General features: G+C 70.8%; 53 protein-coding genes, 1 tRNA gene and 1 pseudogene (2 of these 55 running past the window's edge). 39 read left to right on the forward strand and 16 right to left on the reverse strand.

The annotated features are described in order from the left end of the window. Positions 1–155, reverse strand: the 5' portion of a protein-coding gene (locus F6B42_RS05535) for a peptidoglycan DD-metalloendopeptidase family protein (protein WP_191089270.1). 922 nt of this gene lie to the left of the window's left edge; 155 of the gene's 1,077 nt are visible here — the first part of the coding sequence; its start codon is at positions 153–155; its stop codon lies off the left edge, out of view. Positions 156–292: 137 nt separating this feature from the next. Between F6B42_RS05535 and F6B42_RS14805 the strand changes: the two genes are divergently transcribed. Beyond that, positions 293–472 carry a DUF2188 domain-containing protein gene (locus tag F6B42_RS14805; protein ID WP_191089271.1) on the forward strand — a complete coding sequence of 60 codons (180 nt, stop codon included), beginning with the start codon at positions 293–295 and terminating at the stop codon, positions 470–472. Here F6B42_RS14805 and F6B42_RS05545 read toward each other — a convergent pair. Beyond that, a complete protein-coding gene (locus F6B42_RS05545) occupies positions 447–1,091 on the reverse strand; it encodes a TetR/AcrR family transcriptional regulator (RefSeq protein WP_150418536.1) in 645 nt (214 codons plus the stop codon). The genes F6B42_RS14805 and F6B42_RS05545 overlap by 26 nt on opposite strands. Positions 1,092–1,493: 402 nt before the next feature. On the opposite strand from F6B42_RS05545, the gene F6B42_RS05550 reads away from it, so the two are divergent. The 3 genes from F6B42_RS05550 (at position 1,494) to F6B42_RS05560 (ending at position 4,504) form a co-directional block, all read left to right on the forward strand. Further along, positions 1,494–2,927 carry a hemolysin family protein gene (locus F6B42_RS05550; protein ID WP_150418537.1) on the forward strand — a complete coding sequence of 478 codons (1,434 nt, stop codon included), beginning with the start codon at positions 1,494–1,496 and terminating at the stop codon, positions 2,925–2,927. After that, positions 2,924–3,952, forward strand: a complete 1,029-nt coding sequence (locus F6B42_RS05555; protein ID WP_150418538.1) for a CNNM domain-containing protein — start codon at positions 2,924–2,926, stop codon at positions 3,950–3,952. The genes F6B42_RS05550 and F6B42_RS05555 overlap by 4 nt, the downstream gene beginning before the upstream one ends. A 135-nt stretch (positions 3,953–4,087) precedes the next feature. After that, positions 4,088–4,504 carry a hypothetical protein gene (locus F6B42_RS05560; protein ID WP_150418539.1) on the forward strand — a complete coding sequence of 139 codons (417 nt, stop codon included), beginning with the start codon at positions 4,088–4,090 and terminating at the stop codon, positions 4,502–4,504. A gap of 48 nt (positions 4,505–4,552) precedes the next feature. On the opposite strand, the gene F6B42_RS05565 is transcribed toward F6B42_RS05560, so the two are convergent. After that, positions 4,553–4,625 (reverse strand) — tRNA-Arg (locus F6B42_RS05565). Between the two features lie 64 nt (positions 4,626–4,689). After that, positions 4,690–5,496 carry an SGNH/GDSL hydrolase family protein gene (locus F6B42_RS05570; protein ID WP_223878359.1) on the reverse strand — a complete coding sequence of 269 codons (807 nt, stop codon included), beginning with the start codon at positions 5,494–5,496 and terminating at the stop codon, positions 4,690–4,692. A 134-nt stretch (positions 5,497–5,630) separates the two neighbouring features. Here F6B42_RS05570 and F6B42_RS05575 point away from each other — a divergent pair, with 134 nt between their 5' ends. From F6B42_RS05575 to F6B42_RS05590, 4 genes are all read left to right on the forward strand, one after another. Further along, on the forward strand, positions 5,631–6,146 hold the full coding sequence (locus tag F6B42_RS05575; RefSeq protein WP_150418541.1) for a septum formation family protein: 516 nt from the start codon (positions 5,631–5,633) through the stop codon (positions 6,144–6,146). Between the two features lie 94 nt (positions 6,147–6,240). Beyond that, complete coding sequence (locus tag F6B42_RS05580) at positions 6,241–7,062, forward strand: transglutaminase-like domain-containing protein (RefSeq protein ID WP_150418542.1); 822 nt, start codon at positions 6,241–6,243, stop codon at positions 7,060–7,062. 54 nt (positions 7,063–7,116) lie between these two features. After that, positions 7,117–8,784: an arginine--tRNA ligase gene (locus F6B42_RS05585; protein ID WP_150418543.1), complete on the forward strand. Its 1,668-nt coding sequence runs from the start codon at positions 7,117–7,119 to the stop codon at positions 8,782–8,784. A gap of 5 nt (positions 8,785–8,789) precedes the next feature. Beyond that, on the forward strand, positions 8,790–9,611 hold the full coding sequence (locus tag F6B42_RS05590) for an LmeA family phospholipid-binding protein (protein ID WP_150418544.1): 822 nt from the start codon (positions 8,790–8,792) through the stop codon (positions 9,609–9,611). A gap of 45 nt (positions 9,612–9,656) precedes the next feature. Here F6B42_RS05590 and F6B42_RS05595 read toward each other — a convergent pair whose 3' ends face one another. Then, the gene (locus F6B42_RS05595) at positions 9,657–10,169 is read right to left on the reverse strand and encodes a hypothetical protein (RefSeq protein WP_150418545.1); all 513 of its coding nucleotides are present in this window, start codon (positions 10,167–10,169) and stop codon (positions 9,657–9,659) included. Between the two features lie 39 nt (positions 10,170–10,208). On the opposite strand from F6B42_RS05595, the gene F6B42_RS05600 reads away from it, so the two are divergent. From F6B42_RS05600 to prfA, 8 genes are all read left to right on the forward strand, one after another. Continuing rightward, positions 10,209–10,778: a YdeI/OmpD-associated family protein gene (locus tag F6B42_RS05600; RefSeq protein WP_150418546.1), complete on the forward strand. Its 570-nt coding sequence runs from the start codon at positions 10,209–10,211 to the stop codon at positions 10,776–10,778. A 110-nt stretch (positions 10,779–10,888) separates the two neighbouring features. Beyond that, positions 10,889–12,229 carry an HNH endonuclease gene (locus F6B42_RS05605; RefSeq protein ID WP_150418547.1) on the forward strand — a complete coding sequence of 447 codons (1,341 nt, stop codon included), beginning with the start codon at positions 10,889–10,891 and terminating at the stop codon, positions 12,227–12,229. Positions 12,230–12,395: 166 nt separating this feature from the next. After that, positions 12,396–13,805 (forward strand): diaminopimelate decarboxylase, encoded by a 1,410-nt coding sequence (lysA, locus tag F6B42_RS05610; RefSeq protein WP_150418548.1) that lies wholly within the window; start codon positions 12,396–12,398, stop codon positions 13,803–13,805. Beyond that, the gene (locus tag F6B42_RS05615) at positions 13,802–15,121 is read left to right on the forward strand and encodes a homoserine dehydrogenase (protein WP_150418549.1); all 1,320 of its coding nucleotides are present in this window, start codon (positions 13,802–13,804) and stop codon (positions 15,119–15,121) included. The genes lysA and F6B42_RS05615 overlap by 4 nt, the downstream gene beginning before the upstream one ends. 1 nt (position 15,122) lies before the next feature. Continuing rightward, the gene (thrC, locus tag F6B42_RS05620) at positions 15,123–16,208 is read left to right on the forward strand and encodes a threonine synthase (protein ID WP_150418550.1); all 1,086 of its coding nucleotides are present in this window, start codon (positions 15,123–15,125) and stop codon (positions 16,206–16,208) included. Further along, complete coding sequence (thrB, locus tag F6B42_RS05625; RefSeq protein WP_150418551.1) at positions 16,205–17,134, forward strand: homoserine kinase; 930 nt, start codon at positions 16,205–16,207, stop codon at positions 17,132–17,134. Before thrC ends, thrB begins: the two co-directional genes overlap by 4 nt. Positions 17,135–17,287: 153 nt before the next feature. After that, positions 17,288–19,432 carry a transcription termination factor Rho gene (gene rho, locus F6B42_RS05630; protein ID WP_191089272.1) on the forward strand — a complete coding sequence of 715 codons (2,145 nt, stop codon included), beginning with the start codon at positions 17,288–17,290 and terminating at the stop codon, positions 19,430–19,432. Between the two features lie 2 nt (positions 19,433–19,434). Then, positions 19,435–20,511: a peptide chain release factor 1 gene (prfA, locus tag F6B42_RS05635; RefSeq protein ID WP_150418552.1), complete on the forward strand. Its 1,077-nt coding sequence runs from the start codon at positions 19,435–19,437 to the stop codon at positions 20,509–20,511. Between the two features lie 100 nt (positions 20,512–20,611). On the opposite strand, the gene epsC is transcribed toward prfA, so the two are convergent. Then, positions 20,612–21,181 (reverse strand): serine O-acetyltransferase EpsC, encoded by a 570-nt coding sequence (gene epsC / locus F6B42_RS05640; protein ID WP_150418553.1) that lies wholly within the window; start codon positions 21,179–21,181, stop codon positions 20,612–20,614. Positions 21,182–21,183: 2 nt separating this feature from the next. Then, complete coding sequence (cysK, locus tag F6B42_RS05645) at positions 21,184–22,137, reverse strand: cysteine synthase A (protein WP_150418554.1); 954 nt, start codon at positions 22,135–22,137, stop codon at positions 21,184–21,186. 126 nt (positions 22,138–22,263) lie between these two features. Between cysK and prmC the strand changes: the two genes are divergently transcribed. The 19 genes from prmC to F6B42_RS05740 all read left to right on the forward strand — a co-directional run bounded on the left by prmC (position 22,264) and on the right by F6B42_RS05740 (position 41,884). Next, positions 22,264–23,145, forward strand: coding sequence for a peptide chain release factor N(5)-glutamine methyltransferase (gene prmC, locus F6B42_RS05650; protein ID WP_150418555.1), 882 nt, complete (start codon positions 22,264–22,266; stop codon positions 23,143–23,145). A gap of 34 nt (positions 23,146–23,179) precedes the next feature. Continuing rightward, positions 23,180–23,911 (forward strand): L-threonylcarbamoyladenylate synthase, encoded by a 732-nt coding sequence (locus tag F6B42_RS05655; RefSeq protein WP_150418556.1) that lies wholly within the window; start codon positions 23,180–23,182, stop codon positions 23,909–23,911. Then, a complete protein-coding gene (locus F6B42_RS05660) occupies positions 23,908–25,065 on the forward strand; it encodes an MraY family glycosyltransferase (protein WP_150418557.1) in 1,158 nt (385 codons plus the stop codon). The genes F6B42_RS05655 and F6B42_RS05660 overlap by 4 nt, the downstream gene beginning before the upstream one ends. Then, a complete protein-coding gene (locus F6B42_RS05665; RefSeq protein ID WP_223878360.1) occupies positions 25,062–25,571 on the forward strand; it encodes a hypothetical protein in 510 nt (169 codons plus the stop codon). Before F6B42_RS05660 ends, F6B42_RS05665 begins: the two co-directional genes overlap by 4 nt. A 156-nt stretch (positions 25,572–25,727) precedes the next feature. Then, a complete protein-coding gene (gene atpB, locus F6B42_RS05670; protein WP_223878361.1) occupies positions 25,728–26,534 on the forward strand; it encodes a F0F1 ATP synthase subunit A in 807 nt (268 codons plus the stop codon). Positions 26,535–26,577: 43 nt separating this feature from the next. Then, positions 26,578–26,817 (forward strand): F0F1 ATP synthase subunit C, encoded by a 240-nt coding sequence (gene atpE, locus F6B42_RS05675; RefSeq protein WP_150418559.1) that lies wholly within the window; start codon positions 26,578–26,580, stop codon positions 26,815–26,817. A 32-nt stretch (positions 26,818–26,849) separates the two neighbouring features. Beyond that, a complete protein-coding gene (locus tag F6B42_RS05680) occupies positions 26,850–27,407 on the forward strand; it encodes a F0F1 ATP synthase subunit B (protein WP_150418560.1) in 558 nt (185 codons plus the stop codon). Then, positions 27,407–28,195 (forward strand): F0F1 ATP synthase subunit delta, encoded by a 789-nt coding sequence (locus F6B42_RS05685; RefSeq protein ID WP_150418561.1) that lies wholly within the window; start codon positions 27,407–27,409, stop codon positions 28,193–28,195. Before F6B42_RS05680 ends, F6B42_RS05685 begins: the two co-directional genes overlap by 1 nt. Before the next feature lie 72 nt (positions 28,196–28,267). Further along, the gene (gene atpA, locus F6B42_RS05690) at positions 28,268–29,908 is read left to right on the forward strand and encodes a F0F1 ATP synthase subunit alpha (protein ID WP_150418562.1); all 1,641 of its coding nucleotides are present in this window, start codon (positions 28,268–28,270) and stop codon (positions 29,906–29,908) included. A gap of 19 nt (positions 29,909–29,927) precedes the next feature. Continuing rightward, positions 29,928–30,830, forward strand: a complete 903-nt coding sequence (locus F6B42_RS05695) for a F0F1 ATP synthase subunit gamma (protein WP_150418563.1) — start codon at positions 29,928–29,930, stop codon at positions 30,828–30,830. A gap of 21 nt (positions 30,831–30,851) precedes the next feature. Further along, on the forward strand, positions 30,852–32,297 hold the full coding sequence (atpD, locus tag F6B42_RS05700) for a F0F1 ATP synthase subunit beta (protein ID WP_150418564.1): 1,446 nt from the start codon (positions 30,852–30,854) through the stop codon (positions 32,295–32,297). Between the two features lies 1 nt (position 32,298). Further along, complete coding sequence (locus tag F6B42_RS05705) at positions 32,299–32,556, forward strand: F0F1 ATP synthase subunit epsilon (protein WP_091502864.1); 258 nt, start codon at positions 32,299–32,301, stop codon at positions 32,554–32,556. 67 nt (positions 32,557–32,623) lie between these two features. Continuing rightward, positions 32,624–33,373: a YaaA family protein gene (locus tag F6B42_RS05710; RefSeq protein ID WP_150418565.1), complete on the forward strand. Its 750-nt coding sequence runs from the start codon at positions 32,624–32,626 to the stop codon at positions 33,371–33,373. A 114-nt stretch (positions 33,374–33,487) separates the two neighbouring features. Further along, positions 33,488–34,213: a large exoprotein gene (locus F6B42_RS05715; RefSeq protein ID WP_150418566.1), complete on the forward strand. Its 726-nt coding sequence runs from the start codon at positions 33,488–33,490 to the stop codon at positions 34,211–34,213. Between the two features lie 65 nt (positions 34,214–34,278). After that, positions 34,279–35,262 (forward strand): aldo/keto reductase, encoded by a 984-nt coding sequence (locus F6B42_RS05720; protein ID WP_150418567.1) that lies wholly within the window; start codon positions 34,279–34,281, stop codon positions 35,260–35,262. Positions 35,263–35,338: 76 nt separating this feature from the next. Next, positions 35,339–36,184, forward strand: a complete 846-nt coding sequence (locus tag F6B42_RS05725; protein WP_150418697.1) for a PP2C family protein-serine/threonine phosphatase — start codon at positions 35,339–35,341, stop codon at positions 36,182–36,184. A 66-nt stretch (positions 36,185–36,250) separates the two neighbouring features. Continuing rightward, complete coding sequence (locus F6B42_RS05730) at positions 36,251–39,097, forward strand: FtsK/SpoIIIE domain-containing protein (protein WP_150418568.1); 2,847 nt, start codon at positions 36,251–36,253, stop codon at positions 39,095–39,097. 31 nt (positions 39,098–39,128) lie between these two features. Then, positions 39,129–40,652, forward strand: coding sequence for an APC family permease (locus F6B42_RS05735; RefSeq protein ID WP_396652452.1), 1,524 nt, complete (start codon positions 39,129–39,131; stop codon positions 40,650–40,652). A gap of 8 nt (positions 40,653–40,660) precedes the next feature. Then, on the forward strand, positions 40,661–41,884 hold the full coding sequence (locus tag F6B42_RS05740; protein WP_150418698.1) for a saccharopine dehydrogenase family protein: 1,224 nt from the start codon (positions 40,661–40,663) through the stop codon (positions 41,882–41,884). A gap of 16 nt (positions 41,885–41,900) precedes the next feature. On the opposite strand, the gene ald is transcribed toward F6B42_RS05740, so the two are convergent. Continuing rightward, complete coding sequence (gene ald, locus F6B42_RS05745; RefSeq protein ID WP_150418570.1) at positions 41,901–43,016, reverse strand: alanine dehydrogenase; 1,116 nt, start codon at positions 43,014–43,016, stop codon at positions 41,901–41,903. A 34-nt stretch (positions 43,017–43,050) separates the two neighbouring features. Beyond that, the gene (locus F6B42_RS05750; RefSeq protein ID WP_150418571.1) at positions 43,051–44,040 is read right to left on the reverse strand and encodes an asparaginase; all 990 of its coding nucleotides are present in this window, start codon (positions 44,038–44,040) and stop codon (positions 43,051–43,053) included. Between the two features lie 50 nt (positions 44,041–44,090). On the opposite strand from F6B42_RS05750, the gene F6B42_RS05755 reads away from it, so the two are divergent. Beyond that, positions 44,091–44,561 carry an OsmC family protein gene (locus F6B42_RS05755; RefSeq protein WP_150418572.1) on the forward strand — a complete coding sequence of 157 codons (471 nt, stop codon included), beginning with the start codon at positions 44,091–44,093 and terminating at the stop codon, positions 44,559–44,561. Between the two features lie 27 nt (positions 44,562–44,588). Here the strand turns inward: F6B42_RS05755 and F6B42_RS05760 are convergent, their stop codons facing one another. After that, positions 44,589–45,386, reverse strand: a complete 798-nt coding sequence (locus tag F6B42_RS05760; protein WP_396652453.1) for a lysophospholipid acyltransferase family protein — start codon at positions 45,384–45,386, stop codon at positions 44,589–44,591. Between the two features lie 212 nt (positions 45,387–45,598). Between F6B42_RS05760 and F6B42_RS05765 the strand changes: the two genes are divergently transcribed. Next, positions 45,599–46,576 carry an FKBP-type peptidyl-prolyl cis-trans isomerase gene (locus F6B42_RS05765; protein WP_150418573.1) on the forward strand — a complete coding sequence of 326 codons (978 nt, stop codon included), beginning with the start codon at positions 45,599–45,601 and terminating at the stop codon, positions 46,574–46,576. 38 nt (positions 46,577–46,614) lie between these two features. Further along, positions 46,615–47,700 (forward strand): 1-deoxy-D-xylulose-5-phosphate reductoisomerase, encoded by a 1,086-nt coding sequence (locus F6B42_RS05770; protein WP_150418574.1) that lies wholly within the window; start codon positions 46,615–46,617, stop codon positions 47,698–47,700. A 129-nt stretch (positions 47,701–47,829) separates the two neighbouring features. Here F6B42_RS05770 and pflA read toward each other — a convergent pair. The 5 genes and pseudogenes from pflA to F6B42_RS05795 all read right to left on the reverse strand — a co-directional run. Beyond that, positions 47,830–48,408 (reverse strand): annotated as a pseudogene (pflA, locus tag F6B42_RS05775) (pyruvate formate-lyase-activating protein); the annotation flags it as partial. A gap of 151 nt (positions 48,409–48,559) precedes the next feature. Beyond that, positions 48,560–50,842, reverse strand: a complete 2,283-nt coding sequence (gene pflB / locus F6B42_RS05780) for a formate C-acetyltransferase (RefSeq protein WP_150418575.1) — start codon at positions 50,840–50,842, stop codon at positions 48,560–48,562. 181 nt (positions 50,843–51,023) lie between these two features. Further along, positions 51,024–52,634: a Mur ligase family protein gene (locus F6B42_RS05785; RefSeq protein ID WP_150418576.1), complete on the reverse strand. Its 1,611-nt coding sequence runs from the start codon at positions 52,632–52,634 to the stop codon at positions 51,024–51,026. Positions 52,635–52,752: 118 nt separating this feature from the next. Continuing rightward, the gene (locus F6B42_RS05790; RefSeq protein ID WP_150418577.1) at positions 52,753–53,466 is read right to left on the reverse strand and encodes a DUF1775 domain-containing protein; all 714 of its coding nucleotides are present in this window, start codon (positions 53,464–53,466) and stop codon (positions 52,753–52,755) included. Positions 53,467–53,541: 75 nt separating this feature from the next. Next, positions 53,542–54,159, reverse strand: a complete 618-nt coding sequence (locus F6B42_RS05795; RefSeq protein WP_150418578.1) for a hypothetical protein — start codon at positions 54,157–54,159, stop codon at positions 53,542–53,544. 89 nt (positions 54,160–54,248) lie between these two features. Between F6B42_RS05795 and F6B42_RS05800 the strand changes: the two genes are divergently transcribed. Continuing rightward, positions 54,249–55,565: a M50 family metallopeptidase gene (locus tag F6B42_RS05800; protein WP_150418579.1), complete on the forward strand. Its 1,317-nt coding sequence runs from the start codon at positions 54,249–54,251 to the stop codon at positions 55,563–55,565. Between the two features lie 42 nt (positions 55,566–55,607). Here the strand turns inward: F6B42_RS05800 and F6B42_RS05805 are convergent, their stop codons facing one another. Beyond that, on the reverse strand, positions 55,608–57,229 hold the 3' portion of the coding sequence (locus F6B42_RS05805; RefSeq protein ID WP_150418580.1) for an anthranilate synthase family protein. Its footprint extends 292 nt past the window's final position; the window shows 1,622 of its 1,914 coding nt (coding positions 293–1,914); its start codon lies off the right edge, out of view; it ends in the stop codon at positions 55,608–55,610.

The raw sequence follows: 57,229 nt of genomic DNA on the forward strand, positions 1-57,229 counted from the left end.
TGTTCGGCGGGGGTCGCGACCCGGTAGGTCAGGGCTCGAGCGGGCGCTGCGCCGGCGAGGACGACCGCGCCGGCGGCCACCGACCCGATGAGGAGGGATCGCCGCGAGACCACCGGACGTTCTCCCCGGCGCGGGCTCTCCTCGTTCACGGACACGACAGTGAACCTAACAGGATGCTGCGCCGATGCGGAGTGCCCGCCGAGGTTCGGAGCGAGCCGTCGCGCAACCCCGTCGCCGGAACCCGGGCGGGGGAGTAGGCAGTGAGCGGCACCGGAGGGAAGGAGACGGCGAGATGCCGAAGGGCGATGTCGAGACATTCTGCGACGACGGCGTGTGGCGCAACCGGATCGTGGGCGGCGGAACGTTCGTCGAGCGTTTCGCGCGCCGCTCCGACGCGCTCGCGGCAGCGCGGGAGATCGCGCGCGAACGTCGCGTCGCGCACTCGGTCAGGACGCAGGATCCGCCGAGCTGACGCCGGGGGCGGCCTCCGCCACCAGCCGGGCCGCATCGTGCAGGCCGAGAGCCGCCAGCGCGGACGCCGTGGTCTGGTGCACGAGGGTGTCGCCGACGGGGCTTCCCAGCGGCAGAAGGACCCGGGCCAGCACCGGACCGAGGAGGACGTCGCAGACGTACTCCTCGTCGACGGCGGCTCCGCTCAGTTCGCCTCGTTCGATCGCTCGTGCGATGGCGACGGTCACCTGTCCTCGTCGTGGCGCGATGAACTCGGCGCCGTATCGGGGGAGCAGGTCCGGATGCGCGCGGGCGGCTTCCAGCATCCCGACGATGCTGTTGCGCATGACCGGATGCGCGAGCATCTCGATCTCTTCGTGCTGCATCGCGAGGAAGTCTCCGGCGATGGTGCCCGTGTCGAACGCCTGACCGGCGCCGAAGCGCGTCTTGAGCACCTCGAGGGCGAGGTGGGCGACGCTCGGGAATCGCCGGTAGAAGGTCGGGCGGGTGGTTCCGACCTCGGAGACGAGGCCGTCGACGGTGAGCGCGGAGAATCCACGCTCGGACATCGTTCGCTCAGCGGCGACGATCAGGGCATCGGTGATGCCAGCGGTGGGCGGGCGCCCCACTCTGTTCGGCATTCGGCAACTGTAACAACCGAGTCTGCCGGGGACGGCGCATCAGGATGGCGAGGCGGGGCGCCAGGTCGAACGTCGGCGTCGGCCGCGTCGCGCGGCGCCGGATCGCCGGAATCGCGCGATCGTGGCGCCGACGACCGCGATGAAGCCCCCCAGGATCACCTGCAGCACCGCATCCTCCATCCCGGTCGTCGGCCGTGCGGCACCCCCATGCCGCAGGGCAACATTACAGGGATGCACGTAATCGCGTGTGAGTCCGGGACGATCTCCCACCCGGAAGCGGCTATTGTGTGACTGCCCACCCGTGCCCTATCGAGAAAGAACACCCGTGAGCAGTCGCCGCGCCTCCACCGACCAGGAGGGTCGATCTTCGTACCCCCTCGTATCGAGAGGGGGTGAATTCGAATGATCGAAGCAGTCCTCACACTGCTGCTGGGAATCCTGCTGACGCTGGCGATCATCGCCGCCTGCGGATTCTTCGTCGCGCAGGAGTTCGCGTACATGTCCGTCGATCGCTCGCGCATGACCGCGCGAGCCGAGAAGGGCGATGCCCAGGCCAAGCGCGTGCTCGCGATCACCAAGCGCACGTCGTTCATGCTGTCGGGTGCTCAACTCGGCATCACCGTCACCGGCCTGCTCATCGGCTACGTCGCCGAGCCGCTGATCGGCGAGTCGATCGGCACGCTGCTCGGCGGCGTCGGCATCGACCCCGCTGTCTCGGTCGTGATCGGAACCGTCGGAGCCCTGCTTCTCGCCACCGTCGTCACCATGATCTTCGGCGAGCTGTATCCGAAGAACCTCGCGATCGCGAGCCCCGAGCCGCTCGCCCGTGCGCTGGCCGTGCCGACGCGCATCTACCTGCTCCTCTTCGGCTGGCTGATCACCGTCTTCGACGTCGCCGCCAACGCGCTGCTGCGCCTCGTGCGCATCGAGCCGCTCGAGGATGTCGACGAGAGTGCGACCGCGCGTGATCTCGAGGCGATCATCGAGGAGTCCCGCGTCAGCGGCGACCTGCCCGACGATCTGTCGATGATCATCGACCGCATCCTCGACTTCCCGCAGCGTGACGTCGAGCACGCGATGGTGCCGCGCTCGCGCGTGGATTCGATCGCCGCCACGACGACGATCGGCGAGGTCCGCACGCTGATGGCGACCGGCCACACCCGCTACCCCGTCATCGGTGAGGAGGACGACCCGGTCGGCGTCGTCGAGCTCATCGATCTCCTCCGCGGCGACTACGCCGACGAGGCGCCGGTGTCGACGGTCATGCGCGAGGCCGTCGTGCTTCCGACGACGATGCAGCTGCCCGTCGCGCTCGACCGCATGCGGCAGACCCGCAACGAGCTCGCGTGCGTCGTGGACGAGTACGGCAACTTCGACGGCATCCTCACCATCGAGGATCTGACCGAAGAGGTCATCGGAGAGATCTCCGACGAGCACGATCTGGAGGTCATCGAAGTCGTGACCGTCGGAGAGGACCACTGGTCGCTCCCCGGCGACGTCCACCTCGACGAGGTCGAGCGTCTCATCGGGCACGATCTGCCCCGCGACGACGCCGAGACGATCGCGGGTCTCGTCATCAGTGCGTTCGGAGACCTGCCGCCCGAGGGTGCGACCGTGCGCATCGATCTGCCCGAGCGTGCCGGTGAGACGGTGCAGGGGCTCCGCATCGAGCGCTGGCTCGACGTCGAGGTCGTCGAGATCGCCCGCCTGGTGCCGTCGCGACTCGTCATCCGCCTGCACGAGCTCGACCACGACGAGCAGGATGCCGACGAGAACGGCAACGAGGACGAGTCCGCCACCGAAGCGGCCGCCGCGAACGAGGAGGTGGCCCGATGAACGGGTGGATGGTCGCGATCGTCACGACGATCCTCATCATCGCGAGCGCGTTCTTCGTCATCGTCGAGTTCTCGCTGCTCGCCGCGCGTCGCCACCGGCTCGAAGCCGAGGCCGACCGCAGCGCCTCGGCGCGTGCCGCCCTCCGCGGCGTGAACGAGCTGACCGTGATGCTGGCCTTCGCGCAGCTCGGCATCACCGCGTGCACCTTCCTGCTGGGCGCCGTGACGAAGCCGGCGATCGACTACGCCCTGTCGCCCGTCTTCGAGCAGTGGGGGCTGCCGTACGTCCTGGCCGACATCATCGCGTTCATGCTCGCGCTGATCGTCGTCACCTTCCTCCACCTCGTCATCGGCGAGATGGCGCCGAAGTCGTGGGCGATCGCGCATCCCGAGACGGCGGCGAAGGCCACCGGCATCCTGGCGCGCGGTCTCACCTGGCCGCTGCGTCCCTTCCTGCTGTGGATCAACCACATCGCGAACCGGCTCGTGAAGGCGTCCGGCGTCGAGCCCGTGGAGAAGGCCGCCGCGGGTGGTCAGGACGCCGACACCATCCGCGAGATCGTGGCGCACTCGAAAGCCGTCGGCACGCTCGAGGAGCAGTACTCCGAGCCGATCGCGCGAGCGATCGCCCTCGGCACGCTGACCGTCGGCGACATCGTCCGCACCGACCGGGTGCCGACGTCGGTTCCGGCGTCGGCGACGGTGGCGGACGTCCAGGCCGTCGCGGCGTCGTCGAGCCACCTGCGCATCCTGGTGGGGTCGGGGGCGACGAGTCGTGTCGCCCACGTCCGCGACACGCTCGCGGTCGACCCGGCCACGCCCGCCGCCCAGATCGCCCGTGATGCGCTCGTGGTCGCCCCGGACGCGTCGGCCTACGACGCTCTGGCGCGCATGCGCCGCGGGCATGTCCAGCTCGCGACCGTCGTCGAGGGCGATCGCCTGCTCGGCGTCGTCACGCTGGACGATCTGCTGCGCGAGGTGCTGCCCGGCGCCGCCGAGGCGGAAGAGCAGGTCGTCGTCAGCTGAGTCGACCCACCGAGCGCGGGGTGGTGCGGACGGTCGCACCACCCCGCGCTGCGTCGGGTCCGGCATCCCCGCGTCGTCTCCCGCGCGCTGCCGACCGCAGGTGACAGGGGCTGTCGCGATCGGCAGACTGTCGGGATGACCCTTCGTCGCCGGTCCCTTCTTCCGATCGCTCTCGCGGGCGCCATCGTCGGCCTCGCCGGCTGCGCGTCAGCCGACGCTGAGTTCGCCGTCCTCGACAGCGAAGCCGGGCCGGAGGACATCCTGCCCAGCGCATTCGAGGAGCCGCGTGAGAGCGCGACGGTCGACGACGAGACCATCCGGTTCGTCGGGGAGAACGGCGACACATCTCTGTGGATCGCCCGATCGACGGAATCGGATTCCGGCATGTGCCTGCTCGTGCATCCGGGCGGCGGTGACGCGTTCATCGGATGCGGCGACGCGACCGGTGTGACGGTCAGCGACGGCGAGGAGACGTACGCTCTGGTCGCCGACGGCGCCTCGGCGCCCGGCGACAGCACGCAGATCTCGGAGAACGTCTACGCGCTCGGATGAGCGGCGCTCGCACGCGCACCTGACGGTCGGATCGACCGGATGATGATGTGCCCCCGACTGGAATCGAACCAGCGACCTTTGGTACCGGAAACCAACGCTCTATCCCCTGAGCTACGGAGGCGTACCGATCGAGCGTACCACCCGGTCCGACCCGGTCCCGACCGCTGCCGCGTGGCGCACCGGGCTCAGCGGCCGAGGGGATCGGCGGCGACGTCGGCGGCGACGACCGGGGGAGCGGTGATCGCCGAGACGGCGTCCGCAAGGCGCTGGGCGAGGTAGCGATGCCCGCCGGTCGACGGGTGGTCTCGCCCGATCTCGCTCGTGTCGATCACGTCGAGGTAGTTCCCCGGCGTGATCCAGTCGTCCGCGATCGGCGAGATGTACCACCAGCCGCGAACGCCGGCGCGCTCGCGCAGGTCGCGATCGATGCGCGCGGTCTCGGCCTCGACCGGGAGCACCTGCGGCGCGGGACCGAGGACGACGATCTGCGCCCCGGGATAGATGCGGGCGAGGTCGTCCCACGCGGCATCCACCGCCTCCGCGTAGCCGGAGGCGCCCTGCTTGCGATCGTTGATCGATCCCTGGACGATCACGAGATCGGGGGCGACCGCGGGGTCGAGCGCGGCGATCCGGTCGCCGAACGAGGGGCCGTCGATGCCGGGCTTGAGATAGCCGCTGCCGCGGACGCCGTCGACGACCGTGGTCCAGCCGGCCTCCTCGGCGATGACGTACGCATAGCCGAGCGCGGGATCGGATGCCGCCGAGCCGTAGGTCCAGGAGTCGCCGAAGATCAGGACGGTCGGGTTCTGCGGGAGCACGAGGGATGCCGGCGCGGTCACGGCGTCGTCGCCCGCGGCGACGGGAGCCGCCGGCTCGACCGGGGAGGCCCACGGTCGCCACGCGACGGCAGCCACCACGGCGATCGCGGCGACGGCGACGGCGGCGACCGCCCACGACGTCCGCCGGCGGGAAGGAGTCGGTCGCGCGCGCACACGCCGAGCGTATGCCAGGAATCGCGGGATCGGAACGGCCGATTGTCAAGAGGTTGCGGTGCGTATGGCGAAGGGTTCGGTGGGTGCCCATCCCGCGTTCACAGCGAGCACTCAGGAATCGATAGGGTCGTGCCGTGCTCAGAATCACCCCATCGCGTTCCGTCCGTCTCGTCGCCACCTCCGTCGCGGCCGTCGCCGCCGGAGTCCTCCTCCTGAGCGGATGCTCGCTGCCCGTCCCCGGGCAGGCTCCCGTGCGAGACGAGTCCGGAGCCATCACCGAATCGAACGATCGCACCGACGTCTTCGCGCTGCGCGTCGGCGACTGCCTGCTCGACGCGGGTTCCGCCACCGAGGTCACCGACACCCCGACGGTGCCGTGCGGCGAGCCGCACGACTACGAGGTGTTCCACTCCGCCGACCTCTCGGGCGACGAGTTCCCCGGCGCCGAGGCCGTCGGGGCCGAAGCCGACCAGATCTGCTACGACGCCTTCACGCCGTTCGTCGGCACCGCCTACGAGGAGTCGGTGCTGGAGTTCGACTACTACATGCCGACCGAGGGCAGCTGGGAGGCCGGCGACCGTGAGATCCTCTGCCTCGTCTACGACACGCAGGCTCAGGTGACGGGCGGGCTCGCGGGCGTCGCTCGCTGACCGCTCGGGCGGACCTCGCGCCTCGGGAGACGCCCACGGCGGCCGGATCGCCGTGGGCGCGCCCGCCCCGTCCGCCGCGTGCGAGGATTACCCGGTGCCGCGCCTGCTGACCGCTGAACTCGACCTCCAGATGAGCGGTCCCGTCGACGTGATCCTGCAGATCGCCGCTGCGCGCAGGCTGCCCGTCGCCGAAGAGCGGCTGACCTTCTCGGTGGGTGACGCCGAGCTCGAGGCGACGGAGATCGAGGATGCGGCGGGCAACCGCATCCATCGTCTCGTCGGCGTCCCGGGCACGGTCGCCGTCCGCTACCGCGCGGTCGTCCCCGACGCCGCGCCCAGCCTCGTTCGTGCCGATCCGCCCTCGGCGGGGCTCGACGCCATCACCTACCTCCGGCCGAGCCGCTATGCGCAGTCCGACGAGGTCTTCGCCCACGCGCGCCGGCAGTTCCGCGGTCTCAGCGGAGCCGACCTCATCACCGCCGTGGGCGACTACGTGTCGGCGAGCACGAGCTACAGCCCGGGCCTCAGCCTCGGCACCGACTCGGCCGTGACCACGCTCGCGAGCGGCCACGGGGTCTGCCGGGACTACGCTCACCTCGTCATCGCCCTGCTGCGCGCCCTCGACGTGCCGGCGCGCTACGCCGCCTGCTATGCGCCGGGCCTGCGGCCCATGGACTTCCACGCCGTCGCCGAGGCGTACCTGGACGGATGCTGGTATGCGATCGACGCGACGCGACTGGCGAACCGGCGCGGGCTCGTCCGCATCGCCACCGGACGCGACGCGGCCGACTGCGCCTTCCTCAGCTACTACGGCGGTAACATCGCCCTCACCCACCTTCGCGTGGACGCCGCGTCCGACGGGCCGTCGTTCGACCCCGCCGCGGATGATTCCGCCGAGCTCATCTCGATCGCCTGAGAGCCCCCGTCGCCGTCTCGCGGGGCGAGGCGGCGACCGTAGACTTGTCGGGCTATGAATCCCGACGCCCTCGCCGAAGCCCTGCTGTCCGTCGCCGCCCCGCTCCTCGAGGCGCGACGCCCCGGTGCGGGCGAGGGCCTCACCGCCGCCGACTTCGTGTTCGAGCGGCCGAAGAACCGCGACCACGGCGACTGGGCGTCCAACGCCGCGCTGAAGCTCAGCAAGGCAGCCGGAACCAACCCGCGGGAGCTGGCCGCCGAGATCGCCGCCGCACTCGCCGAGACGCCGGGCGTGGCATCCGTCGACGTCGCCGGTCCCGGGTTCATCAACATCCGACTGGATGCCGCGGCCGCTGGCGCGCTCGCGCGTGAGATCGTCGAGGCGGGCCCGGAGTTCGGCCGCAACGACAGCCAGCTCGGCAACAGCATCAACCTCGAGTTCGTCAGCGCGAACCCCACCGGCCCCATGCACATCGGTCACACCCGGTGGGCCGCGCTCGGCGACGCGATCGCGCGCCTTCTGCTGGCGAGCGGGGCTGAGCTCGTGCGCGAGTTCTACATCAACGACGCGGGCGCGCAGATGCAGCGGTTCGGCCGGTCGGTGCTCGCGAGCGCGAAGGGCGAGCCCACCCCCGAGGACGGCTACCCCGGCGCCTACATCGACGACCTCGCGCAGCGGGTGCTCGCGGCCCGGCCCGATCTGCTCGATCTGTCTCAGGACGAGCAGGAGCAGGTCTCGCTCGACCTCGGCTACGAGCTCCAGATGGCCGATCTGAAGGATTCGCTCGAGAAGTTCAACGTCCACTTCGACGTCTTCTTCAGCGAGCGGCTGCTGCACGCCACCCCGGCCGACGGCGGACCGAGCCTCGTCGACCAGGCCGTCGACCGGCTGCGGGTGCAGGGCCACGTGTTCGACCTCGACGACGCCGTGTGGGTGCGCACGACCGACTTCGGCGACGACAAGGACCGCGTCATCCGCCGCTCCAACGGCGAGTACACATACTTCGCGGCGGACGCGGCGTACTACCTGAACAAGGGCGACCGCGGCTTCGCGCACAAGATCTACCTGCTGGGCGCCGATCATCACGGGTACGTCCATCGGCTGAAGGCGCTCGCGGGTGCCGCCGGCGACGATCCCGAGAAGGACATCGAAGTGCTCATCGGGCAGCTCGTGTCGGTCAACGGCGCACGTCTCTCGAAGCGCGCGGGCAACATCATCGAGCTCGACGACCTGCGCGAGTGGCTCGGCACCGACGCGCTCCGCTACTCGCTCGCCCGTTACCCCGCCGATTCGCCGCTCACGCTCGACCCCGAGGTCCTGCAGAAGCGCACGAACGACAACCCGGTCTTCTACGTCCAGTACGCCCACGCGCGCACGCACAACGTCGCCCGCAACGCGGCCGACTCGGGCGTCGCGCGCGATGCCTTCGCGCCCGAGCTGCTCGACCACGAGACGGAGTCGGCGCTGCTGGGCGCGCTGCAGGAGTTCCCGCGCGTCGTCGCGTTCGCGGCCGAGCTGCGCGAGCCGCACCGCGTCGCCCGCTATCTCGAGGAGCTCGCGAGCCTCTACCACCGCTGGTACGACAACTGCCGCGTCACGCCGCTCGGCGACGAGGAGGTCACCGACCTGCACCGCACGCGGCTGTGGTTGAACGACGCGACGGGTCAGGTGCTGCGAAACGGACTCGACCTCCTCGGGGTCAGCGCGCCCGAGCGGATGTGACGGACGTGAGCGGTCAGACGCAGCCGACGCTTCCGCTTCCGGAGGCCGCGTCGCCCGCGTCCTCGCCGAGGCGGCGCCGCGGCTGGATCGGCTGGCTGATCGCGATCGTGATCGTCGTCGGCCTCGCGATCGTGGCGTGGTTCGTCGCCGAGCACATCACCCGCGACATCCTGACCCGCACGGTGCGCGAGCAGGTCATCACGCAGCTCGCCCTGCCCGAGGACCAGCAGGTCGACGTCGGATTCGACGAGCCCGTGCTGCCCCAGGTCATCGGCGGCCGCCTCGATCGCCTCGACGTGTCGAGCGACGCGGTTCCGCTCGGCGACGTGGTCGCCGACGTGTCGGTGCGGGCGCGGGACGTGCCGATCCGCGTGGATGCCGGTGACATCGGCTCGGCCGAGGCGACCATCACATTCGGCGAGGATCAGCTGCAGACGCTGCTCGCCCAGGTCGAGGGCGTGCCCGAGGCGGGGCTGACGCTCGTGCCGCCGGACGTGCGGGTGGAGGCGGACCTCTCGCTGTTCGCCCTGACCGTTCCGCTCGGCATCGATCTCACGCCGAGCGCCGTCGACGGCGACATCGTCCTCACGCCTGCGGTCGTCCGGATCGGGGGAGCGGAGCTGACGACGGAGGGGCTGCGCGACCGGTTCGGCTCGGCGGCGGATGCCGTGCTCCGCGACTATCCGATCTGCATCCGCGATCGGCTTCCCGCCGGACTGACTGTGCGCGAGGTCCGCGTCGAGCGAGCCGCCCTGGTGGCCGAGGTCGACGTAGACGGTGCGATCATCCGCGATCCGGCCCTGCAGGCGAACGGCACCTGCGCCTGAGCGGTCGCGCCGCTCGCGTACGCCCCTGCGCCGGCGGCGGACCGCTCAGTGGCCGTGCGCGAGCAGCAGTGCGATCGCGACGGCTGCGACCAGCGCGAGCAGCAGCGTGGATGCCACGAGCCGCTGCCCGAGGCTGAGTCCCGAGCGCGCGCTCGCCAGCAGCACGATCCCCACGAGGACGAAGGCGTCGATGCCCATGCCGATGAGGAGGGCGGCGTTCAGCGTGAGAACGCCGGACAGTGCCAGCAGCAGCGCCAGGAGGGGGAGCGACGCCGTGCCGAGAGCGACCGCGGCCGTGCGCCCCATGACGGCCAGCTCGCGACCGCGCGGAAAGGCGCGGTGCCCGATCTGATGGGCGATGACCTCCGCGACGAAGCCGGCGGCCGCGATCGCGAAGATGCCGACCGCGAGCGCGAAGATCGACTCGCCCGCCGTCACGTGCTCGGCGGTGTAGAGCCCGGCCAGGATCGCGAGCCCGGTGACCGTGGCGTAGATGCGCTCCTTGAGCGCGCCGATCCGCTCGTCGAGCCCGGCTCGATGCGTTCCGTCGTTGCCCATGGCGACCTCCTGCGCCAGGCTACAAGCGAGGAGTCGCAGATGACCGAAGCATCACCGACGCCGCTGATCGTCGCCGACCGCGCCGCGTGGCGCGCCTGGCTCGATGTGAACGAGCACGTCTCCGACGGTGTGCAGCTCGTCCTGGCCAAGAAGGGCGTCACCGATCCGACCTCGCTCACATATGCGGAGGCGCTCGACGAAGCGCTCTGCAGCGGCTGGATCGACGGTCGGCGCAATGCCCGCGACGCATCGACCTTCCTGCAGATGTACACGCCGCGCCGTGCCCGCTCGATCTGGTCGCGGCGCAACGTCGAGATCGTCGCGGCGCTGATCGACGCGAGGCGGATGCGCCCGCGCGGGCACGCCGAGATCGAGCGGGCACGAGCCGACGGTCGCTGGGAACGCGCCTACGCCGGGCCGGCGACCGCGCAGGTCCCGGACGATCTGGCGGCAGCGCTCGCCCTCTCGCCGACGGCCGGGCAGCGGTTCGCGGCGCTCGGTTCGGCCGAGCGATACTCGCTGCTGCATCCGATCCTCACCGCAGCGTCGCCCGCGACGCGCAGAGCCCGCGTCGAGCGGGCCCTTGCGCGGCTCGGTGCGCGTGAGTGAAGAGCGACGCCCCTGATCAGGTCCCGCACGGACCATGTCGTCGGTGAGTTGTCCACAGATCGAGGTTATGTTCTCATGTCGCGTCGGTGCCGGATGGCACGATGTAGTACATGGGGACGAACCGATCGAGCAGCGACGAGGAGTCGTGGGCGCGCATCCGCGCCGAACTCGACGGCGCTGTGGAGGTGTTGCGGGCTCGGGATGCCGCGGAGATCGCGCACCTGCGCAAACTCGCCGTCCTCGGCCGTGAAGCCCTGTCGATGTCCCGCCGGAACGGACTGCTCGGCCGCGAGACGGACATGCAGCTCCGGGCGGTGGCGGCGGAGTTCGCGGCGATCGCGCGGTGCGGGGACCGGCGGGTGCAGAACGAGATCGGCCGGGCGCTGGAGATCGTCGATGCGAACCCGCTCGTCCTGGTCGCGTGGGAGGACGGCCGGCTGACGGCCAAGCATGTCGACGATGTGGTGAAGCTGGGTCGGAACATCCCCGACGAGAACCACGACGAGTGGCAGGAAGCCGCGATCGCCGTCGCGGAACGCGATGTCCCGGCGCGGGTGCATCCGGCGTTGGAGTCGTTGGCGCAGCATTTCACGGCCCGGACGTTCACGGAACGTCACAAAGCCGCTGTGGCCGACCGGGGTGTGTACCTGCGGGACCTCGGCGACGGGATGTCCGAGCTCACCCTGCGCGGGGCGACCACCCTGCTGCTCGCGATCGATGACCGGCTCAACCAGATGGCCGTGTCGACGATCGACGCCGCGAAGGAAGCAGCCGCCGAAGCGCGGGCCGCAGGTGATGAACACGAGCCCGACACCCGCACCCGCCAGCAGGTTCGGGCGGACGTGCTGTGCGATCTCGGCCTCACCGGCGGACCCGCAATAGACCCCACGCACGGTGTCGATGGGAAGACCTCGCTCGGCGCGATCCGCGCCCGGGTGCAGCTCGTTGTGACGGCCGACACCCTCTCCGGCAAGGACGACCGTGCCGCGGAGCTCGTCGGCGCCGGACTCATCGACGCCGACACCGCCCGGACCCTCGCCGGAGACGCCACCCTGTGGGACCGGGTCTCCCTCGACGCGACCACCAAGACCGTGACGCACGTGGACCAGTACCGACCACCCGCGGCACTGCGGAGGATGCTGCAAGCCCGTGACCGGCACTGCCGGTGGCCGGGATGCCACCTGCCCGCGATCCGCTGCGAACTCGACCATTCCATCGACCACGCCCTCGGCGGGCCGACGTGCGAGTCGAACCTGTGCAGCCTGTGCCAACGGCACCACTCGATGAAGCAGTTCGCCGACTGGCTCGTGGTCCAGCTCGGTGGCGGGGTGATCCAGTGGACGTCCCCGACGGGACGGGGCTACCGGGAGGATCTCCCGGTCCCGTCGGTGTGCTTCACCCCCGAGTTCGTCGCGGACCGGCCGCCACCCGAACCCCCGCCACCCTTCTGACATCCCACCCCGCCCGAGGGTCGTGCGAGCGCAGTGAGAAGAAGATCGCAGCGAGGTCGCCGGACGTCACGCGGACGAGGCCGGTGCAGGGTGTGTCCTAGACTGGCGGCACCGTCGCGGCCCCGTCTGCCGGACGGTCGAAACGCTCTTCCCGATTGGTGCTCCCGTGTCCGCGTCCGACGTCCGCCCCGCCGTGCCGGAATGGCTCCTCGTCCCCGACGATGCGAATGCGCTCGTCGAGGCCGTGTGGCCGCCCGAAGCCGCTCGCGGCGACGACGGAGTGCTGACCATCGGCGGCGCCCCGGTCACCGACCTCGCGCAGCGGTTCGGCACTCCGCTCTACGTCTTCGACCAGGATGCCGTCATGGCGCAGGCCCGCCGGGTGCGCGCCGCGTTCGACGCCGCCGCCGAGCGCCATGGCACGACCGCGCGCGTCTATTACGCGAGCAAGGCCTTCTTGAGCACCGAGGTCGTCCGCTGGGTCACCGCGGAAGGACTCGCGGTCGACGTCGCGACGGGCGGGGAGCTCGCCGTCGCCCTCGCCGCCGGTGCCGACCCCGCGCGGATCGGCCTCCACGGCAACAACAAGTCGCGCGTCGAGCTCGCTCGCGCCGTCGAGCTCGGCGTCGGCTCCGTGATCGTCGACAGCCTCGTCGAGATCGACCGCCTCGCCGAGATCGCCGCGGAGCGCGGCGCCGTCCAGCCCGTGCTGGTCCGCGTCAACAGCGGCGTCCACGCCGAGACCCATGACTTCCTCGCGACGGCGCACGAAGATCAGAAGTTCGGATTCGCTCTGACCGACGCCGACGCGGTGGTCGCCCGCATCCGCGAACTGCCGTCGTTGCGCTTCCTGGGTCTGCACTGCCACATCGGCTCGCAGATCTTCGGCACCGCGGGCTTCGCCGAGTCCGCCTCGCGACTCGTCGAGGTCCACGCGCGCCTGCTGACCGGCGGTGACGTCCCCGTCCTGAACCTCGGCGGAGGCTTCGGCATCGCCTACACGAGCGTCGACGACCCCACCGACATCGAGGACCTCGCCGACGGTATCGTCGACGCCGTCGCTCGCGAGTGCGCCGAGCGCGGCATCCCGCTCCCGATCCTCGCATTCGAGCCCGGTCGCGCGATCGTCGGCCGAGCGGGCATCACGCTCTACGAGGTCGGCACGACCAAAGCGGTGCGGGTCGCCGACGATCTGACGCGGCTGTACGTCAGCGTCGACGGCGGCATGAGCGACAACGCGCGTCCGGCGCTCTACGGTGCCGCGTACTCGGCGCGCATCGCGAGCCGCACGAGTGCCGAGCCGGCCGCCCTGACGCGCGTCGTCGGCCGCCACTGCGAGTCGGGCGACATCGTCGTCGACGCCGAGTACCTGCCCGGCGACGTCGCCCCGGGCGACCTGCTGGCCGTGCCGGCGACCGGCGCATACTGCTTCTCGCTCGCGAGCAACTACAACTACGTCCCCCGCCCGCCCGTCGTCGCGGTCTCGAACGGCCTCGCCCGGGTGATCGTGCGCGGCGAGACGATCGACGATCTGCTCGCGCGCGACGCGGGCATCCTCACCGAAGGAGCCGAATGACGGACTACCGCCGCCTGCGCGTGGCCCTGCTCGGAGCCGGCGCCGTCGGCTCGCAGGTCGCCGCGCTGCTGCTCAAGCACGGAGACGAGCTCGCCGATCGGGCCGGAGCCGCCCTCGACCTCGTCGGCATCTCGGTGCGCGACCTCGATGCGCGGCGCGACGTCGACCTGCCGCGCGAGCTGCTGACGACCGACCCGGAGCCGCTGCTCGTCGGGGCCGACATCGTCATCGAACTCATGGGCGGCATCGAGCCGGCGCGGACCAGCATCCTGCAGGCGATCGGCGCCGGAGCCGACATCGTGACGGCGAACAAGGCCCTCCTCGCCACTCACGGGCCGGAGCTCTTCGAGGCGGCCGACCAGGTGGGCGCGTCGATCTACTACGAAGCCGCCGCCGCCGGTGCGATCCCCATCATCCGACCGCTGCGCGATTCGCTCGCCGGCGACCGCGTCCAGCGCATCATGGGCATCGTCAACGGCACGACGAACTACATCCTCGACCGCATGGACCGCGAGGGCTCCGATTTCGCCGACGTGCTCGCCGACGCGCAGGCGCTGGGATACGCCGAGTCCGACCCGACCGCCGATGTCGAGGGCTACGACGCGGCGCAGAAGGCGGCCATCCTCGCCTCGCTCGCTTTCCACACCGCCGTGCCGCTGAGCGCGGTGCACCGCGAGGGCATCACGCGGATCGACGCCGACATGATGGATGCCGCCCGCAAGGCCGGCTACGTCATCAAGCTGCTCGCGGTGTGCGAGCGCCTCGCCGATGCCGAGGTCTCGCCGTCGGGCGAGTCGATCTCGGTGCGGGTGTACCCCGCGCTCGTTCCGCGCGAGCATCCGCTGGCGAGCGTCCACGGCGCCAACAACGCCGTGTTCGTGCAGGCCGAGGCCGCGGGCGACCTCATGTTCTACGGAGCCGGCGCCGGCGGCGTGCAGACCGCATCCGCCGTTCTGGGCGATGTCGTCTCGGCCGCGCGCCGACACATCGCCGGCGGGGTCGGAGTGGGGGAGTCGACGCGCGCGAATCTCCCGGTCGTGCCGATCGGGCACGTCGTGACCCGCTACCAGATCACGCTCGAGGTCGAGGATCGCCCCGGCGTTCTCGCGGCCGTCGCGGGCGTCCTCAGCGACGGGCGCGTGTCGATCGCGACGCTCGAACAGACCATCGTCACCGGAGACGACGCGCAGACGGCGCGCCTGGTGATCGGAACCCACACGGCACGCGAGCAGGACCTCAGCGACACCGTCGACGCACTCGGTGCGAGCGGCGTGGTCCAGCGGGTCGTCTCGGTGCTGCGGGTGGAAGGAGACTGACATGGCACATGTTTGGCAGGGAGTCCTGCGCGAGTTCGCCGACCGGCTGGACGTCACCGACGCGTCGACCGTCGTGAGCCTGGGCGAGGGCGGCACGCCGCTCGTGCACGCCCGCGAGCTCTCGCGCATCACCGGTGCCGACGTCTGGGTGAAGTTCGAAGGGATGAACCCGACGGGCTCGTTCAAGGACCGTGGCATGACGGTCGCTCTCTCGCGCGCCGTCGAGCACGGTGCGAAGGCCGTGATCTGCGCATCGACCGGCAACACCTCCGCCTCGGCCGCGGCCTACGCGGCGCATGCCGGGATCACCGCGGCGGTCCTCGTTCCCGAGGGCAAGATCGCGATGGGCAAGCTGAGCCAGGCCGTCGCGCACGGCGGCACGCTGATCCAGATCCGCGGCAACTTCGACGACTGCCTCGAGATCGCGCGCGAGCTCGCCGACAACTACCCGGTGCACCTGGTGAACTCGGTCAACCCCGACCGCATCGACGGTCAGAAGACCGCCGCGTACGAGGTCGTGTCGCAGCTCGGCGACGCGCCGGACTTCCACTTCATCCCGGTGGGCAACGCGGGCAACTACACCGCCTACTCGCGCGGCTACCGCGAGGAGTCCGCTCGCGGCGCCTCGACCCGCGTTCCGCGGATGTTCGGCTTCCAGGCGGCCGGTTCGGCGCCTCTCGTCCGCGGCGAGGTCGTGAAGAACCCCGACACGATCGCCACGGCGATCCGCATCGGCAATCCGGCCTCGTGGGACCTCGCCCTCGAGGCGCGCGACGCGACCGACGGCTGGTTCGGCGCGATCGACGACGACCGCATCCTCGCGGCGCAGAAGCTGCTCGCGAGCACTGCCGGCGTCTTCGTCGAGCCCGCCTCCGCGATCTCGGTGGCCGGCCTGCTCGATCGTGCCGAGGCCGGCGTCGTGCCCGCGGGCGCGAAGGTCGTGCTGACCGTCACCGGTCACGGCCTCAAGGATCCGCAGTGGGCGCTGCGCAACCCCGACGGGACCGACGCCGAGCCCATCGTCGTCGACGCCACCACGAGCGAGGTCGCCTCCGTCCTCGAGCTCGCACCGCAGGCGTCGGCGTGACCCGATCGGTCGCGGTTCGGGTGCCGGCGACGAGCGCCAACCTCGGCCCCGGTTTCGACACCCTCGGTCTCGCGCTGAGCGTGTACGACGAGCTGATCGTGACCCAGCTCGACCGGCCCGGCCTCGAGATCGCCGTCTCGGGCGAAGGCGCGGACGATGTGCCGACGGATGCGTCGCACCTGGTGGTGCGCGCGATGGCGTACGCGTACGAGGCGTTCGGCCGGACGCTTCCCGGCATCCGTCTCGAGGCGGTGAACGCGATCCCGCACGGCCGGGGCCTGGGCTCGTCCGGTGCGGCCGTCGTCGCGGGGCTGCTCGCCGCCAAGGGCCTTCTCGCGGGCGAGGTCGAGATCGGCGAGGACGCCCTGCTGCGCCTCGCGACCGAGCTCGAAGGCCACCCCGACAACGTCGCGCCCGCGCTGTTCGGCGGATTGACGATCGCGTGGGTCGACGAGCGCGGCCCGCAGCACAAGAAGCTCCTCGTGCACCGCGGTGTCGCGCCCCTCGTGTTCGTTCCCGAGTTCACGATGTCGACGTCGGTCGCCCGCGGACTCGCTCCGCTGCAGGTCACGCGCGAGGATGCCGTCTTCAACCTCTCGCGCTCGGCGCTGCTGATCGCGGCGCTCACGCAGAGCCCCGACCTCCTGCTCGCGGCCACCGAGGACAAGCTGCACCAGTCGTACCGGGCTCAGGCGATGCTCGAGACCGATCGGCTCGTCCGTGCGCTGCGCGCGGAAGGTTTCGCGGCCGTCGTCTCGGGTGCGGGACCCAGTGTGCTCGTGCTCGCCGACGGTCCCGGACGCCGCCTCCTCGCGGCCGAGATCGCCGCTGATATCACGGAAACGCCGTGGGACGCACGCATGCTCGCCGTCGATGTGCGGGGTGGTATGGTGAGGGACCATACGGAGGGTTCCACGTCACCGTGATCTGAGCCTCCGTCGCAATTCTGCGAATCACCGCGAACACACCTGATCCACGCCCCGCGCGTCCAGCCGGAAGAGCGTGCCAGGTGCGATGACGCCCGCCGTGGACGGGGTCGGACGCGGTTCTGCCACATCCACTGTGCAAGAGGAGAACTCGTGGAGTCCAACTCCGAGAACCCGACCGTCGACGAGACCGTCGACGTCCCCGCCGCCGACGAGACCATCGTCGACGACACGACCGCGGCTGAGAGCGTCGACTCCGCTCCCGCCGAGGAGACGGCGCCCGAGGCCGCCGCGCCGGTCGAGGAGACCGCGGCCGCACCCGTCGAGGACGCCGCCCCCGCCGTCGAGGCCGACGCCCCCGCCGTCGAGGCCGAGAAGCCCGTCAAGGCGCCGCGCAAGCGTGCACCCCGTCGCGCGAAGAGCACCGACGTCCCCGCCGAGAAGCCCGTTGATGCCGCGGACGCTTCGCCCACCGCCGAGGCTCCCGCCGCCGAGACCGCGGCTGCCGAGGTTCCCGCCTCCGAGGCTCCCGCCGCCGCCGCCGAGACCGCGGCTGCCGAGATTCCCGCCGCTGAGGACGCGCCCGCCGCCGAGGATGCGCCGGCCGCCGAGGAGGCGCCGAAGAAGCCGGCGCGCGGCCGCGGCCGCGGCCGGAACGCCAAGAAGGACGCGGCCGTCGACGCCGCCGACGACGCAGCTCCCGCCGCCGAGACGACGCCCGCCGCCGCTGAGGCCGCTGAGGCCGCTCCCGAGACCGTGTCGGACGCTGAGACCTCGGCCGAGAACGAGAGCACGACCGCATCGGGGTCCGACTCCGACGACAGCGCCCCCGGCGCCGAGGCGGGCGAGGGTGAGTCGACCGGCCGCAGCCGGAGCCGCAGTCGGAGCCGAAACCGCAACCGCAACAAGGAGAACGGCCAGGGCGGTTCCGCCGGCGGCCAGCAGAACGGCAACCAGGGCCAGCAGAACGGCAACCAGGGCCAGCAGAACGGCAACCAGGGTCAGAACCAGAACGGCCCGGCCGACGACGACGACAACGCCGGGAACGGACGGGGCCGTCAGCGCAACAAGCGCCGCGGCCAGACCGGTGGCGGCGACGAGTTCGAGACCGAGATCAACGAGGACGACGTCCTGGTTCCGATCGCGGGCGTGCTCGACGTGCTCGACAACTACGCCTTCGTGCGCACGACCGGATACCTCCCCGGCACGCAGGACGTCTACGTCTCCCTCGGCCAGGTCAAGAAGTACAACCTCCGCAAGGGCGACGCCGTCGTCGGCGCGATCAAGCAGCCGCGCGAGGGTGAGCAGTCCGGGCGCCAGAAGTACAACGCGCTCGTGAAGGTCGACTCGATCAACGGCCTGTCGGTCGACGATGCCGCGACGCGCGTCGAGTTCGGCAAGCTCACGCCCCTGTACCCCCAGGAGCGGCTGCGTCTCGAGACCGGTCCCGAGAAGCTCACTCAGCGCATCATCGACCTCGTCGCGCCGATCGGCAAGGGACAGCGCGGCCTCATCGTGGCACCGCCGAAGGCGGGCAAGACGATCGTCCTGCAGCAGATCGCGAACGCCATCGCGCACAACAACCCCGAGGTCCACCTCATGGTCGTGCTCGTCGACGAGCGCCCCGAAGAGGTCACCGACATGCAGCGCACGGTGAAGGGCGAGGTCATCGCCTCGACGTTCGACCGCCCCGCCGAGGACCACACGACGGTCGCCGAGCTCGCCATCGAGCGCGCGAAGCGCCTCGTCGAGCTCGGCCGCGACGTCGTCGTGCTGCTCGATTCCATCACGCGCCTCGGACGTGCCTACAACCTGTCGGCCCCGACCTCGGGTCGTGTGCTGACCGGTGGCGTCGACGCCTCCGCGCTGTACCCGCCCAAGCGCTTCTTCGGCGCCGCGCGCAACATCGAGAACGGCGGCTCGCTGACGATTCTCGCGACGGCGCTCGTCGAGACCGGATCCAAGATGGACGAGGTCATCTTCGAGGAGTTCAAGGGCACCGGCAACAGCGAGCTGCGCCTGTCGCGCCAGCTCGCCGACAAGCGCATCTTCCCCGCCGTCGACGTCAACGCGTCGTCGACGCGTCGCGAGGAGATGCTGCTCTCGGCCGACGAGGTCAAGATCACCTGGAAGCTCCGCCGCGCGCTCGCAGGCCTCGACCAGCAGCACGCACTCGGCGTCATCCTCGACAAGCTCAAGGAGACGCAGTCGAACGTGGAGTTCCTCGTGCAGATGCAGAAGTCGATCCCCGCTGCCGGCGGCGGCCACGGCAACGGGCACGAGAACTGCATCCGCTGATCGTGTTCGAGTCCGTCCGGGCGCTGATCGACGAGCACCGCGCGGTGCAGGAGGAGCTCTCCGACCCCGCGGTGCACGCCGACGCGGCCCGAGCGAAGCGCGTCAACCGGCGCTACGCCGAGCTCTCGCGGATCGTCGCGGCCCACGACGCGTGGGTCGCGGCATCCGACGACCTCGACGCGGCTCGCGAGCTCGCGCGCGAGGACGATGCCTTCGCCGCCGAGGTGCCGGCCCTCGAGGAGGGCCTGCAGGCGGCCCAGGAGAAGCTCCGCCGCCTGCTGATCCCGCGTGATCCCGATGACGCACGCGATGTGATCATGGAGATCAAGCAGGGGGAGGGCGGCGCCGAATCGGCGCTGTTCGCCGCCGACCTGTTGCGGATGTACGTGCAGTACGCCGCCTCGAAGGGCTGGAAGACCGAGCTCCTGGAGCGCAACGAGTCCGATCTGGGCGGCTACAAGGACGTTCAGGTGGCGATCAAGGGATCCTCGTCGGACCCCGCCCAGGGCGTGTGGGCTCACCTCAAGTACGAGGGCGGCGTGCACCGCGTCCAGCGGGTGCCGGCCACCGAATCGCAGGGGCGGATCCACACCTCTACGACGGGCGTGCTCGTCTTCCCCGAGGTGGACGAGCCCGAAGAGATCCACATCGATCCGAATGATCTCAAGATCGACGTCTTCCGCTCGTCCGGGCCGGGTGGTCAGTCCGTCAACACGACCGACTCCGCCGTGCGGATCACCCATGTCCCGACCGGCATCGTCGTGTCGATGCAGAACGAGAAGAGTCAGCTGCAGAACCGCGAGGCGGGCATGCGCGTGCTCCGTGCCCGGCTGTTGGCGAAGCAGCAGGAGGAGCGGGATGCCGCGGCATCCGACGCCCGTCGCTCGCAGATCCGGGGCATGGACCGGTCGGAGCGCATCCGCACCTACAACTTCCCCGAGAACCGCATCGCCGATCACCGCACGGGGTACAAGGCCTACAACCTGGATCAGGTGATGGACGGCGCTCTCGCCCCGATCGTCGAGAGCTGCATCGCCGCCGACGAAGAGGCTCGTCTAGCCGCCCTCGCCGAGGACTGATCCCTCGCCCTCATCCGTCGACTCGCCAGATTCTGCTGGTCCGACGGCCCCCGCACCCGCTGTTTGCGGCGAGTCGACGGGGCAACGGCGGGCGGGGGAGTCAGATGTGGTACTCGGGGGCGGTCAGGATCGCGCGGGTGTCCTCGCCCTCGCGGCGGGCGCGCGGGCGCGCGGGCACCCCGACGAGCACCGAGTCCGCGGGTGCGTCTTTCGTGACGACCGCGTTCGCCCCCACGACGCTGCCCGCGCCGATCGTGATCGGGCCGAGGATCTTCGCGCCGGCCCCGACGGCGACGCCGTCCCCGAGGGTCGGATGCCGCTTTCCGGCGTGACGGGTGCGACCGCCGAGCGTGACGCCGTGATAGAGCATCACGTCGTCGCCGACCACGGCGGTCTCGCCGATGACGACACCCATCCCGTGGTCGATGAAGAACCGGCGGCCGATCGTTGCGCCAGGGTGGATCTCGACCCCGGTGACCAGCCGGGTGAGCTGCGACCCGGCGCGCGCGAGGAAGCGCGCGCGCCGGAGCCACAGCCGGTGCATGACACGGTGCGACCACACGGCGTGCAGCCCGGGATACAGCAGCGCGATCTCCAGACCGCTGCGCGCCGCGGGGTCCCGCAGCTTCGCGGCGGCCAGGTCTTCGCGGATGCGTGCTCCCAGGCTCATCATCAGTCTTCGCGCAGGCCCTCGAACAGCGGCGTGGAGAGGTAGCGCTCACCGAACGAGGGGATGATCACGACGATGTTCTTGCCCTCGGCCTCGGGACGGGCAGCAACCTGCAGGGCCGCCCAGACGGCGGCGCCCGAGGAGATGCCGACGAGGATGCCCTCCTTCGTGGCGACCTCGCGTGCGACGCGGATCGCATCGTCGAAGGTGACGTCCTGAACCTCGTCGATGACCCCCTGATCGAGGATCGGCGGGATGAAGTTCGGGCCGATGCCCTGGATCTTGTGCGGACCCGGCTTGCCCTCCGTCAGGAGGGGGGAGTCCTTCGGCTCGACGGCCACGACCTTCGCGTCGGGCACGCGCTCCTTCAGGACCTGTCCGACACCCGTGATGGTGCCGCCCGTGCCGATGCCGGCGACGAAGTAGCCGACCTGGCCGTCGGTGTCGCGCAGGATCTCCTCGGCCGTCGTGCGGCGGTGCACCTCGGGGTTCGCCTCGTTCGCGAACTGCTTCGCGAGCACGGCGCCCGGCGTCTCGGCGGCGATCTTCTCGGCCTCCGACACGGCGCCCTTCATACCGAGGGACGGGTCGGTGAGGACGAGCTCCGCGCCGTAGGCCTTCAGCAGCAGGCGGCGCTCCATCGACATCGACGAGGGCATGGTGAGGATGACGCGGTAGCCGCGGGCGGCACCGACCATCGCGAGCGCGATGCCCGTGTTGCCGCTCGTCCCCTCCACGATCGTGCCGCCGGGCTGCAGTGCGCCGGCCTTCTCCGCGGCGTCGACGATCGCGATGCCGAGGCGGTCCTTGACCGACGATGCGGGGTTGTAGAACTCGAGCTTGGCGAGGATCGTGCCGGGCAGGCCCTCGCTGACACGATTCAGGCGGACCAGCGGGGTGTTGCCGTACGCGGTGGTGATGTCGGGGTGGATGCCGTGGGTGACCGGATCGGACATGTCTGCCTTTCGGGAGTTGCGTGCGGTGCCGCGGGGCGGCCGGAGTCGGCTTCAGCCTATTGTCGCGGGTGTGCGCGAGCGCTGAATGTGACGAATGCGTCCGCCTGACTAGGCTGGTCGGCGCCCATGACGACCCCAGCCGATCCCGCCCTGCGACTCGACGCCCTCGTGCGCGAGGCCGCGGACGTCCTCGCCGCCGCCGGCGTGCCGACCCCGGAGGTCGATGCCGACCTGCTCGTCGCGCACGTCCTCGAGACCGGACGGGGGCAGCTCGCGGCTGCCCGCCTCCGCGGCGACGGGGTCGCGGGTGAGCAGGTCGAGCGCATCCGCGCCCTCGTCTCGCGCCGGGCTCGGCGGGAGCCGCTGCAGCATCTGACCGGCACCGCCGCGTTCCGACACCTCGAGCTGAACGTCGGACCCGGGGTCTTCGTGCCGCGGCCCGAGACCGAGATCGTCGCGCAGATCGCCATCGACCTCCTCCGCGCCGTCGCGGCACCGGAACCCGTCGCCGTCGACCTCGGCACGGGCTCGGGGGCGATCGCCCTGGCGCTGGCCACCGAGGTGCCGCACGCCCGGGTGTTCGCCGCCGAGAACTCCGCCGACGCGTACGCCTGGACGACGCGGAACTTCGCCGCCGTCGCCGCCCCGAACGCCCACCTCGCATTCGCCGACCTCGAGCACGCCTTCCCCGAGCTCGACGGCACGGTGTCGGTGCTTGTCTCGAATCCGCCGTACGTGCCCGACGAGGCGATTCCGCGCGATCCCGAGGTGCGCCTGTTCGATCCGCCGGCCGCCCTGTACGGCGGTCCGGACGGGCTCGACGTCGTCCGCGTGCTCTCGCGCGTCGGGCAGCGCCTCGTGCACCCCGGCGGGTCGATCGTCATCGAACACGGCGAGCTGCAGGGGGCGGCGATCCGCGGCATCCTCACCGGCGACGGCTGGACCGCGGCCGCGACGCACCCGGATCTGACGATGCGCGACCGGACGACGACGGCCGTCCGCTCCTGAACCCGCGGCGCGGGCGCCGTAGACTGGGGCCGACATGTCTCCCGTTTTCGACTGCCGCGATGAGACGCAGGTTCTCCCCGGCATGCGTCAGGCGCGCCAGGCCATCGGCCGCGGCGACGTCATCGTCATGCCCACCGACACCGTCTACGGCGTCGCCGCCGACGCCTTCAGCGCGTCGGCCGTCGCCAAGCTGCTCGCCGCCAAGGGGCGGGGACGCCAGTCGCCGCCGCCGGTGCTCGTGGCCGGGATCGCGACGATGCGCGCGCTCGTCGCCGAGGTGCCCGAGCCGGTCGAACGCCTCGTCGAGGCGTTCTGGCCCGGGGGACTGACCATCGTCCTCCCCGCACAGCCATCGCTGTCGTGGGACCTCGGCGAGACGCACGGCACCGTCGCGGTCCGCATGCCCGCCGACCGTTTCGCCCTCGAGCTGCTCGAGGAGTGCGGCCCGCTCGCCGTCTCCAGCGCCAATCTCACCGGCAAGCCGGCCGCCATCTCGATCGACGACGCGATCGGGATGCTGGGAGACAGCGTCTCGGTCTACCTCGACGGCGGCGTGGTCGCCACCGGCGTCGCCTCGACCATCATCGATGCGACGCCGCTCGTCGGACCCGACCCGCAGCCGGTGCGCGTCCTCCGAGACGGCGCGGTCAGCCGCGAGGCCCTCCGCGACATCCTCGGCGATCTGCTCGAACCCGACGCCGAGCCGGAGCATCCGGAGGCGGCCAACCGGACGCCGGGCCCGGATCCGGCCGGCAGCAGCGCGTGAGGCTGTACCTCGCCACCTTCGTCGTGACCGCCCTCCTGACCTTCGGGCTGACGTGGGCGGTGTGGCGCGTGAGCCTCCGGTACAAGCTGTACCCCGGCATCCGCGAGCGCGACGTGCACAAGACGCCGACGCCCCGCCTCGGCGGGGTCGGCATGTTCCTCGGGGCCGCCGCCGTCATCCTGACGTCGTCGCAGATCCCGTTCTTCGCGATCTTCTGGGCCGAGCCCGAGCCGATCTGGGCGATCCTCGGCGCGACCGCCCTCATCGTCGCCGTGGGCGTCGCCGACGATCTGTGGGACCTCGACTGGCTCATCAAGCTCGGCGCGCAGTTCCTCGCGGCCGGCATCATCGTGGGCTTCGGGGGAGTGCAGCTGTACTCGCTCCCGATCGGCGGGCAGACGGTGGTCTCCAGCGCCGCGAGCTTCACGATCTCGGTGTTCTCGATCGTGATCGTGATGAACGCCGTCAACTTCATCGACGGTCTCGACGGTCTGGTCGCCGGCGTCGCACTCATCGCGAACGGCGTCTTCTTCACCTACACCTACCTGCTCGGACGCGACTTCGGCGGCAGCAGCTACAGCAACCTGGCGTCGTTCCTCGCCGTCGTCCTGCTCGGGGTCTGCGCGGGCTTCCTGCCACTCAACTGGAACCCGGCCAAGCTCTTCATGGGCGATTCCGGCGCGCTCATGATCGGCCTGCTGATGGCGTCGTCGGCCATCCTCGTGACCGGAACCCTCGTGCCGCCGACCGGCGATAACGACGTCTTCGGGCGCTCGCAGCTGCTCGGCGCCTTCATCCCGATCCTCCTGCCGGTGGTCGTCGTGCTCCTGCCGCTGCTCGATTTCGGCATGGCGGTGCTGCGGCGCATGTCGCGCGGCAAGTCGCCGTTCTCTCCCGACCGGAAGCACCTCCACCACCGCATGCTCGACATGGGGCACAGCGACCGTGACGCCGTGCTGGTCTTCTACGCCTGGACCACGATCGTCAGCCTCTCCGTGCTCCTGATGTACATCGGCACGACAGCCGCCTGGCCGGGCGACTACCTGTTCGGCGCCGGCTTCCTGGTGGTCGGCGTCATCGCCTGCATCGTCGTGACCGTCATCCCCGCCCGACCCACCCGACCCGCCCCGATCCCGAAGGAGCCCGTCCCGTGACTTCTCCCGTCCCCGACTCCCGTTCCACGCCCGACCCGTCGGGCCGCCACAGCATCTCGAGCACTCCGCTGCTGCGCGCCTCCCTTCTGTGGGGTCTCGGCGTCGGCCTCGTGATCGCGGGCGTCATGGCGCTCATCGGCTTCTTCGTCGCCGGTGGCGAGGGCGCGGCCAGCGGCGCGCTCGGCGCCCTCGTCGGGGTCATCTTCCCGGCCTTCACCGCGCTCAGCATCCTTCTCGGCAACCGCTGGTACGGACACCCGCAGTGGCTGCAGATCTTCTTCGCGGTGGTGCTGGGCGGCTGGCTGCTCAAGTTCGTGCTGGTGATCATCGCCCTGCTCGTCCTGTTCCAGGTCGACTGGCTCGTGCGCGGCATCTTCGCCCTGGCCGTCATCGTCGCCGCCGTCGCCTCGCTCGCCGTCGACATGGTCGTCCTCAGCCGGATGCGGCTCTCGGGGGCATCGGACGTCACCCTTCCGACCGCGGAGTCGCTGCGGGACCAGGAATGATCGGCCGACCGATTAGGAAGACGGTGAAGGTTTGATAGTGTGGGAGTACACTCTGCGGCTGGTGGGCAGTGGCGACACTGAGGCCCCGCTGGAGTTGTTCTCTTCTGACCCTCACCGAGCTAGTCACGGCTGGCCCGAGAAGCTGGAGCCAACACGTTGACTCAAGCGACGACGATTGTCGCACTGGCGGCATCGGACAACGAGTTCCATCCGCCGTCCATCTCCGACTTCTTCCCGCCGGCGCTGCTGTTCGAGGGAACCCCCTTCGAATTCACGCGCATCAGCATGCTGCAGGTCATCGCGACTGCGCTGCTGGTCCTCTTCCTCGTGCTGGGCACCCGGCGACTCTCCGTCGTTCCGGGCCGCTTCCAGAGCATCGTCGAGTTCGGCTTCGGGTTCGTCCGCGAGCAGGTCGTGTACCAGGTGCTCGGCGAGAAGGACGGCCGGCGGTTCCTGCCGCTGCTGACCGCGATGTTCTTCACGATCCTGTTCATGAACCTGACCGGCGTGATCCCCTTCGCGAACATCCCGGGGACGTCGGTCGCCGGCGCTCCGCTGGTGTTCGCGATCGTGGCCTACGTCATGTTCATCTACGCGGGTATCAAGCGCCACGGTGTCGGCCGGTTCGTCAAGAACTCGCTCGTGCCGAGCGGCGTGCCGATCTACCTCCTGCCCATCATCGCCCTCGTCGAGCTGATCTCGACCTTCATCGCCCGGCCGGTCTCGCTCTTCCTGCGACTCCTGCTGAACATGATGGTCGGCCACCTCATGCTCGTGCTGTTCTTCTCGGCGACGCAGTTCTTCCTGATGGGCCTCAACGCCTTCACCCCCCTCGCCGCGGGAACGCTCGCGATGGGCTTCGCCTTCACGATCTTCGAGATCTTCGTCTCGATCCTCCAGGCATACGTCTTCACGATCCTGACCGCGGTCTACATCCAGCTCGCTGTCGCCGAAGAGCACTGACGATCAGCCACCCGGCTGCTCGCCCTACGAAAGGAAAAATCCAGTGGACGCTACGACTGTTCTTGCCGCCGTCACCGGAAACATCGCGACCGTCGGCTACGGCCTCGCGGCCATCGGCCCGGCCATCGGCCTCGGCATCATGATCGGCAAGACCATCGAGTCGACCGCCCGTCAGCCCGAGCTCGCCGGCCGCCTGCAGAGCACCATGTTCATCGGTGTCGCGTTCATCGAGATCCTCGCGCTGATCGGCATCGTCACGCCGTTCATCTTCGGCGCGCTCTGATCCCGACCGCGACCCACAGATAAGGAGACAGGATGCTGAAGGCTCTTGTCACGCTTGCCGCGGAGGAGGGGGGATCGGACCAGATCCCGATCCTTCCGGCGTACTACGACATCATCTGGTCGGCGGTGTGCTTCGTCGTCATCATCTTCGTCGTCGTGCGCTACGCGCTGCCGCGCCTGAACACGGTGCTCGACGCGCGCAGCGCCGCCATCGAGGGCAACATCGCGAAGGCGGACGAGGCCCAGCGTGCTGCTGAGGCGGCGCTCGAGGAGTACACCGCCCAGCTCGCCGAGGCCCGCAAGGAAGCCGGCGAGATCCGCGACGCGGCGCGCGAGGACGGTCGCAAGATCGTCAGCGACGCCAAGCAGAACGCCTCGGCCGAGGCCGAGCGCCTGACCGCCGCGGCCCACACCCAGATCGAAGCCGAGCGCCAGGCCGCGGCAGTCTCGCTCCGCAGCGAGGTGGGCACGCTCGCACTCGACCTCGCCGGCGGCGTCATCGGCGAGACCCTGTCGGACGACGCGAAGGCCCAGGCCGTCGTCGACCGCTTCCTCGCCGAGCTCGAGACCTCCGAGAAGGCGTCGAACTGATGGGCAGCGCGACCACTCAGGCACTCGCCGCGACGACGGCAGCCGTCGGCGAGACCGGCGGGCTGACGCTCGACGTGTCCGGCGAGCTGTTCGTCGCCGCGCGGGCTCTGGCGGACTCGTCGCAGCTGAGCGGCGCGCTGACGGACAAGGCGGCGTCGCCGCAGGCCCGCGACGCGGTCGTCTCCGGTGTGTTCGGATCGACCCTCAGCCCGCAGGCCGTGTCTCTGCTGCGGACGGCTGTCGCGCAGCGGTGGTCGTCGGTCGACGACTTCGTCGACGCCGTCGAGGAGCTCGCGATCCGCGTGGCCGCCGTCGCCGACACCGGCGACGTCGAGAACGAGCTGTTCGGCGTGCTCCACACGGTCGCGGCGAACCCCGACCTGGAGCTCGCGCTGGGCAGCCGTCTCGGCGACAACGCGTCGAAGGGCGCGCTCGTCGAGCGCCTGCTCGATGGTCGCGCCAGCGCGGCGACGCGTCTGATCGCCTCGGCGATCGTGCAGCGGCCGCGGGAGCGTCGGGTTCGCCAGCTCCTCGACCGCGCCATCCGCATCGTCTCGAGCCAGCGGGGTCGCGTCGTGGCGACGGTCCGCGCGGCCGCACCGCTGAGCGATCAGCAGCGGGTACGACTGACCGAGACGCTCTCGAGCCGCTACGGCACCGTCGTGTCGCTCAACCTGCTCGTCGACCCCGCGGTCGTGGGCGGGCTGCGGATCGAGATCGGCGACGACGTCATCGACGCCACCGTCGCCTCCCGCCTCTCCGATCTCCGCCAGCGACTGGCGGGCTGACCCACTTCCCGCCCGCTGGGGCGGACCGGCCGGACGCATCCGGACCCACAGACTCAGGACCGAAGGAACACCATGGCAGAACTGTCCATCAGCCCGGATGTCATCCGTGACGCGCTGAAAGACTTCGTCGCCGCGTACGAGCCCACCGGGGCCGCCGCGACCGAGGTCGGCACCGTCGTCGACGCGGCCGACGGAATCGCCCACGTCGAGGGTCTGCCCGGCGTCATGGCGAACGAGCTCGTCCGCTTCGATAACGGCGTCGAGGGCCTCGCGCAGAACCTCGACGAGAACGAGATCGGCGTCGTCGTCCTCGGTGACTTCGCGGGCATCCAGGCCGGCCAGAAGGTCACCCGCACCGGCGAGGTGCTCTCGGTCGGCGTCGGCGAGGGATACCTCGGTCGCGTCGTCGACCCGCTCGGCAGCCCGATCGACGGTCTCGGCGAGATCGCGACCGTCGGCCGCCGCGCCCTGGAGCTGCAGGCGCCCGGCGTCATGCAGCGCAAAAGCGTGCACGAGCCGATGCAGACCGGCATCAAGGCGATCGACGCGATGATCCCGGTCGGCCGCGGTCAGCGTCAGCTGATCATCGGCGACCGCCAGACCGGCAAGACGGCGATCGCGATCGACACGATCATCAACCAGAAGGCGAACTGGGAGTCGGGCGACGTCAACAAGCAGGTCCGCTGCATCTACGTCGCCATCGGCCAGAAGGGCTCGACCATCGCCTCGGTGAAGGGCGCGCTCGAAGAGGCCGGCGCCATGGAGTACACCACCATCGTGGCGGCTCCGGCATCCGACCCCGCGGGCTTCAAGTACCTCGCCCCCTACACCGGCTCGGCCATCGGTCAGCACTGGATGTACGAGGGCAAGCACGTCCTGATCATCTTCGACGACCTGTCGAAGCAGGCCGAGGCCTACCGTGCCGTCTCGCTGCTGCTGCGTCGTCCGCCGGGCCGCGAGGCGTACCCCGGCGACGTCTTCTACCTGCACTCGCGTCTGCTCGAGCGCTGCGCGAAGCTCTCGGACGAGCTCGGTGCGGGCTCGATGACCGGTCTGCCGATCATCGAGACGAAGGCCAACGACGTCTCGGCCTACATCCCGACGAATGTGATCTCGATCACCGACGGCCAGATCTTCCTGCAGTCGGACCTCTTCAACGCGAACCAGCGTCCCGCGGTCGACGTGGGCATCTCGGTGTCGCGCGTCGGCGGTGACGCTCAGGTGAAGTCGATCAAGAAGGTCTCGGGCACGCTGAAGCTCGAACTCGCCCAGTACCGGTCGCTCGAGGCGTTCGCGATGTTCGCCTCAGACCTCGACGCCGCCTCGCGTCGCCAGCTGGCCCGCGGCGCGCGTCTGACCGAGCTGCTCAAGCAGCCGCAGTACTCGCCGTACCCGGTCGAGGAGCAGGTCGTCTCGATCTGGGCCGGCACGAACGGCAAGCTCGACACGATCGAGGTCGAGGACGTCCTGCGTTTCGAGCGCGATCTGCTCGACTACCTCGGCCGCAGCACGTCGATCCTGCAGAAGCTGCGCGACACCAACGTGCTCAGCGACGACATCGTCGCCGAGCTCGAGACGGTGGTCGACGAGTTCGTGCTCGAGTTCCAGGGCGGCAAGGGCCAGGCGATCAACAAGCCGGGCCGCGAAGATGTCGCTGCCGCGGGGGCCGAAGACGTGAACCAGGAGCAGATCGTCAAGGGCCGCCGCGCCTGACGCGGAGGACGACACACTTATGGGCGCACAACTCCGGGTCTACAAGCAGAAGATCAGTTCTGCTCAGACGACCAAGAAGATCACGAAGGCGATGGAGCTCATCGCGGCTTCGCGCATTCAGAAGGCGATGGGTCGCGTCCGCGCGTCCTCTCCCTTCGCGCGGGCCGTGACGCGTGCCGTCTCCGCGGTGGCGACCCACTCCGACGTCGAGCACCCGCTGACGACCGAGCGCGAGACGATCCGCCGCTCCGCGGTGGTCATCTTCGCCTCCGACCGCGGCCTCGCCGGCGCGTTCAACTCGCAGATCCTCCGTGAGGGTCTCGAGGTGGCCGAGCTGCTGCGCTCGCAGGGCAAGGAAGTGGATTACTACCTCATCGGCCGCAAGGCCGTCGGGTACTTCCAGTTCCGACGCATGCGTGCCGCAGGGGAGTGGACGGGCGACACCGACACCCCGCACTTCAGCACCGCCGAACAGGTCGCGGGTGCCCTTCTGGACGCCTACGCCCAGGGCGGCGAAGACGGCGGCGTCGACGAGATCCACCTCGTCTACAACCGTTTCGTCAGCATGATGACGCAGACCCCCGAGTCGGTCCGACTGCTGCCGCTCGAGGTCGTCGAAGCGGATGCCGACAGTGCCGCCACGTCGCCGGTGTACCCGCTGTACGAATTCGAACCCGACCCCGAGACGGTGCTCGACGCGCTGCTGCCGGTGTACGTCCAGAGCCGCATCTTCAACGCGCTGCTCCAGTCGTCCGCTGCGAAGCACGCCGCGACCCAGAAGGCGATGAAGTCGGCCAGCGACAACGCCGACAAGCTCATCACCGACTACACCCGCCTGCGCAACAACGCTCGCCAGGCCGAGATCACTCAGCAGATCGCCGAGATCGTCGGCGGCGCCGACGCCCTGGCGTCGGGCAAATAAGACCAACCGAAAGAGACAGACATGACCACCGTCACTGCCGAAGCCACGTCGGTCGTCGGCCGCGTTGCGCGCGTCACCGGCCCCGTCGTCGACATCGAGTTCCCGCACGACTCGATCCCCGACATCTACAACGCCCTCAAGACCACGATCACGATCGACGGCGAGTCGACCGAGATCACGCTCGAGGTCGCTCAGCACCTCGGCGACGACCTCGTCCGCGCGATCTCGCTGAAGCCGACCGACGGCATGGTCCGCGGCCAGGAGGTGCGCGACACCGGCGGCCCCATCACGGTTCCCGTCGGCGACGTCACCAAGGGCAAGGTCTTCAACGTCACCGGTGACGTGCTCAACGCCGCCGAGGGCGAAAGCGTCGAGGTCACCGAGCGCTGGGGCATCCACCGTCAGGCGCCGAGCTTCGACCAGCTCGAGTCGAAGACCCAGATGTTCGAGACCGGCATCAAGGTCATCGACCTGCTGACCCCGTACGTCCAGGGTGGCAAGATCGGCCTGTTCGGCGGTGCCGGCGTCGGCAAGACCGTCCTGATCCAGGAGATGATCCAGCGCGTCGCGCAGGACCACGGCGGTGTGTCGGTGTTCGCCGGTGTCGGTGAGCGCACCCGTGAGGGCAACGACCTCATCCACGAGATGGAGGAGGCGGGCGTCTTCGACAAGACCGCCCTCGTCTTCGGCCAGATGGATGAGCCGCCGGGAACGCGTCTGCGCGTGGCCCTGTCGGCGCTGACGATGGCGGAGTACTTCCGCGACGTCCAGAAGCAGGACGTGCTGCTGTTCATCGACAACATCTTCCGCTTCACGCAGGCCGGTTCCGAGGTCTCCACGCTGCTGGGCCGCATGCCCTCGGCCGTGGGCTACCAGCCGAACCTGGCCGACGAGATGGGCATCCTGCAGGAGCGCATCACCTCGACGCGCGGTCACTCGATCACCTCGCTGCAGGCGATCTACGTCCCCGCCGACGACTACACCGACCCGGCACCCGCGACCACCTTCGCGCACCTCGACGCCACGACCGAGCTCTCCCGCGAGATCGCGTCGAAGGGTCTGTACCCCGCCGTCGACCCGCTCAGCTCGACGAGCCGCATCCTCGACCCGCGCTACATCGGCGAGGACCACTACCGCGTCGCGACCTCGGTGAAGCAGATCCTGCAGAAGAACAAGGAACTGCAGGAGATCATCGCGATCCTCGGCGTCGACGAGCTCTCCGAAGAGGACAAGATCGTCGTGTCGCGTGCACGCCGCATCCAGCAGTTCCTCTCGCAGAACACCTACATGGCGAAGAAGTTCACCGGCGTCGAGGGCTCCACGGTCCCGATCAAGGAGACCATCGAGTCCTTCGACGCGATCGTCAAGGGCGACTTCGACCACGTGGCCGAGCAGGCCTTCTTCAACGTCGGCGGCATCGGCGACGTCGAGGAGAAGTGGGCGAAGATCCAGAAGGAGAACAGCTGACATGGCTCTGACGGTCACGCTCGTCTCCGCTGAGGCGGAGGTCTGGTCCGGCGAGGCGACCCTCGTCGTGGCCAAGACGGTCGAGGGCGAGATTGGCTTCATGGCTGGTCACGAGCCGGTCCTGGCGATCCTGGCCGAGGGCCAGGTTCGCATCACCCAGCCGGGTGGGGCCAAGATCGTCGCCAACGCGCAGGACGGCTTCCTGTCGATGGAGGGCGACGAGCTCACCATCGTCGCCGGCAACGCCGCTCTGGCCTGACGACAGCACGACGCGAGAGACCACACCCGAGCGGGTGTGGTCTCTCGCGTTGAGGGGAGATGATCGGATGCTGGTGCTCCTGCCGCCCTCCGAGACGAAGCACGCGGGCGGCGACGGCGGGCCGCTCGATCTGTCGGCGCTGGCCCTGCCCGCGCTGCTTCCGCAGCGCCGTGCGACCGTCGACGCGCTCGTCGCGTTGTCGGAGGATCCGGTGAACGCGATGCGGGTCCTCAAGCTCAGCGCCCGCCAGCACGGCGAGGTCGCCGTGAACGCCGCCGTGCCCACGGCGCCGACGATGCCCGCGATCGATCGGTACACCGGCGTCCTCTACGACGCGCTCCATGCCGGGACCCTCGACGCCGCCGCGCGTCGGTGGTCGGGGGTTCACGTGATGATCCAGTCGGCCCCCTTCGGACCCATCGGAGCGCTGGACCCGATTCCGGCCTACCGACTGGCGGCCGGGACGTCGGTGCCCGGCATCCCGGCCCTCCGTCGTCACTGGGCGGAGGCGTCGACGGCGGCGCTGGCTGCGGCGCGCCCGGACTTCATCCTCGACCTGCGCTCGGAAGCGTATGCGGCTCTCGCGCCGGTGCCGGCGTCCGTGCCCTCCGCGTTCGTACGGGTCGTGACCCCGGGGGAGGACGGCGCGGTCCGGGCGCTCAACCACTTCAACAAGCACGCGAAGGGCGCGTTCACCCGCGCGCTCGCGCAGTCCCGTCCGCGCGTGGGCTCGCGCGCAGGACTGTTGCGGTGGGCGGAGTCGTCCGGCTGGTCGCTTCGCGAGGGGGCAGCGGGCGAACTCGACCTCGTGGTCTGACGGGATCAGAAACGGCCTGCGCACGTCCCACAGCCGATTCCCGGTTTTCGCTACCATGAGCGGCGAACGCCGACGCGAGCGCGTCGATGCGGGTCACGACTGAGGAGGTCGTTCATGCCGGATTACTACGACGGTGGTGGTGCGGGCGCAGGAGCCATCCTCGCCCTCTTCCTCGTCATTCTGCCGATCATCTTGATCCTCGCCCTCGCCGGCTACCTGATCAGCTCGTTCTTCTTCATGAAACTCTTCGAGAAGGCGGGCGTGCAGGGGAAGTGGCGCGCGTGGGTGCCGGTCTACCGCGAGATGGTCTTCGCCAAGCTCGGCGATCTGTCGCCGTGGGTGATGCTCGGCGCGATCCTCATCGGCAGCATCCTGGGAAGCTCGACGAGCGCGTTCGGCATCGGGTTCATCTTCTACCTGCTCCCGATCGCCGCGCTCGTGATGGCGAGCTACCGCGTCGGGCTCAAGCTCGGCAAGGACTGGCCGCTGCTTCTCCTCTACCTGATCCCGACGCTCGGCCAGTTCATCTGGCTCGGCATCGCGGCGTTCTCGCACTCGCGCTGGAACCCGCACGTGGCCCCGTCGCCCTGGCGGACGTCGTTCCTGCGCGACACGACCGTGTGGCAGGGCATCCCGGCGCAGCCGGACGCCGGTGCCGCCCCCGCTGCCGGAGCGTACGGCGCTCCGGACACGTACGCACCCCCGGCGGGAGGCGCCCCGCTCTCGCCCGCCGGTGCGTACCCGCCGCCCGCCGCGCCCGCTGCGCCGCCCGTGCCGCCGTCGGCGTCGCACCCGCCGACGACCGAGCCGCCTGCCCCGGACGGCACGCCCCGTCCCTGACGGGATCATCGGGACCCTCGCGCGACGCGGGGGTCCCGAGTCCTTTTTGCGCGTAGCGTTGACCCATGGACAACGCAGTGCCCACGCGCCGTCTCGGCGCCTCCGGTCTCCTCGTCTCCGCCGTCGGGCTCGGCTGCAACAACTTCGGCCGTGCCGGCACCGTCACCGAAGAGCTCGACGGCACGATCGCCGTCATCGATGCCGCCTTCGACGCGGACGTCACCCTCTTCGACACGGCCGACATCTACGGCAAGGAACCCGGTCTGTCCGAGACGCTGATGGGGGAGGCCCTGCGGGGGCGCCGCGACCGGGTCGTGCTCGCGACGAAGTTCGGCCACGAGGCCGTCGACGTCGGCATCCCCGGGGCGAAGGGCTCACGGTCCTACATCCGCCGCGCCGTCGAAGCGTCCCTGGGTCGTCTCCAGACGGACTGGATCGACCTCTACCAGATGCACACCCCCGACCCGCAGACCCCGATCGAGGAGACCCTCGACGCGTTGACCGAGCTCGTCCGCGAGGGGAAGGTCCGCTACATCGGTCACTCGAACTTCACCGGATGGCAGATCGCCGAGGCCGAGGCTGTCGCCCGTGCCCGGGGCGACGTCCCCTTCGTGTCGGCGCAGAACCACTACAGCCTGCTCGTGCGCGGCGCAGAGCGCGAGGTGCTTCCGGCGGTGCGACGCTACGACCGGGGCTTCCTGCCGTACTTCCCGTTGCACAACGGTCTGCTCACCGGGAAGTTCTCGCGCGACCACGCACCGGCCGGAAGCCGCATCGCGCGGCAGCGACCACAGCTGTGGCGGGACGCGCCGTGGGAGGCGCTCGAGGCGTTCGACCGGTTCTGCGACGAGCGCGGCGTGACGATGCTGCAGGCGACCGTCGGGTGGCTGCTCGCCCAGCCGGCGCTGACCAGCGTGATCGCCGGCGCAACCAGCCCGCAGCAGGTGTCCGGGAACGCTGCGGCGGCCTCGGCGTGGCATCCCGACGCCGACGACATCGCGACCATCGACGCGCTCTTCCCTCTCCCCGCCGATCCGGCCGCCGGCTAGCAGGGGCGCCCGGCCGCGGGTGCGTCTACTAGAGTGTGTGACACGCCGTTCCGCCGATGAAAGAAGTGTGACCTCCGTGCCCGACCCCACGACCCACTCCCGGATCGTGGACGTCCCGTCCGGTGCGATCGAGCTGCGCTGGGCTGCTGCCACCGACACCGGACGTCGTCGTGACAGCAATCAGGATGCCCTCCTCGCCGATTATCCGCTCTTCATCGTCGCCGACGGCATGGGCGGCCATATCGGCGGCGAGATCGCGAGCGCGAGCGCCGTGGAACGCCTGTCGGCGGTCGCCGCGCGTGGTTCGGTCACCCCCGAAGACATCGAGGATGCGCTCGAGCGCGCAGTCGGCGACATCGCGGACCACCCGGAGACGACGGACGACGGCACCGGGACCACCGTGACGGGTGTCTATCTCGACCTCTCCGACGCCGAGCCGCACTGGACCACCCTCAACATCGGCGACTCGCGCGTCTACCTGCTGCGTGACGAGGCGATCGCCCAGGTCACGACGGATCATTCGGTCGTCCAGGAGCTGGTCGCCGCGGGCCGACTCAGCCCCGAGGAGGCGGAGCAGCATCCCTATGGGAACGTCATCACGCGCGCCGTCGGCCCGAGCGACGGCGTCACGCCCGACTACGTCCGCCTCGACGTCGTCGACGGCGACCGGTTCGTCATCTGCAGCGACGGCCTCACCAAGGAGCTGACCGACTACGGCATCCTCCACTTCGCGCTCGAGAACGACGACCCTGCGGCCGCCGTGTCGGCGATGATGCAGGCGGCACTCGAGAACGGCGGTCGTGACAACGTCACCATCGTGGTCCTCAACTCCCGGGTCGTCGAGGAAGCGGAGGCAGGGGCGGAATCCGCCGACGTCGCCGAGACCACCGAGCCCCGCGCCCCCTCCACAGACACCGACTGAGCGGTCGGGTCCGCGTCCCGCGAACGGCCGGAGTCGCGTCGGGTCCTCGCGCGGTTGTATCGACGGATGCAGTCCGACGCCGTCGATGACCCGATCGCCCTCCCGCCGCGACCCGTGGCGCCCCCGCGTCCCCCGTTCCCGCTGTGGGCCGCCGTCGTGCCGACGCTCGGCGCCGTCGTGCTGTGGCGCGTCTCGGGATCGGCGACCGTGCTGTGGTTCGCGGCGCTGGGTCCGCTCGTCGCGATCGCGACGCTGATCGACGCGCGATGGGCGCGCCGCCGCGCTCGGCGGCGGGCTCGTCGCGCCGACGACGCCCTGCTCGCCGAACTCGAGCTCGAGATCGGACGCCGCCACGACCGTGAGCGTCGCGAGCGGTGGCGGAGCACTCCCGACGTCCATCGCTTCCTGCGCGCGCACGATGACATCTGGCGCGCCGGCACCCGTCGCGGTGAGGTGATCGTCGTGGGGGCCGGCGATTCGCCCTCCGCCGTGCGGATGGATCGAACGGAGGCAGCCGCGGCGGGGGATGGTGACAGAGGCGCGGACGTCGAACGCCGCCGCCGCCTGAGACGCCAGGCGGCCGTCCTGCGCGACGCTCCGATCACGGTCCCGCTTCGAGCGGGCATCGCCGTCGTAGGCCCCGCAGCGGTGGCCGGCTCCATCGCGCGCGCCCTCGCGGCGCAGGTCTGCCTGGCGCTTCCGCCCGGGGCGCTCGAGGTGCGGAGCGAGGAGAGCGAGTCGTGGATGCGCGAGCTTCCCCAGGCGGGGTCGAGGGGAGCCGCCGTGCTGTGGCTGGGATCGGACTCGGCTCCCGAGGGCGCCGATGTCCCGATCGTCCGCGTCGATGGCGGGATGCCGATCCCGCCGCGCTGCGCGGCGGTGATCCGCGTGCGGAGCCTCGAGGAGGTCGAGCTCGATCACGAGGGGGCGACCGTCCCCATCCGGCCTTCCTACCTGGCCCGTGATCGCACCGGGGAGGTGGCGGAGGCTCTCCGCCTCCGGGCGAGCGCGGTGCGGGATGCGGCCCCCGGGGCGCCCTCGTTCGCGGAGCTGTCGACCGTTCCCTCGCACGGTCTCACCGCCGCGATCGGCGCGGACCGCGAGGGGCTCGTCGCCGTCGACCTCGTCGCCGACGGCCCCCACGCCGTCGTCGTCGGGGTCACCGGATCGGGCAAGAGCGAACTGCTGTGCACCTGGGTGGCCGCGATGGCGCAGCGCCGGGGCCCCGACGAGGTGAGCTTCCTCCTCGTCGACTTCAAAGGCGGCAGCGCCTTCGATCCGCTGCGACCGCTCCCGCACGTGGCGGGCGTCGTCACCGACCTCGACGATGCCGCCACCGAGCGCGCCATCGCGAGCCTCGCCGCCGAGATGCGCCGCCGCGAGCGTGCACTGGCCGCGGCCCGGGTGCGTGACATCGCCGATCTCGACGGGGCGCTCGCACGGCTGGTCGTGGTCGTCGACGAGTACGCCGCGCTCGTCGCCGCGTATCCGGCTCTCGCCTCGACGTTCGCCGACGTCGCCGCCCGCGGGCGCGCGCTCGGCATCCACCTGGTGCTCGCGACGCAGCGCGCGGCCGGCTTCCGGGACGCCGTCCTCGCGAACGCGCCGCTGCGCATCGCACTCCGTGTGACGGACGCGGCCGACTCGCGAACGGTGATCGGCTGCATCGATGCGGCGACGCTCCCCGGCGGGATCACCGACCGGGGCACGGCACTCGTGCGAGGCCCGGCCGACAGTGCTCCCCGAACCGTCCGCGTGAGCCGCTGCACGGCAGAGGACATCGCCGCGATCGCCGCGACATGGCGCGAGCGCGGCTCGGTGCCGGCGCACCGCCCGTGGCTCCCGGCTCTGCCGACGCACCTCCCGCTCCCGGCACTGCTGCCGACCGACGGCATCGCGCTCGGCCTCGTGGACGAGCCGGGGGAGCAGCGGCAGCGCACCGCGCTCCTCGGGGACGGTTCGGGCCTGTCGGTCGTGGGGCGCTCGGGCGCGGGGCGCACCACTGTGCTGCGGACGATCGCGGCGCAGCTGCCCGCCGAACGGGTCGTCGTGATCCCCGCGGACGACCTCGAGGCGGCATGGGACGCGGTGACGGACCTTCCGACGCGCCGGCGGGGCGACGTCGTTCTGGCGGACGACATCGACCTGCTCTTCGCCCGCCTTCCCGCCGAGTACGCCGCCGAGGCGGCGGAGCGCCTCGAGCTGTGCGCGCGCGAGGCGCGGGGGCGCGGCATCCGTCTCGTCCTGGGTGCGCAGCGACTCTCGGGTGCTCTCGTGCGGGTCGTCGATCAGCTGCCCGCGCGGGCGATCCTCGCGACGACGTCCGCGGCCGAGCGGGTCGCTCTCGGTGGACGCTCGGCGGACCACTCGGACCGGATGCCTCCCGGGCGCGGTCATCTCGACGGCGAGCTCATCCAGTTCGCCGTCGTCGACGACGACCGCACCGGGTTCTCGGCGCAGCCCGTCGGCGCCGCGACGCCGCCCTGGCATCCCGACGGCCCCGTGGCGCTCGTCGCCCCGGCCGGGACGGCGACCCGCAGCACGCTCGCCGCCTGGGAGGAGCGGGGGGCATCGACAGGCGCGCTCGCCGCCGCGACCGGCGCCGATGCCGCCGCGCAGGTCGTATGGGGTGCGCCCGAGGCGTGGGTCGGACGCTGGCAGGTCTTCTCGGCCGCGCATCCCGACAGTCGGCTCGTCGTGGACGCCGCGTGCGCCCCCGACCTGCGGCTGATCACCGGACGGCGCACGCTGCCTCCCTATGCGGCGCCCGGGGCGGGACGTGCCTGGCTGTTCGGGGTGGACGGCTCCGTCTCACGGGTGACGTTGCCGCGCGAGGCGGCGTCGACAGCCCCGCCGGCGGGCGGAACCACGCGACGAGATCGACGCTTGCGCGCCGAGGATCCGCGGGCCTAGCGTGCACCTTGTGACAACCTCACCCATCGACATGCGACGGGCGGAGGGCAAGGGGCTGGCAGCGGGGACGCTGGGACTCTGGGGATCCACCGTCATCGGACTCGCCTCCACCGCGCCCGTGTACTCGCTCGTCGCCACGCTCGGCTTCGTCGTGCTGGCCGTCGGCGCACAGGCGCCGATCGCCTTCATCGTCGCCTTCATCCCGATGCTGTTCATCGCCTTCGCCTACCGTGAGCTGAACAACGCCGTGCCCGATTGCGGCACGGCGTTCACCTGGGGGACGAAGGCCTTCGGCCCCTGGGTCGGCTGGATGGCCGGCTGGGGCGTCGCGGTGGCCGGGATGGTCGTGCTGGCGAACCTCGCGCAGGTCGCCGGCATCTACTTCTGGTCGCTCTTCGGCGACGGGTCGCTGGGCGAGAACGTCCCGCTGGTCACCGCCACCGGCGTCGTCTTCATCGCGCTGATGACGTATGTGAGCTGGCGCGGGGTCGAGATCGGCGAGCGACTCCAGAACGTGCTGCTCGCGATCCAGTACCTCCTGCTGGGAGTGTTCGTGGTCTCGGCGCTCTGGCACTTCTTCTCCGGCACGGCGCCCGCCGCGACCGCATTCTCGTGGGAGTGGCTCAACCCGTTCGCCTTCACCGAGTGGAGCGGGTTCGTCCAGGCGATCCTGCTCGCCCTCTTCATCTACTGGGGCTGGGACACCTGCCTCGCCCTCAACGAGGAGACGCGCGATCCGAAGCGGATCCCTGGACGTGCGGCGGTGCTGACGACGATCATCCTCCTCGTCACCTACGTGGGTGTGACCATCTCGGCCATGATGTACGCCGGCCTCGGCGATGGTCCCACGGGGCTCGGCAACGAGGACATCGCCGACGACGTCTTCCTCGCGCTGAAGGACGGACTCCTCGGTCCGTTCTCGTGGGCGCTCGTCGTCGCGGTGATGATCTCGGCCATCTCGTCGACCCAGACGACGATCCTGCCGACAGCTCGCGGCACTCTCGCGATGGCCGCCTACCGCGCGCTGCCGAAGGCGTTCCGCACGGTGCACCCCGTGTACAAGACCCCCTCCGTGTCCACCCTCGTCGGCGGCACCGTCGCGATCGTCTACTACGTCGGCATGACGCTCATCAGCGACAACATCCTGCAGGATTCGATCCTTTCGCTCGGGCTGGCGATCGCCTTCTATTACGCGCTCACCGGCTTCGCGTGCGTCTGGTACTTCCGCCGCGAGCTCCGTCGGTCCGCGCGGGACCTCGTCGTGAAGGGGCTCCTTCCCCTCCTGGGCGCTCTCATGCTCACGTACGCGTTCGTGCAGTCGGCGATCGACATGGTCGACGTCGACTACGGCTACACGGTGCTCTTCGGCATCGGCGGCACGTTCGTCCTCGGCATCGGGTCGCTCGCGCTCGGGGTCGTCCTGATGGTCCTCTGGTATCTCTTCCCGCGGTCGAAGCCCTTCTTCCGCGGCGAGAGCCTCAATCGCGACACCGAGGTGCTCGTCCCGGACGAGCCGCTCGAATTCCCGCGATCGGTCGACGGCGGACGGAGCTGACCATGACCATGCGCATCCTCATCATCGGAGCGGGCGGGGTGGGATCGGCCGCCGTGCGGCTCGCCGTCCGCCGCTCGTTCTTCGAGGCCCTCGTCGTCGCCGACTACGACCCGGAGCGCCCCCAGCGGCTCATCGCCGACATGGGGGACGATCGCCTGCTCGCCGCTCAGGTCGACGCGTCGTCGGCGGACTCGGTGGCCGCGCTCATCCAGGAGCACGATGCGACCCATGTGCTGAACGCGGTCGACCCGCGTTTCGTCATGCCGATCTTCGAGGGCTGCTTCCGGGCGAAGGCGACCTACCTCGACATGGCTATGAGCCTGTCGCGCCCGCACCCCGACGAGCCGCACGCGAAGACCGGCGTGAAGCTCGGCGACGAGCAGTTCGCCGTCTCAGCCGAGTGGGAGGATGCCGGTCTCCTCGCGCTCGTCGGCATGGGCGTCGAACCGGGGATCTCCGACGTGTTCGCGCGATACGCCGAGGACGAGCTCTTCAGCGACATCGAGAGCCTCGGCGTGCGCGACGGCGCCAACCTGGTCGTGGCGGGGTACGACTTCGCCCCGTCCTTCTCGATCTGGACGACGATCGAGGAATGCCTGAACCCCCCGATCATCTTCGAGAAAGAGCGCGGCTGGTACACGACCGAGCCGTTCTCCGAGCCGGAGGTCTTCGACTTCCCCGAGGGCATCGGCGCGGTGGAATGCGTCAACGTCGAGCACGAGGAGGTGCTCCTCATGCCGCGCTGGACGCGGGCGCGTCGGGTCGACTTCAAGTACGGTCTGGGCAACGAGTTCATCGAGGTCCTGAAGGTGCTCCACAAGCTCGGTCTCGATCGGACCGACCCGGTGAGCGTGAAGGGCGTCTCGGTCTCGCCCCGGGACGTCGTGGCCGCGTGCCTGCCGGATCCCGCCACGCTCGGCGACCGGATGACGGGCAAGACCTGCGCGGGCGTCGTCGTCACCGGGACCGGCAAGGACGGCGCACCGCGGTCGAGCTACCTGTACCACGTCGCCGACAACGAGCACACGATGCGCGAGTACGGCTCGCAGGCCGTCGTGCTGCAGACCGCGCTCGGGCCGGTCATCGCGCTCGAGCTGCTCGCAACGGGCGTCTGGTCGGGGTCGGGCGTGCTCGGACCCGAGGCCCTCCCGGCGACGCCGTTCCTCGACCTGCTCGCCGCGCCGGACGGCTACGACTCGCCCTGGGGTATCCAGGAGCTGCCGACGTCCTGACGCGGCGACGCCGGGCTCAGGCGAGAACGTCGTCGACGGAGGTCGCCGGCATCCCGTGCGCCGCGGCGACGCCGGCGCTCGCGAGCGATCCGCTCGTGGTGTTGAGCCCGGCCGCGAGCGCGGCGTCGCCGCGCATGGCATCGCGCCATCCCCGCGCGGCGATCGCACGGACGTAGGGGAGCGTCGCATTCGTGAGAGCCGCCGTCGAGGTGTGCGGCACCGCGCCGGGCATGTTGGCGACGCAGTAGAAGACGCTTCCGTGGACGCCGAACGTCGGGTCGGCGTGCGTCGTGGGCCGGGTGTCGGCGAAGCATCCGCCCTGGTCGACGGCGATGTCGACGAGGACGGAGCCCGGCCGCATCCGAGCGACCGTATCGTTCGTCACGAGCTTCGGCGCCTTCGCGCCCGGGATCAGGACGGAGCCGACCACGAGGTCGGACCCGACCACGGCGCGCTCGAGATCGAGAGGATTCGATGCCGCGGTCTTCACGCGTCCCTGGAAATGGTCGTCGAGGAAGCGCAGCCGCTGGATGTTCGTGTCGAAGATCGTGACGTCGGCGCCCAGTCCCGCCGCGATGTAGGCGGCGTTCGCACCCGCGACGCCGCCGCCGATCACGGTGACGGCGGCCGGGCGCGTTCCGGGGACGCCCGACATCAGCAGGCCGAGACCGCCCGCCGAGCGCATCAGCGTCGAGGCTCCCACCATCGGAGCCAGTCGGCCGGCCACTTCGCTCATGGGTGCCAGGAGCGGCAGCCCACCGCCGGGAAGCTGCACCGTCTCGTAGGCGATGGCCGTCACGCCGTCTGCCAGCAGCCGATCGGTGAGCGGTCGGTCGGCAGCCAGGTGCAGATAGGTGAACAGGACCACGTCGTCGCGGAAGCGGTGGTACTCCTCGGCGATCGGCTCTTTGACCTTCAGCACCAGCTCCGCACGGCCCCAGACCTCGTCGGGGTCGTCGATGAGGATCGCGCCGGCCTCGGCGTACTCGGCGTCGGGCATCGATGAGCCCGTCCCCGCGCCGCGTTGGACGACGACCTCATGACCGGCCGCGGTCAGGTCGTGCACGCCCGACGGCGTGAGCGCGACGCGGTACTCGCTGTTCTTGACCTCGGTGGGAACGCTGATGCGCATGGCAGTCCTTTCCGCGCTCCCTCGTGAGGAGCAGCTACACCGTCGGCCGGATGATGCCGACGTCCTGTCCGCCGCCGAGCACGGTCAGCGGAAGCTGGGCGATGACCGGCGCGACGCGCGCGGCCTCGAGGGCTCCGGCGCGGACGAGCAGCGTCAGCGCGATGGCCGTGGCCGCGCGGCCGGAGCCGTCGAGCACCTTCAGCGCCGCCGTCGTGCCATCGGGCGCCACCATGACCAGGACGCCCTCCGCGCCCGTCTTGGCGAACACCCCGAGCCGCTCGATCGCGACGGTGTCGGGCCGCCCGGGGCCGTCGATCGTCCACGGGTGCTCGCGGACGGCGCGAACGAGGGCGCCGGCCAGGCGGTGCAGGGCGAAGGGCGAGCGCTCGGACGAGGTGCCGATCCGCTGGATGGCGCGTCCGAGGGCGAGCAGGCTCATCGCGTAGACGGGCGCGCCGCATCCGTCGATCGCGGTCGCCGCCACCCTCGCGCCGGTGAGCCGCTCGACCACCTCGCGGGTGTGGACCTGCAGCGGATGGTCGGGCGAGAGGTAGCCGGCGGTGTCCCAGCCGTTCGCGACGCAGGCGGTGAGCATGGCGGCGTGCTTGCCCGAGCAGTTCATGCGGATGCGCGAAGGCGAGCCGAGGTCGCGGACGAGCTCGTCGCGCGTCTTCGTGTCTCCGGGCCAGGCGGGCGGGCAGCCGAGGTCGTCCTCGCCGAGGCCGACGTCGTGGAGCATGCCGCGCACGACGTCGACGTGGCGGTCGGTGCCGGCATGGCTCGCCGTCGCGAGGCCCAGGCGCTCGCCCTCCAGCGAGGCGCCCGCCGTCAGCGTGGCGAGGGCCTGCAGGGGCTTCAGCGTCGAGCGGGGGAGGATGAGGGCATCCGCGTCTCCGAGCGTGCGGAGTGCGGTGCCGTCGGGTGCGAGGACCACGGCGGCGCCGGCGTGACGCGACTCGACGAAGCCGCTGCGCTCGACGACCGCGAGTTCGACGGCGGCGGGAACGGCGATGGTCTGCGGCACTCCGTCAGCCTACCGTCGGGCACCCCTCCCCGGCGTGTCAGACTGGCGGCATGCTGGGTGTCCACGACTACGCCGTCCGTGCCGAATGGACCGGGAACCGCGGAACCGGGACGAGCGGATACCGCGACTACGACCGATCCGTCACGCTGACGGTCGCGGGCAAGCCCGAACTGCTCGCCTCGAGCGACAAGCCGTTCCGGGGTGACGCGAGCCGGTGGAACCCGGAGGATCTGCTCGTGTCGGCGCTCGCCGAGTGCCACCTGCTGTCATACCTGCACGCGTGCGTCCAAGCGGGTGTCGTCGTCGTGTCCTACGCGGACGAGGCCACCGGTGTGATGCGCGAGGACGGCCGCGGCGGCGGGGCCTTCACGGAGGTCGTGCTGCATCCGAGAGTCGTCGTCGCCGACGCGTCGATGGTGGATGCCGCGACCGCCGCGCACGCTCAGGCGAACTCCTGGTGCTTCATCGCGAACTCGGTGAACTTCCCGGTGCGGCACGAGCCCACGATCGCCGTCGGCTGAGGGACGGACGTCGGATCGCCCGCCGGGTCAGCGCCGCTCGTGGGGGAGCGCCTGCTTGATGCGCTCGACGGTGTTCTGCGGCGGCGCCTCGTTGTAGGCGTTCGCGAGCTCCTGACCCGACAGTGCGTGGATGGCGGCCATGATCTCGTCCGTCGCACCGCGGCGGGCGCGTCCGGAGTCGGCCGCGCCGTGATGGGAGAGGTCGATCGGAGCGCCGAAGCGCACCGTCACGCGCGGGCGCATCCTCGGGAACTTCGCGCCGACCGGCATGATCTCGCTCGTCCCGATGAGGCCGACCGGAACGACGGGCGCGCCGGTCTGGAGCGCGAGGAACGCGACTCCGGTGCGGCCCTTGTAGAGCCGGCCGTCGAGGGACCGGGTGCCCTCGGGGTAGAGCGCGGTCGACCAGCCCGCCTCCAGCATCCGCTTCTGCTGATCGAGGGCGTCGAGGGCTGCCTGTCCGGCGCCGCGTCGCACCGGGAAGGCGCCGGCGGCGAAGAAGAACTCGCGCGACAGCCAGCCTCGGACGCCCGTGCCCTCGAAGTAGCTCGACTTCGCGAGGAAGCGCACCGGCCGGGGCGAGGCCATCGGGATGATGAAGGAGTCGATGAATGACAGGTGGTTGCTCGCGATGATCACGGCGCCCTTGCGCGGGAAGTGCTCGCGGCCCTCGATGCGCGGGCGGTAGAGCATGCGAGCGAGGGGTGCGAGCACCCAGCGGCCGATGACGTACGTCAGGCCGATGCCGGGAACGGCCTCGGCGAGGTCCGGCTCGGCCTCGCCGGGCGCGTCGCTCGTCGGCTCGGCCTGGTCGGAGTTCACCAGACGAGGCTACTGCGGTTTGCATACCGGGGCGGACATGTCGGCGTCCGGCCAGAAGTGACCGAACGAACCTCGCGACTCGATCGATCCCGCGCCGATCGATCCGCCGCCGAGGCTGGACTCGCGCGAAGTGGATCGACTCGCGGGCTTCTCAGCCCGTACCGAACGTCGTGGGGGAGGATGGCAGCATCCATCTCCCGAACGAAGAGGTTTCCGTGCGTCTGCGACCGTTCGCCGTCCTGTCCGTCTTCGCCGTCTCGGCGCTCGCCCTCGCGGGGTGCGCGAGCGGGGACGAGCCGACCGAATCGCCCAGCCCGAGCGGCGGCGACGCCTCGTCGCAGTGCCTCGTCGACGCGCAGCCGGGCGACGCGTCTAACAGCATCGACGTCACCGGCTCGGCTCCCGACCTGACGGCGACCGTCCCGGCGAACCTCGAGCCCGCCGACATCGAGCGGACCATCACGACGACCGGTGACGGCGAGGATCTCGCCGCCGGAGATCTCGTCTCGGGGTCCTACTCGATCTACGACGGCGCGACGGGAGACCTGCTCGAGTCGTCCGCCGACACGTCGCCCGACGACTCGGGACTCGTCCCGATGCTCCTCGATCCGCAGCAGTACTCCGTGTTCGTCGCCGCGCTCGAGTGCGCCCCGCTCGGCTCCACGGCGGCGCTCGCGATCCCGGGTTCGGCGTTCGGAGAGGGGCGGTCGACCGTCGCCATCGTGGCCGAGGGAGTCGAGAAGCTCCCGACGCGGGCGAACGGCGCGGAGCAGGCTCCCGTGGACGGGATGCCGACGGTCGAACTGGCCGAGGACGGCGCGCCGACCGTCACGCTTCCGGGCGGCGATGCGCCGACCGAGGTTCAGCTCGCGAACCTCCAGGTCGGCGACGGCGCGACCGTCGAGACCGGCGACATGGCTTTCGTGAACTACACCGGCGTGAAGTGGTCGGACGGCACGGTCTTCGACTCCAGCTGGGATCGCGGCCAGCCGACCGCGTTCCCCACCAACGGTGTCGTCGCGGGCTTCCAGCAGGCGCTCGAGGGTCAGACGGTGGGCTCGCAGGTGCTCGTCGTGATCCCCCCGGCCGCGGGCTACGGTGCGAGCGAGGGCAACGAGCTCCAGAACGAGACCCTCGTCTTCGTCGTCGACATCCTCGGCGTGCAGCGCGCGCCCGAAGGCACCGTCGGCTGAGCGAGAGCGCCGCACGCACCGCTCGTTAGGCTGACGGCATGCGACGCGTCGTCATCCTCGGCTCCACCGGCTCGATCGGCACGCAGGCGCTCGACGTCATCGCGGCCAATTCCGACCGATTCGAGGTCGTCGGCCTCGCGGCCGGGGCGAATCGGGAGCTGCTCGCCGAGCAGGCGGTGCGCTTCGGCGTCTCGGAGACGGCGCTGGGCGCCGCCGACGCCGAGCTCCTCGTCCGTGCGGTCGACGCCGATGTGGTCCTGAACGGCATCACCGGCTCCGTCGGCCTCGGTCCCACCCTCGCGGCGCTCGAGACGGGGCGCGCGCTCGCCCTCGCGAACAAGGAGTCGCTCATCGTCGGGGGCGAGCTCGTCACCGCCCTCGCTGCGCCCGGACAGATCGTTCCGGTCGACTCGGAGCACTCCGCCATCGCGCAGGCGCTGCGCTCGGGACGGGATGCCGAGGTGCGCCGGCTCGTCCTGACGGCGTCGGGCGGTCCGTTCCGCGGTCGGTCGGCCGCCGATCTCGGCGCCGTGACGCCGGCGGAGGCGCTCGCCCACCCGACGTGGGACATGGGGCGCGTCGTCACGACGAACTCGGCGACGCTGGTGAACAAGGGGCTCGAAGTCATCGAGGCGCACCTGCTGTTCGGCGTCGACTACGGCCGCATCGACGTCGTCGTGCACCCGCAGTCGGTCGTCCACTCGATGGTCGAGTTCGTCGACGGCTCGACCATCGCGCAGGCCTCGCCGCCCGACATGCGTCTGCCCATCTCGCTCGGGCTGGACTGGCCGAACCGTATCGCCGGGGTCGGGGCGCCGATCGACTGGACCGTCCCGACCGCGTGGACCTTCGAGCCGCTCGACGAGGCGGCTTTCCCCGCCGTCTCGCTCGCCAAGCAGGTCGGGCGCGCGGGGCGCACCTATCCCGCGGTCTTCAATGCCGCGAACGAGCAGGCGGTCGAGGCCTTCCACGCCGGGGCGCTCCGCTTCCCCGACATCGTCGCGACCATCGCGCGCACGATCGACGCGCACGAGCCGCCGTCGCAGCTCACCCGGGAATCGCTCGCCGGGGCCGAGCAGTGGGCTCGCACGGCGGCGGACAGCCTCATCGCCGACCGCACCTAGCCTCCCGGCGCCTGCGACCGCCCTGCGCGGTCGCAGGCGCGCGGTCACAGCGCCGGCAGCCCCTGCGCGCTGAAGCGCGCGCACCCGCTCGACCATCGCGGCATCCGGTGTCTCGCGTCCGGCGAGGGGATACGGGATGCCGAGGCGCTCCCACTTCGACGCCCCCATCTGGTGGAAGGGGAGCACCTCGACCCGCTCGACGTTCGGCCAGCGTCGTGCGATCCGCGCCACCGCGTCGACGTTGGCCGGCTCGTCTGTCAGCCCCGGCACCAGGACGAACCGGATCCACGCCGCGACACCGCGCTCGGCCAGCCGGTCGCCGAAATCGATCGTGGGCTGAAGCTCGCGCCCGGTGACCGCCCGGTAGGTCTCGGGGATGCCGGACTTCACGTCGAGCAGGACGAGGGAGAGGTCGTCGAGCAGCTCATCGGATGCCGCGCGGCCGAGATTGCCCGACGTGTCCAGCGCCACGGTGATGCCGAGCTCGGCCGCCGACCGTGCCAGTCGCGTGACGAAGGCCGCCTGCTGCAGGGGTTCGCCGCCCGAGATCGTGAGCCCGCCGCCGGTCGCGCGGAAGATCGGGCGGTAGCGCCGCAGGCGCGCCACGACGTCCTCGAGAGCGGTGTCGGAGCCGTCGCGCCGGCGCCAGGTGTCGGGGTTGTGGCAGTACTGGCAGCGCAGCGGGCAGCCGGCGAGGAAGAGGGTCATCCTGGTGCCGGGGCCGTCCACGGAAGTGACGAGCTCCCAGGAGTGCACGCCGGCGCTCGACCCGGACCGTCTCGCGATGAGACGGTCTCGACGGGCCGAGTCCGGCTCGGTCGTGCGCGGCGCTGCCGGCACCAGGACGGCGGGCACGGGTTCAGACCCCCGCGTGGAAGGTGCGGCTGAGGACGTCGAGCTGCTGCTCGCGTGCCAGGCGCACGAAGTTGACCGCGTAGCCCGAGACGCGGATGGTCAGCTGCGGATACTTCTCGGGATTCGCCATCGCGTCTTCGAGCGTCGCCCGGGTGAGGACGTTGACGTTCAGGTGATAGCCCCCCGAGCCCATCTGCGCATCCAGCAGTCCGACCAGGTTGTCGACGCGTTCGGCGGCCGTGCGGCCGAGACCGGCGGGGGTCACCGTGGTCGTGAGCGAGATGCCGTCCTGCGCCTGGTCGAACGGCAGCTTCGCGACCGAGAGGGCGGCGGCCAGCATCCCGTGCGTGTCGCGTCCGTTCATCGGATTCGCTCCCGGGGCGAAGGGCGCGCCCGCGCGTCGGCCGTCGGGAGTGTTGCCGGTGGCCTTGCCGTAGACCACGTTCGAGGTGATCGTCAGCACCGACTGCGTGTGCACGGCGTCGCGGTAGGTCTCGTGCCGACGGACCATCGTCATGAACTCCGCCACGAGGTCGCGCGCGATGTCGTCGACGCGGTCGTCGTCGTTGCCGAAGGCGGGGAAGTCCCCCTCGACGAGATAGTCGACGATGAGGCCGGTGGCGTCGCGAACGGGTTCGACGCGCGCGTATCGGATCGCCGAGAGCGAATCCGCGGCGACGGAGAGGCCGGCGATGCCGCACGCCATCGTCCGCAGCACGTCGCCGTCGTGCAGCGCCATCTCGAGGCGTTCGTACGCGTACTTGTCGTGCATGTAGTGGATGCAGTTCAGAGCGTCGACGTACGTCTCGGCGAGCCACTCCATCATCGTGCGGAAGCGTTCGCGCACGTCGTCGTAGTCGAGGATGCCGTCGGCCACCGGGGCGCTCGGCGGAGCCACCTGGGCGCCGCTCACCTCGTCGCGGCCGCCGTTGATGGCGTAGAGCAGCGTCTTGGCGAGGTTCACCCGCGCCCCGAAGAACTGCATCTGCTTGCCCACGGTCATCGGAGACACGCAGCACGCGATCGCCGCGTCATCGCCGCAGAGACCGCGGATGTGCTCGTCGGATTCGTACTGGATCGATGACGTGTCGATCGACACCTGGGCGCAGAACCGCTGGAATCCGGCGGGGAGGTCGTCGCTCCACAGGACGGTGAGATTCGGTTCGGGCGCGGGACCGAGGTTGTACAGCGTCTGGAGGAAGCGGAATGCGGTACGCGTGACGAGGGGGCGTCCATCCTGGCCGAGCCCGCCGATCGACTCGGTGACCCAGGTGGGGTCGCCCGAGAACAGTTCGTCGTACTCGGGTGTGCGGAGGAAGCGGACGATGCGCAGCTTGATGACGAGGTCGTCGATGAGTTCCTGGGCGTCGACCTCGCTCAGCAGCCCGGCCGCGAGGTCGCGCGCGATGAACACGTCGAGGAAGGCGGTGTTGCGGCCGAAGCTCATCGCGGCGCCGTTCTGCTCCTTGACCGCGCCGAGGTAGGCGAAGTAGAGCCATTGCACGGCCTCGCGGGCGTTCTCGGCGGGACGCGTGATGTCGGATCCATAGGATGCGGCCATCGCCGCGAGCTCCTGAAGGGCCCTGACCTGTTCGGCGTTCTCCTCGCGCGCGCGGAGGACGTGCTCGGAGGAGCGGGTCGCGTCGAGAGCACGGCGTTCGCGTCGCTTGGCGTCGATGAGGGCGCGCGTGCCGTAGAGGGCGACCCGGCGATAGTCGCCGATGATGCGGCCTCGGCCGTAGGCGTCGGGCAGACCGGTGATGATGTGGCTGTTGCGGGCGCGGCGGACGTCGGGGGGATAGACGTCGAACACGCCGTCGTTGTGCGTCTTGCGGTACGTCGTGAAGACGGTCTCGAGCCCGGGGTCGACGGGGTATCCGTAGGTCTCGAGCGCGCCCTTCACCATGCGCCACCCGCCGTAGGGCATGATCGCGCGGCGCAGCGGTGCGTCGGTCTGCAGCCCGACGATCAGGGTGTCATCGCGGCAGATGTACCCGGGGCCGTGCGAGGTGATCGTGGCGGGGGTGTCGGCATCGACGTCGTAGACGCCGCGCTCGCGCTCGACGGGGAACATCTCGGACAGGTGGTTCCAGACCGACAGGGTGCGCGTCGTCGGGCCGGTGAGGAAGCTCGCGTCGCCCGTATAGGGAGCGTAGTTGCGCTGGATGAAGTCGCGGACGTCGATCCCGTCCTGCCAGGGTCCGGGGACGAACCCGTCCCAGGCGGTGGGCGCCGCGTCGTCCGGGACGCCGGCGGTCGGGGCTGGGGTGGAGATGACTGTGCTCATCGGAGGTCCTTCGTCCGTGTCGGAAGGCCCGCCGATCGAGCGGACGAGGCGAGGTGTGCGCCTGCCGCGACGTGCCTGATCGCGACGCTACGCCCGTGCGCCACCGACGTCGGATTCGTGCACGGAGGCTACAGCGATCCCGCGGTCGACCGATTTTCCACAGTGGTCAGACCACAACGGGTCAATCGGAGTACGGCACGGCCCAGCTCGGTTCGGGCACCGGCCAGCCGGCGTCGCGCAGCGCGCGTCGCGCCAGCTCGCGGGCCGAGTACGGCGTGCGCTGCCCGCGGATGTCGCGGTAGTCCTGATGGCCCGGACCCGCCCACAGGATCGCGTCGCCGTCGCCCACGAGCTCGACCGCGGCGACGATCGCGCGCTCGGGCGGCGAGAACTCGCGGATGTCGCCGTCCGGCCGAGCCCGCCGCGCGCCCTCGATGAGCGTCGCGCGGATCGCATCCGGGTCCTCGAAGCGCGGGTGATGGTCTGTCACGACCAGGATGTCGCTGCCGAGCACGGCCGTGGCTCCCATGTCGTGCCGTTTCGTCTTGTCGCGGTCGCCGTCGGCGCCGAAGACCATGACGACGCGGCCGGGCGTCACGCGGCGGACGGCGGCCAGGGTCTTCTCGAACGCGTCGGGGGAGTGCCCGAAGTCGACGTAGACCGCTGGACCGCGCTCGCCGGAGACCAGTTGCGTCCGGCCCGGGAGGTGGGCGTCGATGCGCTCGCCGTCGAGGGTCCGGCGGACGAGATCCCAGGAGTACCCGGCTTCGAGCAGCATCACGATGGCGAGACCCGCGTTGGCCGCCATGTGCTGACCGATCACCGGCACCGTCGTCGTCAGGGTCCGGCCGTCGGTCGAGGTCAGACGGAAGGCGGTGCCGTCCTGCCGCTCGTCGACGATCTCCACCGTCCAGTCGGCGGTGGCAGCGGGGTCGTGCGCGATCGCCGGCGTCACGATGGTCACGACGGGGATCTCGGCGCGGGCGACGATGTCCGCGCCGGCGGCCGAGTCGAGGCAGACGACACCGCGGCGTGCGCGGTCGGGCCGGAAGAGCGGCAGCTTCGCCTCGAAGTACTCGGCCATGTCGGTGTAGTCGTCGAGGTGATCGTGCGAGAGGTTCGTGAACCCGGCGACGTCGAAGACGACACCGTCGACGCGGTGACGGGTGAGAGCCTGCGCACTCACCTCGACGGCGACCGCGTCGACGCCGCGTTCGCGCATGAGGGCGAGGAGGGCATGGAACTCGGACGCCTCGGGAGTGGTCAGACGGGAGACGATGACCTCTCCTGCGATGTGACGCTCCGCCGTCGAGGAGAGCCCGGTGACGGCGCCCACCTGCCGGAGGATCCCCTCGAGCAGGTGCGACACGCTCGTCTTGCCGTTCGTGCCCGTCGTCCCGAGCAGGAGGGGCAGGTCGTCGTCGCGGCCGGTGCCGTAGACCCAGGCCGACAGCTCCCCGAGGGCCGCCCGGGGATCGGGGACGACGACGACCGGCACGCCGGCATTCGCGGCGATGCCCGCGCCCGCGTCGTCGGTGACGATCGCGACCGCGCCCTGCGACACCGCCTGGGCGGCGAACTCGGCGCCGTGGCGATTCACGCCGCGGATGGCCACGAACGCCTCTCCGGCGCGGAGATCGGCCGTGGCGAGCGTGATGCCGGTGACGACGACGCCCTCGCCGTCGCCCGCGATGCGTCCGCCGACGCGCTGCGCCAGTTCCGTCAGCGATCGGCGAGGAGGATCCTCGGGGCGCAGGACCGGAGGCAGGTTCGGGGCGGCGTCGGCAGGCATCATCCCATCCTCTCACCCCGGCCCGCGGACCGCACCGTCGGGGCCGCGCCGTCGGGGCGGCCCGGATACGACGATCCCCGGGCGTCGAGGCGACGGCGCCCGGGGATCGCGGATCGGATCAGGCGCGGCGCCGGGCGATCGTCAAGACGAGCGCCGCGGCGGCGACGATGAGCGCGCCGGCCGAGAGCCAGATCGGCAGCGGATCGGCTGCGGGGGCGGTGGCCGCGGCGGCCTCCGTGTCCGCGGCGTCGGTGGTGTCCGCCGCGTCGGCGTGGTCGCCCCCGTGGTCGCCACCGTGGTCGCCGTGCTCGGCCGCGGCCTCGGCGCCGACGAGGATCACCGGAGCCGGGTACTCGAGGTCGTGCGGGTCCTGACCTTCCTCGGCGATCTGCGTCCACGGCGCCTCGCCGCTCTCGCACTGCTGCGTGACCGGGAAGGCGAAGCTCTCGCCCTCGGTCGAGGCGGGGAAGATCACGTTCATGCCGACCGATGCCGCGTAGGAGTCGGGAACGGGGGTCACCGCGGTGTAGGTGACGCGGGTCGGGATGCCGGCGTCGCCGACCTCTGTCGTGATGGTCCACGCACCGTCGACGACAGGGGTGGCGCCCTGCGCCTCGGCGGGCACGTCGACGACGAGTGCCGTCGTGGGCGACCCGTCGCAGCCGTGGCTGAAGGAGAAATCGATACGGGTCGAGCCGTTCGCGGCCACGTCCTCAGGTGTCACGTGGACGTGGGCGGAAGCGGCGAGCGGAAGGGCGATGGCGAGCGCGGCGCCGGCGGTGACGCCGAGGGTGAAGCGGGTGCGACGGCGCGGCGAGATAGGGGTGGTCATGGTGTGGTCACTCTCGGAAAGGGGCGGGCGAGCAGGGTCGACCCGCCGGGTCTGATCGGTTCTGCAGTGTCGAATTCAGACGAGGACCGGGGGACCGCGGAGCGTGAGCGACGAGCGCAGCGCGAGGGATGCCGGACGCCACCGGCGATCGGCGGGTGCGGCGGCCGCGGGGAAGACCGGAGGAACGAGGGGGGAGAGGATTCCCAGGACCCGGCGGATGCCGCGCGCGACGGCGTGCAGCATCCGCTCGCCGCAACTCAGCAGAACGGCGGTGACGGCGGCCGCCGCGAGATGCGTCGCGGTCATCGTCGGCGTGAGTGCATGCAGGTGGCTTCCCGCGGTGCCGGCGTCGCCCGCGCCCCCGAGGAAGACGGCCGAGTGGAGATGGACCGCGGCGCCCGACGTGGCATCGGCGAGCGCGGGATCGGCCGATCCGGCGAGGCCGAACAGGGTGTGGAAGAGGCCCTGGCTGGCGAGGACGACGAGGCCGGTGCGGACGGGAGAGGGCGCACGCCCCACGAGCCAGACCGACACGGGCGTCGCGAGCACGGCGGCGGCCGCGATCAGCCACAGCGGTGCGAGACCGCCCGAGATCGTGTGCGCCGTCGCCGCGAGGACCGTCGCGATGGCCGCCGAGGCCGCGCCGCGGAGGGCGCGCGAGCGGCGCGCTCGTACCGCGCGCAGTCGCTCCATGCGTCCGAGTGTACGGCGCCCCCGGTCGACGCCGCCCGGGCGGGCGCGCCTGGGCGAATTCAAAGGCGCGAGGGGTACGGTGGCCGATCGTGACCGCCCTCGCCTTCATCATCGGAGTGGTGCTGCTCGTCGTCGGGCTCGCCGTCTCGATCGCGCTGCACGAGATCGGCCACCTCGTCCCGGCCAAGCTGTTCGGCGTCCGGGTCAGCCGGTACATGATCGGATTCGGCCCCACGATCTGGTCGCGGCGCTTCGGCGAGACCGAGTACGGCTTCAAGGCGCTCCCGCTCGGCGGCTACATCGCGATGTCGGGGATGTACCCGCCCTCGCCCGGCGCGGACCCGGCGGCACCCGCCGCGACCGGGCGCGCGGGCGGCGGCTTCTTCGCGACGATGGTGCAGGACGCCCGCGCCGCCAACGACGAGACTCTCGTCGCCGGCGACACGAAGCCCGCGTTCTATCAGCTGCCCGTGTGGAAGCGGATCGTCATCATGCTCGGCGGTCCGGTCATGAACCTGCTCTTCTCGATGGTGCTCTTCGGGATCGCGCTCTCGGCGATCGGCGTCCCGGTCGCCACGACGACCATCGCCGCCGTGAACGAATGCGTCCTGCCGAGCGGCGCCGATCGCGAGACCTGCGCTGCGGGGGATCCGACCTCGCCCGCCGCCGCCGCCGGCATCCGTCCGGGCGACGTCATCGTGTCGGTCGGGGGCACGCCCGTGTCGTCGTTCGCCGAGGCGACGGCGATCATCCAGGATGCGCCGGGTCGCTCCCTTCCGGTGGTCGTCGAGCGAGACGGCGCCGAGCAGACGCTGTCGGTCACGCCGATCAGCGCGGAACGCACCTTCGCGACCGAGGACGGCGGGTCGCGGACGGCCGAGGTCGGGTTCGTCGGGATGACTGCCGCGCTCGGCTACGAGCCGCAGCCGATCTGGTCGGGGCCGGAGGCGGCGCTCGAGCGGACCGGCGCCGTCGCCTCGGTGATGTGGCAGCTTCCCGTGCGGATCTACGACACCGCCGTCACGACCATCACCGGCAACGAGCGCGACCCGAACGGGCCGCTCTCGGTCGTGGGTGCCGGTCGCATCGCGGGCGAGCTCGCGGCGACCGAGGCGCCGATCCTCGATCGCGCCTCGATGCTCATCGGCCTGCTCGCCTCGCTGAACATCGCCCTCTTCGTGTTCAACCTGCTGCCGCTCCTGCCCCTCGACGGCGGACACGTCGTCGTCGCCCTCTGGGACGGCCTGAAGCGGTCGTGGGCGAAGCTGTTCCGCCGTCCGCCGCCCCGCCCCGTCGATGCGACACGCCTGGTTCCCGTGACCTTCGCCGTCTTCATCGGGCTGGTCGTGATGGGCGGCGTGCTGATCATCGCGGACGTGGTGAACCCGATCGCCATCCTCGGCTGAGCCGCCATGCCCGGATGAGCCGGGTGCGCCCCGCGCCGCGGGTCAGCGTCCGGTCGGGGCGAGCGCGAAGCCGACGAGGCGCTCGAGCGTCGGCAGACCGTCGCGCGACAGGATCGACTCGAGGTGGCCCTGCACCGAGGCGAAGCCGGCGCCGCGCAGCGCGTACACATCGCCGCTGACCGCATCCGCCGCGACCTGGGCGGCGCGTGCGGCACCGTCGTCGCCGACCCGCTCGGTGCCGGGCGTCACCCGCGCCGTGAAGGTGTTGTAGAAGCCGATCGAGGCGAGCGCGCCGAAGACGTCGACGCTCTTCTGCAGGCCCTGGTGGGGCGAGGCCAGCGGCGCCAGGTCGATGCCGAGTCGGTGGGCCAGGATCTGATGGCTGAGGCACACCGCCAGGAAGGGCAGCGCGGCGTCCGCCCGGCGGCCGAGAGCCGAGCGCATCCGCGCGATGCGCGGGTTCGTCCCGTCGCGGGGATCGCCGGGTCCCGGCCCGAACACGACGAAGCCCGCCTCGTCGAGCTGCGCATCGGTGACCTCGTGCCAAAGCACGATGCGCGGCGTGAACCCGAGGTGGTGGAGCTGGTGGCCCAGCATCGTGGTGAAGCGGTCCTCGGCATCCACCACCAGCACCTCGCGACCGGCGTACGGGCCGCCCTCGGCCGCCTGCGGCTCCAACCAGAAGGGGGCCAACCGCGAGTTGCGCGAGGAGAGGAGTGCGGCGATGGCCGGGTCGTCGGCCAGCCGTTCGCGCGATGCGATCGGGGCGTCCTCGTCGACGGCGGGACGCAGGTCGTCGCGCTCGACGGCGCCGATGGCGCCGAGCACACCGGCGGCCTTGCCGTGCGTCTCGCCGACCTCGCCGTCGGGATCGGAATGCCGCACGAGGGTGGCGCCCACCGGCACGCGCAGCGTCCCGTCGACGACGTACGCGGTGCGGATGAGGATCGGCGCGTCGAGGTCGTGCTCGCCGGTCGGCGTCGGCGTGAAGAGCGCCGCGACGCCGGAGTAGTAGCCGCGCGGTGCATGCTCGTGGCGGGCGATGACCGTGCAGGCGTTCTGCATCGGCGACCCCGTGACCGTGGGAGCGAACATCGTCTCGCGGAGGATGTCACGCGGGTCCATCGTGCTGGTGCCGCGCAGCATGTATTCGGTGTGCGTGAGCCGCGACATCTCCTTCAGGTGCGGTCCCGTGATGCGCCCGCCGTCCGAGCAGACGGCCGACATCATCTTGAGCTCCTCGTCGACGACCATGAAGAGCTCCTCGGTCTCCTTCGTCGAGGAGAGGAACTCCGTGAGCGTCCCGGGCGTCGCTCCACCGCGCGGATGCCGGAAGGTTCCCGAGATGGGGTTCATGGTGACGACCCCGCCGCGCGCGCTCACGTGAGCCTCCGGACTCGCGCCGACGGCGACGTGCCCGTCGGTCACCACGAGGAAGGTCCAGTACGCGCCTCGTTCGTGCTGGAGCAGTGCGCGGAACCAGGCGAGGCCGGCGGTCGCGGCATCCGCGTCGACGCGCGCCGTGAAGTCGCGCCGGATGACGAAGTTCGCGCCCTCGCCTCGGCCGATCTCGTCGGCGATGACGCGGCGCACGATCGCGGCGTACTCGTCGTCGTCGATGTCGAAACCGGCGTCCTCGAGGGGGACGCGCTCCGTGGGCAGCT

The organism is Microbacterium radiodurans, from assembly GCF_008710705.1.
Taxonomy (GTDB): Bacteria; Actinomycetota; Actinomycetes; order Actinomycetales; family Microbacteriaceae; genus Microbacterium; species Microbacterium radiodurans.

Excerpts from the sequence above, each read along its gene's own strand:
- F6B42_RS14805 (WP_191089271.1), top strand. The coding sequence starts at position 293 with ATGCCGAAGGGCGATGTCGAGACATTCTGCGACGACGGCGTGTGGCGC.
- F6B42_RS05545 (WP_150418536.1), bottom strand. The coding sequence starts at position 1,091 with ATGCCGAACAGAGTGGGGCGCCCGCCCACCGCTGGCATCACCGATGCC.
- F6B42_RS05550 (WP_150418537.1), top strand. The coding sequence starts at position 1,494 with ATGATCGAAGCAGTCCTCACACTGCTGCTGGGAATCCTGCTGACGCTG.
- F6B42_RS05555 (WP_150418538.1), top strand. The coding sequence starts at position 2,924 with ATGAACGGGTGGATGGTCGCGATCGTCACGACGATCCTCATCATCGCG.
- F6B42_RS05560 (WP_150418539.1), top strand. The coding sequence starts at position 4,088 with ATGACCCTTCGTCGCCGGTCCCTTCTTCCGATCGCTCTCGCGGGCGCC.
- F6B42_RS05585 (WP_150418543.1), top strand. The coding sequence starts at position 7,117 with ATGAATCCCGACGCCCTCGCCGAAGCCCTGCTGTCCGTCGCCGCCCCG.
- F6B42_RS05595 (WP_150418545.1), bottom strand. The coding sequence starts at position 10,169 with ATGGGCAACGACGGAACGCATCGAGCCGGGCTCGACGAGCGGATCGGC.
- F6B42_RS05600 (WP_150418546.1), top strand. The coding sequence starts at position 10,209 with ATGACCGAAGCATCACCGACGCCGCTGATCGTCGCCGACCGCGCCGCG.
- F6B42_RS05605 (WP_150418547.1), top strand. The coding sequence starts at position 10,889 with ATGGGGACGAACCGATCGAGCAGCGACGAGGAGTCGTGGGCGCGCATC.
- F6B42_RS05615 (WP_150418549.1), top strand. The coding sequence starts at position 13,802 with ATGACGGACTACCGCCGCCTGCGCGTGGCCCTGCTCGGAGCCGGCGCC.
- thrC (WP_150418550.1), top strand. The coding sequence starts at position 15,123 with ATGGCACATGTTTGGCAGGGAGTCCTGCGCGAGTTCGCCGACCGGCTG.
- epsC (WP_150418553.1), bottom strand. The coding sequence starts at position 21,181 with ATGAGCCTGGGAGCACGCATCCGCGAAGACCTGGCCGCCGCGAAGCTG.
- cysK (WP_150418554.1), bottom strand. The coding sequence starts at position 22,137 with ATGTCCGATCCGGTCACCCACGGCATCCACCCCGACATCACCACCGCG.
- prmC (WP_150418555.1), top strand. The coding sequence starts at position 22,264 with ATGACGACCCCAGCCGATCCCGCCCTGCGACTCGACGCCCTCGTGCGC.
- F6B42_RS05655 (WP_150418556.1), top strand. The coding sequence starts at position 23,180 with ATGTCTCCCGTTTTCGACTGCCGCGATGAGACGCAGGTTCTCCCCGGC.
- F6B42_RS05680 (WP_150418560.1), top strand. The coding sequence starts at position 26,850 with ATGCTGAAGGCTCTTGTCACGCTTGCCGCGGAGGAGGGGGGATCGGAC.
- F6B42_RS05685 (WP_150418561.1), top strand. The coding sequence starts at position 27,407 with ATGGGCAGCGCGACCACTCAGGCACTCGCCGCGACGACGGCAGCCGTC.
- atpA (WP_150418562.1), top strand. The coding sequence starts at position 28,268 with ATGGCAGAACTGTCCATCAGCCCGGATGTCATCCGTGACGCGCTGAAA.
- F6B42_RS05695 (WP_150418563.1), top strand. The coding sequence starts at position 29,928 with ATGGGCGCACAACTCCGGGTCTACAAGCAGAAGATCAGTTCTGCTCAG.
- atpD (WP_150418564.1), top strand. The coding sequence starts at position 30,852 with ATGACCACCGTCACTGCCGAAGCCACGTCGGTCGTCGGCCGCGTTGCG.
- F6B42_RS05705 (WP_091502864.1), top strand. The coding sequence starts at position 32,299 with ATGGCTCTGACGGTCACGCTCGTCTCCGCTGAGGCGGAGGTCTGGTCC.
- F6B42_RS05710 (WP_150418565.1), top strand. The coding sequence starts at position 32,624 with ATGCTGGTGCTCCTGCCGCCCTCCGAGACGAAGCACGCGGGCGGCGAC.
- F6B42_RS05715 (WP_150418566.1), top strand. The coding sequence starts at position 33,488 with ATGCCGGATTACTACGACGGTGGTGGTGCGGGCGCAGGAGCCATCCTC.
- F6B42_RS05720 (WP_150418567.1), top strand. The coding sequence starts at position 34,279 with ATGGACAACGCAGTGCCCACGCGCCGTCTCGGCGCCTCCGGTCTCCTC.
- F6B42_RS05730 (WP_150418568.1), top strand. The coding sequence starts at position 36,251 with ATGCAGTCCGACGCCGTCGATGACCCGATCGCCCTCCCGCCGCGACCC.
- F6B42_RS05735 (WP_396652452.1), top strand. The coding sequence starts at position 39,129 with ATGCGACGGGCGGAGGGCAAGGGGCTGGCAGCGGGGACGCTGGGACTC.
- F6B42_RS05740 (WP_150418698.1), top strand. The coding sequence starts at position 40,661 with ATGCGCATCCTCATCATCGGAGCGGGCGGGGTGGGATCGGCCGCCGTG.
- ald (WP_150418570.1), bottom strand. The coding sequence starts at position 43,016 with ATGCGCATCAGCGTTCCCACCGAGGTCAAGAACAGCGAGTACCGCGTC.
- F6B42_RS05755 (WP_150418572.1), top strand. The coding sequence starts at position 44,091 with ATGCTGGGTGTCCACGACTACGCCGTCCGTGCCGAATGGACCGGGAAC.
- F6B42_RS05770 (WP_150418574.1), top strand. The coding sequence starts at position 46,615 with ATGCGACGCGTCGTCATCCTCGGCTCCACCGGCTCGATCGGCACGCAG.
- pflB (WP_150418575.1), bottom strand. The coding sequence starts at position 50,842 with ATGAGCACAGTCATCTCCACCCCAGCCCCGACCGCCGGCGTCCCGGAC.
- F6B42_RS05785 (WP_150418576.1), bottom strand. The coding sequence starts at position 52,634 with ATGCCTGCCGACGCCGCCCCGAACCTGCCTCCGGTCCTGCGCCCCGAG.
- F6B42_RS05790 (WP_150418577.1), bottom strand. The coding sequence starts at position 53,466 with ATGACCACCCCTATCTCGCCGCGCCGTCGCACCCGCTTCACCCTCGGC.
- F6B42_RS05795 (WP_150418578.1), bottom strand. The coding sequence starts at position 54,159 with ATGGAGCGACTGCGCGCGGTACGAGCGCGCCGCTCGCGCGCCCTCCGC.